The organism is Actinopolyspora mzabensis, from assembly GCF_900101095.1.
In the GTDB taxonomy this organism is placed as follows: domain Bacteria; phylum Actinomycetota; class Actinomycetes; order Mycobacteriales; family Pseudonocardiaceae; genus Actinopolyspora; species Actinopolyspora mzabensis.
In genome coordinates, this window is sequence record NZ_FNFM01000007.1 from 229859 (window position 1) to 287529 (window position 57671).

The 57671-nt window shown below is 68.4% G+C and carries 51 protein-coding genes (2 of these 51 running past the window's edge); 22 read left to right on the forward strand and 29 right to left on the reverse strand.

All coding sequences use genetic code 11. The features are described from left to right. Positions 1–76 carry the start of a recombinase RecA gene (recA, locus tag BLR41_RS13655; RefSeq protein WP_092628654.1) on the reverse strand. The gene continues 1001 nt to the left of window position 1, outside the view, so 76 of the gene's 1077 nt are visible here — the first part of the coding sequence; the start codon lies at positions 74–76; its stop codon lies beyond the left edge, outside the window. A 394-nt stretch (positions 77–470) separates the two neighbouring features. Here recA and BLR41_RS13660 point away from each other — a divergent pair, with 394 nt between their 5' ends. Further along, entirely contained in the window at positions 471–1193 is a 723-nt protein-coding gene (locus tag BLR41_RS13660; RefSeq protein WP_092628656.1) for a DUF4383 domain-containing protein, read from the forward strand. Positions 1194–1225: 32 nt separating this feature from the next. Here BLR41_RS13660 and BLR41_RS13665 read toward each other — a convergent pair whose 3' ends face one another. Next, entirely contained in the window at positions 1226–1420 is a 195-nt protein-coding gene (locus tag BLR41_RS13665; protein ID WP_092628658.1) for a DUF3046 domain-containing protein, read from the reverse strand. Positions 1421–1793: 373 nt separating this feature from the next. On the opposite strand from BLR41_RS13665, the gene BLR41_RS13670 reads away from it, so the two are divergent. Together BLR41_RS13670 and BLR41_RS13675 are read left to right on the forward strand one after the other, a co-directional pair. Further along, the gene (locus BLR41_RS13670) at positions 1794–6437 is read left to right on the forward strand and encodes an ATP-dependent helicase (RefSeq protein ID WP_092628660.1); all 4644 of its coding nucleotides are present in this window, start codon (positions 1794–1796) and stop codon (positions 6435–6437) included. An 82-nt stretch (positions 6438–6519) separates the two neighbouring features. Further along, positions 6520–7092: a GNAT family N-acetyltransferase gene (locus BLR41_RS13675; protein WP_092628662.1), complete on the forward strand. Its 573-nt coding sequence runs from the start codon at positions 6520–6522 to the stop codon at positions 7090–7092. Between the two features lie 116 nt (positions 7093–7208). Here BLR41_RS13675 and BLR41_RS13680 read toward each other — a convergent pair whose 3' ends face one another. After that, positions 7209–8891 carry a DUF885 domain-containing protein gene (locus BLR41_RS13680; protein ID WP_092628663.1) on the reverse strand — a complete coding sequence of 561 codons (1683 nt, stop codon included), beginning with the start codon at positions 8889–8891 and terminating at the stop codon, positions 7209–7211. A 121-nt stretch (positions 8892–9012) separates the two neighbouring features. Here BLR41_RS13680 and BLR41_RS13685 point away from each other — a divergent pair, with 121 nt between their 5' ends. Then, complete coding sequence (locus BLR41_RS13685; RefSeq protein WP_245694165.1) at positions 9013–9687, forward strand: DUF3153 domain-containing protein; 675 nt, start codon at positions 9013–9015, stop codon at positions 9685–9687. A gap of 163 nt (positions 9688–9850) precedes the next feature. Then, positions 9851–10972, forward strand: coding sequence for a polyprenyl synthetase family protein (locus tag BLR41_RS13690; protein WP_092628666.1), 1122 nt, complete (start codon positions 9851–9853; stop codon positions 10970–10972). Between the two features lie 187 nt (positions 10973–11159). Here the strand turns inward: BLR41_RS13690 and BLR41_RS13695 are convergent, their stop codons facing one another. After that, positions 11160–11525: an Rv2175c family DNA-binding protein gene (locus BLR41_RS13695; RefSeq protein WP_218120121.1), complete on the reverse strand. Its 366-nt coding sequence runs from the start codon at positions 11523–11525 to the stop codon at positions 11160–11162. 200 nt (positions 11526–11725) lie between these two features. Here BLR41_RS13695 and BLR41_RS13700 point away from each other — a divergent pair, with 200 nt between their 5' ends. Then, complete coding sequence (locus BLR41_RS13700) at positions 11726–13783, forward strand: Stk1 family PASTA domain-containing Ser/Thr kinase (protein ID WP_218120122.1); 2058 nt, start codon at positions 11726–11728, stop codon at positions 13781–13783. Between the two features lie 154 nt (positions 13784–13937). Here BLR41_RS13700 and BLR41_RS13705 read toward each other — a convergent pair whose 3' ends face one another. From BLR41_RS13705 to BLR41_RS13720, 4 genes are all read right to left on the reverse strand, one after another. Next, positions 13938–15377 (reverse strand): class II 3-deoxy-7-phosphoheptulonate synthase, encoded by a 1440-nt coding sequence (locus BLR41_RS13705; protein ID WP_092628803.1) that lies wholly within the window; start codon positions 15375–15377, stop codon positions 13938–13940. Between the two features lie 229 nt (positions 15378–15606). Continuing rightward, a complete protein-coding gene (locus BLR41_RS13710; protein WP_092628667.1) occupies positions 15607–16644 on the reverse strand; it encodes a 6-phosphofructokinase in 1038 nt (345 codons plus the stop codon). A 248-nt stretch (positions 16645–16892) separates the two neighbouring features. Then, positions 16893–17396 (reverse strand): polyadenylate-specific 3'-exoribonuclease AS, encoded by a 504-nt coding sequence (locus tag BLR41_RS13715; RefSeq protein ID WP_092628668.1) that lies wholly within the window; start codon positions 17394–17396, stop codon positions 16893–16895. 195 nt (positions 17397–17591) lie between these two features. Next, entirely contained in the window at positions 17592–18359 is a 768-nt protein-coding gene (locus BLR41_RS13720; RefSeq protein ID WP_092628670.1) for a lysophospholipid acyltransferase family protein, read from the reverse strand. Positions 18360–18785: 426 nt separating this feature from the next. Here BLR41_RS13720 and BLR41_RS13730 point away from each other — a divergent pair, with 426 nt between their 5' ends. After that, a complete protein-coding gene (locus tag BLR41_RS13730) occupies positions 18786–19274 on the forward strand; it encodes a DUF308 domain-containing protein (RefSeq protein WP_092628672.1) in 489 nt (162 codons plus the stop codon). A gap of 99 nt (positions 19275–19373) precedes the next feature. On the opposite strand, the gene BLR41_RS13735 is transcribed toward BLR41_RS13730, so the two are convergent. The 4 genes from BLR41_RS13735 to BLR41_RS13750 all read right to left on the reverse strand — a co-directional run bounded on the left by BLR41_RS13735 (position 19374) and on the right by BLR41_RS13750 (position 22466). Further along, positions 19374–19889: a hypothetical protein gene (locus BLR41_RS13735; protein ID WP_092628673.1), complete on the reverse strand. Its 516-nt coding sequence runs from the start codon at positions 19887–19889 to the stop codon at positions 19374–19376. Between the two features lie 6 nt (positions 19890–19895). Beyond that, positions 19896–21110, reverse strand: a complete 1215-nt coding sequence (locus BLR41_RS13740; RefSeq protein ID WP_176797977.1) for an ArsA family ATPase — start codon at positions 21108–21110, stop codon at positions 19896–19898. A gap of 64 nt (positions 21111–21174) precedes the next feature. Beyond that, entirely contained in the window at positions 21175–21618 is a 444-nt protein-coding gene (locus BLR41_RS13745; protein WP_092628676.1) for an SRPBCC family protein, read from the reverse strand. A 59-nt stretch (positions 21619–21677) separates the two neighbouring features. After that, entirely contained in the window at positions 21678–22466 is a 789-nt protein-coding gene (locus BLR41_RS13750) for a metallophosphoesterase family protein (RefSeq protein WP_176797978.1), read from the reverse strand. Positions 22467–22702: 236 nt separating this feature from the next. Here BLR41_RS13750 and BLR41_RS13755 point away from each other — a divergent pair, with 236 nt between their 5' ends. Then, entirely contained in the window at positions 22703–24517 is a 1815-nt protein-coding gene (locus BLR41_RS13755) for an AMP-dependent synthetase/ligase (protein ID WP_092628677.1), read from the forward strand. A 203-nt stretch (positions 24518–24720) separates the two neighbouring features. Here the strand turns inward: BLR41_RS13755 and BLR41_RS13760 are convergent, their stop codons facing one another. Further along, positions 24721–25788, reverse strand: coding sequence for a C40 family peptidase (locus tag BLR41_RS13760; protein ID WP_245694172.1), 1068 nt, complete (start codon positions 25786–25788; stop codon positions 24721–24723). 384 nt (positions 25789–26172) lie between these two features. Beyond that, on the reverse strand, positions 26173–27567 hold the full coding sequence (locus BLR41_RS13765; protein ID WP_176797979.1) for an NYN domain-containing protein: 1395 nt from the start codon (positions 27565–27567) through the stop codon (positions 26173–26175). A 213-nt stretch (positions 27568–27780) separates the two neighbouring features. Here BLR41_RS13765 and BLR41_RS13770 point away from each other — a divergent pair, with 213 nt between their 5' ends. Then, positions 27781–29496: a DEDD exonuclease domain-containing protein gene (locus BLR41_RS13770; protein ID WP_092628681.1), complete on the forward strand. Its 1716-nt coding sequence runs from the start codon at positions 27781–27783 to the stop codon at positions 29494–29496. A 16-nt stretch (positions 29497–29512) separates the two neighbouring features. On the opposite strand, the gene BLR41_RS13775 is transcribed toward BLR41_RS13770, so the two are convergent. The 5 genes from BLR41_RS13775 to ctaE form a co-directional block, all read right to left on the reverse strand. After that, entirely contained in the window at positions 29513–29935 is a 423-nt protein-coding gene (locus BLR41_RS13775) for a PPOX class F420-dependent oxidoreductase (protein ID WP_092628682.1), read from the reverse strand. A 140-nt stretch (positions 29936–30075) separates the two neighbouring features. Next, on the reverse strand, positions 30076–31761 hold the full coding sequence (gene qcrB / locus BLR41_RS13780) for a cytochrome bc1 complex cytochrome b subunit (RefSeq protein WP_092628684.1): 1686 nt from the start codon (positions 31759–31761) through the stop codon (positions 30076–30078). Further along, positions 31758–32957, reverse strand: coding sequence for a cytochrome bc1 complex Rieske iron-sulfur subunit (gene qcrA / locus BLR41_RS13785; RefSeq protein ID WP_245694174.1), 1200 nt, complete (start codon positions 32955–32957; stop codon positions 31758–31760). Before qcrA ends, qcrB begins: the two co-directional genes overlap by 4 nt. Further along, a complete protein-coding gene (qcrC, locus tag BLR41_RS13790; protein ID WP_092628687.1) occupies positions 32954–33760 on the reverse strand; it encodes a cytochrome bc1 complex diheme cytochrome c subunit in 807 nt (268 codons plus the stop codon). Before qcrC ends, qcrA begins: the two co-directional genes overlap by 4 nt. Positions 33761–33876: 116 nt before the next feature. Then, complete coding sequence (gene ctaE / locus BLR41_RS13795; RefSeq protein WP_092628688.1) at positions 33877–34488, reverse strand: aa3-type cytochrome oxidase subunit III; 612 nt, start codon at positions 34486–34488, stop codon at positions 33877–33879. Between the two features lie 85 nt (positions 34489–34573). Here ctaE and BLR41_RS13800 point away from each other — a divergent pair, with 85 nt between their 5' ends. The 5 genes from BLR41_RS13800 (at position 34574) to BLR41_RS23150 (ending at position 37434) form a co-directional block, all read left to right on the forward strand. Beyond that, the gene (locus BLR41_RS13800; protein ID WP_218120124.1) at positions 34574–35035 is read left to right on the forward strand and encodes a hypothetical protein; all 462 of its coding nucleotides are present in this window, start codon (positions 34574–34576) and stop codon (positions 35033–35035) included. A 111-nt stretch (positions 35036–35146) separates the two neighbouring features. Continuing rightward, complete coding sequence (locus tag BLR41_RS13805; protein ID WP_092628690.1) at positions 35147–35557, forward strand: hypothetical protein; 411 nt, start codon at positions 35147–35149, stop codon at positions 35555–35557. 22 nt (positions 35558–35579) lie between these two features. Continuing rightward, entirely contained in the window at positions 35580–36632 is a 1053-nt protein-coding gene (trpD, locus tag BLR41_RS13810; RefSeq protein WP_092628691.1) for an anthranilate phosphoribosyltransferase, read from the forward strand. 75 nt (positions 36633–36707) lie between these two features. Further along, positions 36708–37019 (forward strand): metallophosphoesterase family protein, encoded by a 312-nt coding sequence (locus BLR41_RS23145; RefSeq protein WP_218120125.1) that lies wholly within the window; start codon positions 36708–36710, stop codon positions 37017–37019. Positions 37020–37113: 94 nt separating this feature from the next. Continuing rightward, positions 37114–37434 carry a metallophosphoesterase family protein gene (locus tag BLR41_RS23150; protein ID WP_218120126.1) on the forward strand — a complete coding sequence of 107 codons (321 nt, stop codon included), beginning with the start codon at positions 37114–37116 and terminating at the stop codon, positions 37432–37434. 288 nt (positions 37435–37722) lie between these two features. Here BLR41_RS23150 and BLR41_RS13820 read toward each other — a convergent pair whose 3' ends face one another. From BLR41_RS13820 to ctaC, 3 genes are all read right to left on the reverse strand, one after another. Then, the gene (locus BLR41_RS13820) at positions 37723–38004 is read right to left on the reverse strand and encodes an Lrp/AsnC family transcriptional regulator (RefSeq protein ID WP_092628693.1); all 282 of its coding nucleotides are present in this window, start codon (positions 38002–38004) and stop codon (positions 37723–37725) included. A 68-nt stretch (positions 38005–38072) separates the two neighbouring features. Then, complete coding sequence (locus BLR41_RS13825; RefSeq protein ID WP_092628695.1) at positions 38073–38471, reverse strand: cytochrome c oxidase subunit 4; 399 nt, start codon at positions 38469–38471, stop codon at positions 38073–38075. Between the two features lie 69 nt (positions 38472–38540). After that, complete coding sequence (gene ctaC / locus BLR41_RS13830; protein ID WP_092628697.1) at positions 38541–39482, reverse strand: aa3-type cytochrome oxidase subunit II; 942 nt, start codon at positions 39480–39482, stop codon at positions 38541–38543. Between the two features lie 378 nt (positions 39483–39860). On the opposite strand from ctaC, the gene asnB reads away from it, so the two are divergent. After that, positions 39861–41789, forward strand: coding sequence for an asparagine synthase (glutamine-hydrolyzing) (asnB, locus tag BLR41_RS13835; RefSeq protein WP_092628698.1), 1929 nt, complete (start codon positions 39861–39863; stop codon positions 41787–41789). A gap of 321 nt (positions 41790–42110) precedes the next feature. Here asnB and BLR41_RS13840 read toward each other — a convergent pair whose 3' ends face one another. Both BLR41_RS13840 and BLR41_RS13845 read right to left on the reverse strand, forming a co-directional pair. Next, positions 42111–43538: an FAD-binding oxidoreductase gene (locus BLR41_RS13840; RefSeq protein WP_092628699.1), complete on the reverse strand. Its 1428-nt coding sequence runs from the start codon at positions 43536–43538 to the stop codon at positions 42111–42113. A gap of 213 nt (positions 43539–43751) precedes the next feature. Continuing rightward, positions 43752–45908, reverse strand: coding sequence for a glucan 1,4-alpha-glucosidase (locus BLR41_RS13845; RefSeq protein WP_245694178.1), 2157 nt, complete (start codon positions 45906–45908; stop codon positions 43752–43754). A 369-nt stretch (positions 45909–46277) separates the two neighbouring features. On the opposite strand from BLR41_RS13845, the gene BLR41_RS13850 reads away from it, so the two are divergent. After that, the gene (locus BLR41_RS13850; RefSeq protein ID WP_092628703.1) at positions 46278–47582 is read left to right on the forward strand and encodes a glutamate-5-semialdehyde dehydrogenase; all 1305 of its coding nucleotides are present in this window, start codon (positions 46278–46280) and stop codon (positions 47580–47582) included. A gap of 222 nt (positions 47583–47804) precedes the next feature. Here the strand turns inward: BLR41_RS13850 and BLR41_RS13855 are convergent, their stop codons facing one another. Further along, entirely contained in the window at positions 47805–48170 is a 366-nt protein-coding gene (locus BLR41_RS13855; RefSeq protein ID WP_092628705.1) for a HesB/IscA family protein, read from the reverse strand. Positions 48171–48466: 296 nt separating this feature from the next. On the opposite strand from BLR41_RS13855, the gene BLR41_RS13860 reads away from it, so the two are divergent. The 5 genes from BLR41_RS13860 (at position 48467) to BLR41_RS13880 (ending at position 52739) form a co-directional block, all read left to right on the forward strand. Further along, a complete protein-coding gene (locus tag BLR41_RS13860; RefSeq protein ID WP_092628808.1) occupies positions 48467–49105 on the forward strand; it encodes a DUF3043 domain-containing protein in 639 nt (212 codons plus the stop codon). A 57-nt stretch (positions 49106–49162) separates the two neighbouring features. Continuing rightward, a complete protein-coding gene (locus BLR41_RS13865; RefSeq protein WP_092628707.1) occupies positions 49163–50149 on the forward strand; it encodes an aldo/keto reductase family protein in 987 nt (328 codons plus the stop codon). Beyond that, complete coding sequence (locus BLR41_RS13870; RefSeq protein WP_092628708.1) at positions 50146–50703, forward strand: bifunctional adenosylcobinamide kinase/adenosylcobinamide-phosphate guanylyltransferase; 558 nt, start codon at positions 50146–50148, stop codon at positions 50701–50703. Before BLR41_RS13865 ends, BLR41_RS13870 begins: the two co-directional genes overlap by 4 nt. Before the next feature lie 159 nt (positions 50704–50862). Continuing rightward, complete coding sequence (gene cobT, locus BLR41_RS13875; RefSeq protein ID WP_218120141.1) at positions 50863–51990, forward strand: nicotinate-nucleotide--dimethylbenzimidazole phosphoribosyltransferase; 1128 nt, start codon at positions 50863–50865, stop codon at positions 51988–51990. 5 nt (positions 51991–51995) lie between these two features. Further along, the gene (locus tag BLR41_RS13880) at positions 51996–52739 is read left to right on the forward strand and encodes an adenosylcobinamide-GDP ribazoletransferase (RefSeq protein ID WP_092628709.1); all 744 of its coding nucleotides are present in this window, start codon (positions 51996–51998) and stop codon (positions 52737–52739) included. A gap of 257 nt (positions 52740–52996) precedes the next feature. Here BLR41_RS13880 and BLR41_RS13885 read toward each other — a convergent pair whose 3' ends face one another. From BLR41_RS13885 to BLR41_RS13900, 4 genes are all read right to left on the reverse strand, one after another. Next, on the reverse strand, positions 52997–53281 hold the full coding sequence (locus tag BLR41_RS13885) for a MoaD/ThiS family protein (RefSeq protein WP_092628710.1): 285 nt from the start codon (positions 53279–53281) through the stop codon (positions 52997–52999). 44 nt (positions 53282–53325) lie between these two features. Continuing rightward, entirely contained in the window at positions 53326–54411 is a 1086-nt protein-coding gene (locus BLR41_RS13890) for a WD40/YVTN/BNR-like repeat-containing protein (RefSeq protein ID WP_092628712.1), read from the reverse strand. Positions 54412–54506: 95 nt separating this feature from the next. Further along, positions 54507–55610: a branched-chain amino acid aminotransferase gene (locus BLR41_RS13895; protein WP_092628713.1), complete on the reverse strand. Its 1104-nt coding sequence runs from the start codon at positions 55608–55610 to the stop codon at positions 54507–54509. Positions 55611–55765: 155 nt separating this feature from the next. Then, a complete protein-coding gene (locus BLR41_RS13900) occupies positions 55766–57010 on the reverse strand; it encodes an APC family permease (RefSeq protein ID WP_176797980.1) in 1245 nt (414 codons plus the stop codon). A 452-nt stretch (positions 57011–57462) separates the two neighbouring features. Between BLR41_RS13900 and BLR41_RS13905 the strand changes: the two genes are divergently transcribed. Continuing rightward, positions 57463–57671 carry the start of a leucyl aminopeptidase gene (locus BLR41_RS13905; protein ID WP_092628714.1) on the forward strand. It continues 1285 nt past the right edge of the window, so the window shows 209 of its 1494 coding nt (coding positions 1–209); the start codon lies at positions 57463–57465; its stop codon lies beyond the right edge, outside the window.

The window sequence follows — 57671 nt, forward strand, 5'->3', positions numbered from 1 at the left end:
TCTGGGCAATGGCCAGTTCAAGAGCCTTGTTCTTGTCGTTGCTCTTGTCGCCACCCTTGTCGGATGCTGCTGCCATCGGGGTCCACCTCGGTCGGTTCGAAGGTCGTGGTCTCAGGGCCGACGCTACGGGTCAGGGCCGACATTCCGGCTCCGGGTCCACGCATCCGTGGACAACCTGCCCGGCTGTGGACCCATTCTAACCGAACTAATGTTCGACAGCTCGTCCACACACCGCCACGGCCACGGTCTCTTCCGGTTGATCAGGTGCGATCTGTCGCCCTCCCGGGGGATACTGGAGCCATTCCACCGGGCAGGCCCGGGAGGTCGCACCGGGAGCTTGAGCAGGGAACCCGAGCAGGGAACCCGAGACGGGAACCCGCACCGGCGGCCTCTCCGGAGCTCGCATCGGGGTCCACCGGCCGGACGAACGACCACTACGGCCCGCGCGGCGGGCGTCAGGAGGTGGCCGGATGCGCATCGATCGTTATCTGCCGCCGAGCCACTGGCTGAGCAAGGTCTACCGGGGCGGGGCCGCCGCCTTCGGCGGCGCCCTGATCGCTTTCGGGGTCCTCGGATTCACCAACAACCTCGGGTTCTTCTCGACCAGCGGTCAGCAGATACTGGGGCTGAACACCAACGGGCTGCTTTCGCTGATCTCCCTCGTGGTGGGTGCGCTGCTGATCGCCGCGGCCGTGATCGGAGGGCCGTTGGCATCGACGGTCACCGCGACGATCGGCGCGTTGTTCCTGCTGTCCGGCCTGGCCAATCTCGCCGTGCTCGAAACGGGGTGGAACCTGCTCGCGTTCGAGATGCAGAACGTGGTGTTCAGCCTGATAGCGGGAATGCTGCTGCTGTTCCTCGGGCTGTACGGCCGGGTCAGTGGCGGACTGCCCGAGGACAATCCGTTCGTGCTCTACCGGCATCGGGAATCGCCGGAGGGCGAGGTCCCCGAACAACGCGACGCGGAGGAGCACCGCGCCGCCGAGCTGAAACCGTTGGCCGACGCGGAGATGGCTCTTGGGGAGGGACACGCCACGCCGGAACAGGAACAGTTGGTTCGGGCGGAGACGCTGCGCCTGGCGAGGGCGGAGCGGCAACGCGCCTACGAGCACTACGCCCACATCCAGCAGGCGCTGCGGGACGAACGCAGATCCTCCGGAAGGGGAACGGGAGAGACCGACTCCGGCGGCTGACGGGGCCCTCCCCGTTCGGGTACCGAGCCCGCTCAGCGCCTGCTGCTGGGCACCTCGAAGCTCTCGCAGAGCACCGACCAGACCCGCTTGGGATCCCAGCCCGCTTCCAGCGCCTGGTTGACGGTGCGTTCCCCCAACGCAGCCAGCACGTGGTCCCTGGCCAAGGTGTCGGCTCGGACCTCGCCGAACTCTTCGGCCATTCGCCGCCGCAGAACCGTGTAACGCATCCTGACCAGGCTACGTGTACCGCGCGGATGGGGAGATCCGCGTCCGCCGGATAGGCTGGTGCCATGTCGCAGGCCGAACTGACCGGGTTGTCCTCGGTGTGGGGGCAGGTGGCGCTGGCCGCCATGTTGCTGATCATAGTGCTCCTGTTGCTGCGCAGACTGTGGAACCAGCGGGGGCGCTGAAAGCGGGAGCAGTGCCGTGCGCCCCGAGCGGCCCCGCGCGGCCCGTCGAGAGCACGCCCCCGAAACCGGGCTATTCGTCCCGAACCCCGCGACATCGGGCGGGAGCTTCCGCCGGGCGAGTACGCCGGCGAATCGGCCAAGCCACTGTTCATCGGGCGCGTGTGTCGGACATTGACTTCAGCATGGAACCGTGACGGATCCACTGGAACGGTTCTCACCGCCCACACGGGGGTGGTTCCGCGAGACGTTCGAGGCTCCCACCCCCTCCCAGGTGGAGGCATGGCGGGAGATCACCTCCGGACAGCACACCCTGGTGATCGCACCGACCGGTTCGGGCAAGACGCTGGCCGCGTTCCTCGCCGCCCTGGATCGGCTGACCCACACCGGCCCGCCGGAAAATCCGAAACGTCGGTGCCGGGTGCTCTACGTCTCGCCGATGAAGGCACTCGTCGCGGACGTGCGTCGCAACCTGCGCACCCCGCTCGCGGGAATCGAACGGGAGGCCCACCGGCTGGGTGCGGAGATCACGAACGTCGGTGTGGCCACCCGCACCGGTGACACTCCCGCCGAGGAACGGCGAGCGTTCGGACGGCGTCCGAGCGACATCCTGGTCACCACCCCGGAATCGCTGTTCCTGCTGCTGACCTCGAGCACGCGGGAGGCGTTGCGCGGGGTGGAGACGGTCATCGTGGACGAGGTGCACGCGATGGCGGGTGACAAACGCGGCGCGCATCTGGCGGTCTCGCTGGACAGGTTGGACGAGTTGCTGCCCGGTCCGGCACAGCGGATCGGGCTCTCCGCCACGGTGCGGCCCGTCGACGAGGTGAGCGAGTTCCTGGCGGGGGGAAGACCGGTCCGAGTGGTCCGCCCTCCCGAACCGAAGCAGGTCGACGTTTCGGTTCGGGCTCCGGTGGAGGACATGGCGCATCCCGAATCGGGAACCGCCGAAGCGGACGGCACGGGCGGAGGTGCGGCCTCCGTCTGGCCCGCGTTGCGGGAGCGGATCCTGGAGCTGGTGCGACAGCATCGCTCCACGATCGTGTTCACCAATTCGCGGCGACTGGCCGAACGGCTGACATCAGGCCTCAACGAGCTCGCCGCGGAGCGCGGTCCGGTCCAGGGGGCGAGCACGACCTCCCAGGACGGCACGACACCCCAGCACGGGCCCTGGTCGTTCCCCGCCGAGGCCGTCGGGGCCTCGGGCGTCACCAGCGGTGTGGCGGCGGCCGTGGCCCGTGCGCATCACGGTTCGATGTCCAAGCAGCAGCGCGCTTCGGTCGAAGAGGAACTCAAATCGGGCGAGTTGCCGTGCGTGGTGGCGACTTCGTCGCTGGAGCTGGGCATCGACATGGGTGCGGTGGATCTGGTCGTACAGCTCGAGACACCACCGAGCGTCGCCTCGGGGACGCAGCGAATCGGGCGGGGCGGCCATCGGGTCGGCGAGCCCTCGCGGGGGATCGTTTTCCCCAAGTTCCGGGGTGACCTCGTCGGCTGCGCGGTAGTCGCGGAACGGCTTCGTTCGGGAGCGATCGAGGCACTGTCGGTACCTCGCAACCCGCTGGACGTGGTGGCGCAGCAGATCGCGGCCGCGGTGGCCATGGATGTCCGCGGGGTGGAGGAGCTCGCCACGCTGCTGCGGCGGTCGGCACCGTTCGCCGGGCTGTCCGACTCGGCGTTCCGGTCGGTGCTGGACATGCTCGCGGGGCGCTATCCGAGCGAGGAGTTCGGCGAATTGCGAGCCAGGATCGTGTGGGACAGGACCAGCGACGAACTGCGTCCCCGCCCCGGCACGCAGCGGCTGGCCGTGACCTCCGGCGGCACGATCCCGGACCGGGGGTTGTTCACAGTGGTTACGCGAGCCGACGAGGCCACGGGGAGTTCCGGCCGGAAACGGGTGGGCGAGCTGGACGAGGAGATGGTCCACGAGTCCCGGGTCGGGGACACTTTTCTGCTGGGTACCTCATCATGGCGGATCTCCGAGATCACTCACGACCGCGTGATCGTGACCCCGGCGCCGGGAACGCCCTCGCGGATGCCGTTCTGGAAGGGGGACTCGACGGGCCGTCCCGCGGAGCTGGGCCGCGCGGTTGGTGGATTTCTCCGCGAGATCTCCTCCGCCACTCCCGAAGCGGCCCACGAGCGCACCCGCGCGGCGGGCCTGGATAGGGCCGCGCGGGAGAACCTGCTGACTTATCTGGCGGAGCAGCGGGCCGCGACCGGCCACGTACCGGACGATCGGACGATCGTGGTGGAGCGGTTCCGGGACGAGCTCGGCGACTGGCGGATGGTGGTGCATTCCCCGTTCGGCGAGCGGGTCAACGCGCCGTGGGCGCTGGCCCTGGGAACGCGGCTGCGCGAACGCGGGGGCGCGGACGTTCGACCGGTTTCCGCCGACGAGGGAATCGTGCTGCGCGGCAGCGACGCGCTCGACGACTCCGGGGCCGAGGTGGTGCCGAACGCCGAGGATGTCGTGCTCGCCCCGGAGGAGGTCGAACAGCTGGTCGGCGACTCGATAGCCGGTTCGGCACTGTTCGCCTCCCGATTCCGGGAATGCGCGGGACGGGCGCTGCTGCTGCCCCGCAGGGACCCGGCACGCCGCGCTCCGCTGTGGCAGCAGCGACAACGCGCCGCCCGACTGTTGGAGGTGGCCGCGCGTTACGAACGCTTCCCGATCGTGCTGGAGGCGATGCGGGAGTGCCTGCGCGACGTCTACGACGTGGCCGGGCTGCGCGAGCTGATGTCGGAGATAGCCCAGCACCGCGTCCGGGTTGTCGAGGTGTCCACCACCGGCCCCTCCCCCTTCGCGCGGAGTCTGCTGTTCGGCTATGCCGGGATGTTCCTGTACGAATCGGACGCTCCGCTCGCCGAACGCAGATCGGCGGCGCTGAGTCTGGACACCGCGCTGCTGGCCGAACTGCTCGGCTCGGAGGAGATGCGGGAGCTGCTGGACGCCGAGGTCGTCGTCGAGGTGGAGAACGGACTGCAGCGGCTGGAGCGGCGACGGCACGCCCGCGGCCCGGAGGACACGGCGGACCTGCTTCGGGTGCTGGGCGACCTCACCGAGGCCGAGGCCGCTGCGCGGGGCATCCGGCGGGAGTGGCTCGCGGATCTGGCACGACAGCAGCGCGCGCTGCTGGTGCGCATCGCGGGCGAAGCGAGGTGGATCGCCGTCGAGGACGCGGGCAGGGTCCGGGACGGGCTGGGAGTTGCCCTGCCCGACCACGTTCCCGAGGTGTTCACCGAACGGATCGCGGATCCGCTGGGTGAGCTGGTTTCGCGGTTCGCGAGGTGCCGCGGACCGTTCCGTGCCGACACGCTCGCGGAGCGTTTCGGAGTCGGGGCGGCGGTGGTCACGGAAGTCCTGGAACGACTGCGGGGCTCCGGGCGGTTGGTGCGGGGCGCGCTGCGTCCGGTGGAAGCAGGCGGTGACGGCGGCGCGGAGTACTGTGACGCCGAGGTGCTGCGCAGGCTACGACGTGCCTCGTTGGCCAAGCTCCGTTCCGAGATCGAACCGGCCGAACCGGCGGCGCTGGGCAGGTTCCTGCCGGTCTGGCACGGTGTCGGCCCGCACGGTGGTGGCGGAGCGCGAAGTGACCACTCGAAGTGGGAGGGTTCCGCAGCGGACGTGCTCGCGGTGGTCGAACAGCTGGCGGGAGTCCCGCTGACCGCGGGTTCGCTGGAATCACTGGTGCTGCCCGCGCGGGTCCCCGGCTATCGACCGGCCATGCTGGACGAGCTCACCACCGGGGGTGAGGTGGTCTGGGTCGGGGCCGGTCCGTTGGCGCGTGACGACGGCTGGGTGGTGCTGGCGCCGTCCGACATCGCCGATCTGGTGTTACCGGACCAGGTGAGCAGCTACGAGAACTCGGACGCCCACGACGCGGTCCGGGAGGCCCTGCGGAACGGCGCGCTGTTCTTCCGGCAGCTGGCCGACCGCGCCGGCGAACTGCTCGCCCGACGCGTGGGGACGGAACCGAGCGAGGCCACGCTGGTCTCGGCGCTGTGGGACCTGGTCTGGTCCGGTGAGGTCAGCAACGACACCCTGGCGCCGCTGCGAGCCCTGCTGTCCGGACGACACGCCGCCCGCCCTTCCCGAGGCGCACCACGGAGGCGCTACGCCAGACCGACTTCGCTCAGGACGGTCGCCACGACGGGCTCCGGGCCACCCGGCCTGACGGGCCGCTGGTCCCTGGCACCGACCCCCTCGGCGGAGACCACCCGCCGCGCGAGCGCACGCACCGAGACCTTCCTGCGGCGCCACGGCGTGCTGACTCGTGGCTCGCTGGAGATCGAGCGGGTCACGGGCGGGTTCGCGGCGGTCTACCAGGTGCTGCGGACCATGGAGGAGACGGGCGGCTGCGGGCGCGGCTACGTGGTTGCCGGGTTGGGTCCCGCGCAGTTCGCGGCTCCCGGGGCCGTCGACCGGTTGCGCGACTTCGACGGCGCGACCCGGCAGCAGGAGCCCGACCGGGCGGTGCTGCTCGCCGCGACGGATCCGGCCCAGCCCTACGGGGCGGCGCTCCCCTGGCCGGAGGTGGCCGGGGACACCCGGCACCGGCCGGGCCGCAAAGCAGGAGCGCTGGTGGTGCTCGTGGCCGGGGAGCCGGTGTTCTACATCGAGCGGGGAGGTAAGTCGTTGCTCTCGTTCACCGCACGGGAAGAGCCACTGCGCGCCGCGGCGGGACGGCTGGCCGAGGCGGTGACCGAGGGCGAACTGGAGCAGTTGGCGTTCCGCCGCGCCGACGGGGAGGGCGCGATCGGAAGCGAGCTGGCGGGAATTCTCGTCGCGGCCGGCTTCCGGCCCACTCCGCAGGGCCTGCGCCTGCGGAATTGAATCGGCGGCGAGCACTCCACCGTGATGTCGATCACCCCACCGGGAAGCGTAGCCGGTGGTGGATCCTCTAGGGTGCGAAGCTGTGACCGCTGCACCGTCTCCGCGTTGCGAACGAGTGGTGGAACTCTCCGCCGACGAGCTGCGTGCCAGGCTGCCCGAAGCCGTGCGGGTATACGTCACGGCCATGGGGTATCCCACCTGGGCCACACAGCAGCGTATTCCGATCTGGTCGGCACACATGGCACGCGCCGGATGGCGCTGCGTGGTGGCGTTCAACGACCGGGACGAGGTGAGCGGCGTCGGTTACGGCTACTCGGGGGCCACCGGGCAGTGGTGGCACGAGCAGGTGCGCCGCGGGATGCTGGAACGTCTGCCCCAACAACGGGCGCACGAATGGCTGGACGACTACTTCGAGCTGACCGAGCTGCACGTCCACCCGGACGCGCAGGGCCACGGGCTGGGAGAGAGCATCCTTCGCACCCTGCTGGCGTCCGCGCCGGGTGCGAAGGTCCTGCTGTCCACCCCGGAGGGCCCCACCAAGGCGTGGCAACTCTACCGCCGGGTCGGTTTCGTCGACGTGCTGCGCGACTACCGGTTCAGCGGTGACCCTCGTCCGTTCGCCGTACTGGGGCGCGACCTACCGCTGGCAGCGTGACATCCGGCGTCCCGAAACACGCTACTCGGGCACCGAGCACCGGGACGCCGGTAACGCGGCCCCGAGAGGCGCTCCACGTCGGCTCCACGCTGCGTTCACGGGCGGCCGGAAACCACTCACAGGTACGAGAGCTGCTCCCGCAGGGTGTCCAACCCCATGGGCCCCATCTCGAGTGCGTCGCGGTGGAACCGCTTGAGGTCGAAGTCCTCGCCGCGGCGCTGCCGTGCCTCCTCCCGCGCGGACAACCACAGTCGTTCACCGAGCTTGTAGGACGGGGCCTGCCCCGGCCATCCCAGGTAGCGGTCTATCTCGTCGCGCACGAGGGCGGTGTCGGTGATGGTGCGGGTGAGCATGAACTCCAGCCCGAGTTCGGGGGTCCAGGTCCGCCCCTCGTGGAAGCCGGTCCCCTCCGGAATGCGGAGCCGCAGGTGCATACCGATGTCCACGATCACGCGGGCGGCCCGGAACAGCTGCTCGTTGAGCATGCCGAGCAGGTTGCCGTCGTCGGCGAAGTAACCCAGTTCACGCATCAGCCGCTCGGCGTACAGCGCCCATCCCTCACCGTGAGCGGAGACGAAGCAGCCCAGCCGCTGGAACTTGTTCAGCCTCTCCGCCTGGTGCACCGCCGTTGCCACCTGCAGGTGATGACCCGGCACACCTTCGTGGTACACGGTGGAGACCTCGCGCCAGGTGGAGTACTCGTCCTTGTCCGGCGGGACGGACCACCACATCCGACCGGGCCTGCTGAAGTCGTCGTTCGGCGGTGTGTAGTAGGCCCCCGTCCCACCACCGGGCGGGGCGATGAGGCACTCCAGGTTCAACAACGGCTCGGGAATGTCGAACTGCGTCCGACTCAGGTCCCGCAACGCCTGATCGGACAACCGCTGCATCCACTGCGCGAAAGCCCGCTGACCGTGCACCCGGTAACGCGGATCGGCGTCCAGAGCCGCGGCAGCCTCCGCGAGCGTGGCCGAGGGCTTGATCCGATCGGCGACACGTTTCATGTCCGCCTCGATCGCGGCGAACTCCCGCCAGCCCCACTCGTAGGCCTCGTGCAGGTCCAGCTTCGCACCGGTGAAGTACCTAGACCAGAGACGGTAGCGCTCCTCCCCCACGGCGTCCTCGGCCGGAGCCTGCGGCAACAGCTCGCCGCGCAGGAAGTCCGCGAGTCCGGCGTAAGCCTCCGAGGCGACCTCGGCAGCGGTGTCGAGCTCCTCACGCAAGCTCGGAGGGAGATTCTCGGCTCGCGTGACCATGCTGCCGAAGAAGGACTTGCCGTCGGTCCTGCCGGACCAGGTGTCGCACTGTTCCGCGACGCGCTTGACCTGTCGTGCCGCCGCGACGTCGCCGTTGGCGGCCGCCTCGGACAGCCCCGCGGTCAGCCCCTTGACGGCCGCGGGCATGGCGGCCATCCGCTTGGCGATGTCGTCCCAGTGCCGCTCGGTCTCGCCCGGCATCAGGTCGAAAACCTGCCGCAGCTCCTGGACCGGGCTCGCGATGACGTTCAGCGCCGACATGTCGGCACCGGCCTCGTGCAGTTCGACGTCCAGACCGACCCGTTCGGTGAACACCGCCTTGGCGATCCGCTCCGACTCGTCGACGGGTTCGGCGGCGGCGACCTCGGCCAGGGCACGCCGGGCCAGGTCACCCCGTGCGCGATGACCGTCCGGCGAGTAGTCGGGCAACTCCTGCTGCCCCACGGAAAACCCCAGCATCGTCGCGGCTATGGGATCGAGCGCCGCGAGCTCCTCCACGTAACGGTTGCTGATCTCGTGCACGCCCCGGGCCTCGGTTGACATGGCAGCACGCTACCTCGCCACCCCGCGGTACCGAACACGGATCCGTCGCCTCGGACGGCACACCACCGCGCGCAGCCGGTGAAAAACGCTGTGACGTGGCACGATCACAAAGGTGCGGGGTGTGCGGTGTTTCGGTAACGCGACTCGTTCCCGATGGGGCGCGTCGCTGATGATCATGCTCGTGGGCATCCTCGTCTCGGGATGTCTGAACGCGACCGTGTCGCTGAGTATCAACGGCGAGGACGAGGTTTCCGGTGAGGTGATGGTCGCCGTGCCACCGTCTTCGGAACGACACGACTTCCGACTGCGGGTGCCGGAGGAGCTTTCCGACAAGGTTCGGTTGAGTTCGTACCGGGAAGGGGAGGCTCGTGGTTCCAAGCTGGAGTTCGACGAGCTGAGCTTCGACGAGATGGAACGGCTGGCGGCCGAGCTGAACGGGGCCGATTCGCGGTACAAACTGTCGATCTCCAGATCCGGCTCACTCGTCGAGGTGAACGGATCGGTGGATCTGACTCCGCTGGCGGAAACGGATTCGGAGGTGCTGGTGGAGATCAGCGCGCCGGGCGAGGTGACCACCACCAACGGCGAGACGAACGCTGGAATGGTGAGCTGGCAACCCCGCCCCGGCGAGGTCACCGAGATATCGGCGACCTTCCAGTTCACGGATGCCAGGAGCGCCGGCCTGTTCGGCTGGTCATTGGTACTGGGCGGCGTGACTTTCGGGACGGCACTGCTGGTGGCAGTGCTGGCCCTGGTCACCCGGCAGCGTGCCCGCACCGACTCCGGAAGGCGCTGAGAGCAGGACGAGACCCACCCGTACGACCGGTGCCCCGGCAGGGGTCGGTGAACAGCGGCGCGCACCGAGCCGGTACCCACCGGTGCGCCCGACGGGGTGCGCCCACGGGGCGCGGGCGCACCCCGTGGTGCGGACGCACCCGCTCGTCACGGAGGATGAAAACATGTCCCTGGAGAACCCGCCGGCAGGAGACGCGACGACACCGGACGTGGATCACGATGTCGCGGAGCACGTGTGCCGGGAACTGACCGACTACCTTCGCGTCCGGGTCCGCGAGTGCTCCGAGTTGGATCCTGCCATCTCCGAAGCCGCCGAAGAAGTGTCGGAATTCGTGCTGCGCGGCGGCAAACGAATCCGCCCCACCTTCGCGTGGTGGGGTTGGCGCGCCGCCGGCGGAGAGGAGCGGGACCGGGACGCCGGGAGCATGCTGCGCGCAGCCAGCGCGCTGGAGCTGATCCAGGCATGCGCGCTGATCCACGACGACCTCATCGACGACTCGGCCACCAGGCGGGGGAGACCGACCGTGCACGTGCGGTTCGCGGCCACACACCGGAGGAACGGCTACACGGGAACCCCGGAGCACTTCGGGCTCGCGGCGGCCGTGCTGCTGGGTGACCTGGCGCTGAGCTGGGCCGACGACATGCTGCATTCCGCGGGATTGCCCCAGGACTCGTTGGAACGAGCGTTGGAGCCGTGGCGGTCGATGCGCACCGAGGTACTCGCGGGCCAGTACCTGGACATGCTCGGGCAGGCCCGCGCGGACGAGTCCCCGGAATCGGCGCTGCGGATCGACCAGCTCAAGTCCGCTTCCTACACCGTGGAACGTCCGTTGCAGTTCGGTGCGCGCGTGGGGGGAGCCGACCCTGCCACGGTGTCGACACTGCGCGGCTTCGGCGCGGACATCGGAATCGCGTTCCAACTGCGCGACGACCTGCTCGGCGTGTTCGGCGACCCCGAGATCACCGGCAAACCGGCGGGCGACGATCTGCGCGAGGGCAAGCGCACGGTGCTGGTGGCCGAGGGGATGCTGCGTGCCCGGCAGCAGCACGACGAGGCCGCCGCACGGCTGCTGAGCTCCGCGCTCGGCGACTCCGAGCTGACCCGGCCCCGCGTGGAACTGGTCCAGGAGGCACTGATCCGGCTCGGTGCGGTCGAGGCCGTGGAACGACGCATCGACGAGCTGACGGAGTCAGCCATGTCGGCACTGCAGACCGACGTACTCGCGGAACCGGCCGCGACACGACTCAAGGAACTCGCGATCACGGTGACCGACCGCAGCCGCTGACCAGGGATCCGCACGCATGGCAGCCACTGACACGGCAGCCGCCGAGACGAACGCGGCCCACTCCCGATCGGGGCTTTTCCGAACCGGGGTTTTCCCGGATCCGGTGCTCACGAGAAGCGGACACTCACCCGAAACGGGTCATCCCGGCGCGGAAGCCCCGCACGGCCGTTTCGCACCGACGTGTCGATCACAAGGCCATGGCCTGCGCACGCCGTTTGACCTCGCGACCACGGTCACCACGCAACGCGTCGATCGGGGTACCCGGGAGCGTCTCGTCAGGGGTGAACAGCCACTCGAGAATCTCGTCCTCGGTGTAGCCGTTGTCCCGCAGCAACGTGATGGTGCCCGGAAGCCCCTTGACGACGGACCCCATCGTCAAAAACGCCTCGGGAATCACCAGCTCACGTTCCCGACGCATCGCGACCAACTGCCCGTCGCGGATCAGCTGGTGCACTCTGGTCAACGGATAACCGAGACGCTCCGCGACGGCGGAGATGGAAACCACGTCCACCTCGGTGGAAAGCACATCCGGAGCGGAAGGAACCGAACTCACACCGCCCAGCCTGCCAGTAGGCCGATCAGATTTCCACCTCGGTATGCCGCCCACGACGCCACCGCGACCTCGCCTACCATCGGTAGCGTGTTCGAGGGCGAGTTCGGGAGGATCCGCACGAGTTGCGAGGCGATGACTTCCGTCCGGGCAACCGAGGCCGAGCCGATCCGAGCGGGCTCCGCCCGGCCGGGAGCGAGACGATGAGCCCGGTCGAGCCGGGCAACGGGGCCGATCCGAGCAACGGGGGCGGGCCGACCAACGAGGCCGGCCCGAGCAGCGGGACCAACGGTCTGCTCGGGCACATGTTGGAGCGCCGCTACCGCGTGGACAGCGTGCTCGCGCACGGCGGCATGTCCACGGTTTACCGCGGAATGGACACCAGGCTGGACCGCCCGGTGGCCCTGAAGGTGATGGACACCCGCTACGCCGGTGACCAGTCGTTCACCGATCGGTTCGAACGCGAGGCCAGGGCAGCGGCGCGCCTGCACCACCCCAACATCGTCTCCGTCTACGACCAGGGCGTGGACCGGGAGATACCGGGCGAGGACCGGCTCTATCTGGTCATGCGGCTGGTCGAGGGCGGCACGCTGCGGGACCTGTTGCGTGCTCGGGGACCGCTGCCGCTGTCGGTGGCGCTGAGCGTGCTGGAGGCCGTGCTGGCCGCTCTCTCGGCGGCGCATCACGCGGGCATGGTGCACCGCGACATCAAGCCGGAGAACGTGCTGATCGGCCGCGACGGCTCGGTGCAGGTGGCCGACTTCGGGCTGGTGCGAGCGGCCGCGGGCGCGGGTTCGACCAGCGGGGACGTGATTCTGGGGACCGTGGCCTACCTCGCTCCGGAGCAGGTGACCAGCGGGGCCGCGGACGCCCGCTCGGACGTGTACGCGGCTGGGATCGTGCTTTACGAACTGCTGCTCGGCCATCCCCCCTACACCGGTGACACTGCGCTCTCGGTGGCGTATCGACACGTCAACGACGACGTCCGCCCCCCGAGCGAACAGCTTCCCGAGCTACCGCCCGCCGTGGACGAGCTGGTGCTGCGGTTCACCCGGCGTGACCCCGCGTGGCGTCCCGCGGAGGGGGCCGCCGCGCTTCGCGAGTTGCGGCAGAACCGGGACTGGATCGGGCTGGCCGGTGTTCCGGTGCCGGTACCAAACCCCGGCAGCCCCGAGTCGCCCGCCCCAGACGGGCCGCCCACCGAACAGATCCCTCCGGTAACACCCGCCGCCGGCGGCAACGGCACGACGAGCGACCCGGGGCCACGGGGCACCCGCGCCTTGCAGCGCTCGCCCTCCGCCCCGACTTCGGAAGCCTCCGAAACCACCAACGAGTTCGCCTCGGTCCCGGACGACGATTCCCGGGACGATTCCCACCGGCGAAATCGCCTGGTGGCCGTGGTCGGGGTCGTGGTGCTGTTGGGCGCACTGATCGCCGGGGGTGCCTGGCTGCTGGGCGGAAACTCCTACGTTCGGGTACCGGAACTGGCGGGCTCCTCCTTGTCCGAGGCGAAGGAGACGCTGCGCGCCAACGAGCTGAAAGCAGACGTCTCGAAGACCTACCACAACACGGTCCCCGCGGATACCGTGATCAGCGCCGCACCGCAGGAAGGCACCCGTATCCGCAGCGGTGACCAGGTGGAACTGCGCGTCTCACGGGGGCGCCCCACGGTGCCGGAGATCGAAACGGGCAGCCGGGTCAGCGAGGTGCAGAGCAAGCTCCGCAACGCGAAGTTGGCCCCGAAACTGGACTCCTCGGCCAACCGCTACCACGACAGCGTGCCGCAGGGACGAGTGATCGGAGTCACACCGGAGCCGGGGGCCAAGGTCAAAACGAGCGGTTCGGTCACGATCATCGTCAGCAAGGGTCCCGCTCCCGAGCCGGTTCCCGATGTGAAGGGGATGGTCCGCGACCAGGCGTTCTCCGCGCTCAGCAAGGCCGGGTTCGAACCCTACGAGGCCGGAAGGGAATTCGCGGAGGGAGTGCCGAACGGTCACGTGGTGCGGACCAACCCCTCGGCGGGCAGCGAAGTGCCGATGAGTGGTGAACCGCGAGTCGGTGTGGTGCTCTCCAGTGCGGTAGAGGTACCCGAATTCCGGGGGAAGACCGTGAAACAGGCGCAGCAGCAGGCTGCGCAGGCCGGACTGACGCTGCGGGTGGAGTCGTTGTTCGGCAGGGACAACGGCCGGGTGGTGCGGCAACAACCGAGCCCGGGAAGCACCGTCAAACGCGGATCGCAGGTCAAGGTCACGGCCTTCTGAGTGCTGGCCCGGCAGTGGAACCGCTGTCGGGCACCGAGCCGAGCCCGGCTCTCCGGGGCAGGGGCCGGGGCTCGGGGAGGGGCGCGCGCCTACCCACCGGCTCGGCGGCGCGGAGGGGAGGGTGCCGAGCCGGCTCGGCACCCCGCGGAGCGCCTCAGTCGCGCAGCATCTCGGCGATCAAGAACGCCAGTTCCAGCGACTGCTGGGTGTTCAGCCGCGGATCGCACGCGGTCTCGTAGCGTCCGGCCAGATCGGTGTCCGAGATGTCCTGCGCGCCTCCGAGGCACTCGGTGACATCCTCACCGGTGTGCTCGATGTGAATACCACCGGGATGCGTTCCCAGCCGGTGGTGCACCTCGAAGAAGCCCTGCACCTCGTCGACCACCCGATCGAAGTGGCGGGTCTTGTAACCGGTGCTGGACTCGTGGGTGTTGCCGTGCATCGGGTCGCACTGCCAGATGACCTGGTGCCCCGAAGCGGTGACCTTCTCGACGATGGGTCCGAGCGTGTCGCGGACCTTGTCGTTGCCCATCCTGCTGATCAGGGTGAGCCTGCCGGGTTCGTTGTGCGGATCGAGCCGTTCGACGTACTCCACAGCCTGTTCCGGTGTGGTCGACGGTCCGATCTTGAGGCCGATCGGATTGGCGATCAGCTCGGCGAAGGCGATGTGCGCGCCCTCCGGCTGCCGGGTCCGCTCCCCCACCCAGAGGAAGTGTCCGGAGAGGTCGAACAACCTCGGCTCCGGGCCACTGGTGTCCAGCCGCAGCATCGCACGCTCGTAATCCAGCACCAGCGCCTCGTGGCTGGAGTAGAAGTCCACGCCGTGCAGGCTGGTGTCGTCCACGCCGCAGGCGGACATGAAACGGAGCGCACGATCGATCTCGGCGGCGATGGATTCGTAACGCTCGCCTGCCGGGGAGTTGAGAACGAAGTCCTTGTTCCAGTCGTGTACCTGCTCCAGCGCGGCCATACCACCGTTGGTCAGCGCGCGCGAGAGATTCATCGTCGCGCTCGCGTTGGCGTAGGCGCGGATCATCCGCGAGGGATCGTGCTCACGGGCCTGCTCGTTGGCCACCAGCGAGTTGACCATGTCGCCGCGGTAAGCGGGCAGCCCGAGGGAGTCGGTGTCCTTGGAACGAGGTTTGGAGTACTGGCCTGCCATCCGGCCGACCTTGACGACCGGGGTGCTAGCGCCATAGGTCAGCACCACGGCCATCTGCAACAGGGTGCGGATACCGGCGCGGATGTGCGGTTCGGTGTTGTCCGCGAAGGTCTCCGCGCAGTCCCCGCCCTGCAGCAGAAACGCCTCGCCGCGCGCCACGGCGGCCAGATTGTTGCGCAGCTGCTGCACCTCGGGGGGAACGGTCACCGGCGGTACGCTCTCCAGTACCGAGCGCACGTTGCGCACTTGTTCCGGGTCCGGCCACCGCGGCTGCTGAGCCGCCGGGCGGGACAGTGCATCGTCTAGCCGGTTACGCAGGTCGGCGGGTAGTGGCGGGAGTTCGGGAAGCGTGTCCACCGGCACGTCGACGGTCCAGGATTTGAGACCGTCCGAAGGCGCGCCCTGAGCTGCTGTTTCGGGGTCAACGGGCATGTTGCCCAGCGTAGCGGTTCCGTCCCGCATGCTGTGATGCTGTCCCGAGTGCTGAACAGCACGCTCGAGACGAACCGGCCGGCACCACTGTGCCCTCGCCGCTGACCCCCACCACTGGAGCGCCCCCACCGCTGGGCTCCACCGCTGGGCTCCACCGCTCGTGCGCCACCCATCTGGGTGCCGCCCGAGCGGTGGGGCTCGGCAGCCGCGCTCGCCTAGGCCACGCGCCTCAACCGAACAGCGCCTGGGCCTCGGTGTAGCGGTGCAGCGGCACGGTCTTGAGCTGGGCGGTGGCCTCCGCCAGCGGGACACGCACGATCTCCGTCCCGCGCAGCGCGACCATCGAACCAAAGTCCTGCTCGGTCAACGCGTCCATCGCGTGCAGCCCGAATCGGGTGGCAAGCACGCGGTCGTAGGCGGTGGGAGTTCCGCCGCGCTGGGTGTGGCCGAGCACCACGGCCCGCGACTCGTTACCGGTCCGCTGCGAGATCTCCTCCGCGAGCCAGGTGCCCACACCGCCGAGCCGCACGTGCCCGAAGGCGTCCCGCTCGCCCGCCTGCAGCACCTCGGCACCGTCCTGGGGGATCGCCCCCTCCGCGACCACGATGATCGGGGCGTACTGCCGTTCGAACCGCCGGGTGACCCAGTCACAGACCCAGTCGACGCTGAAGCGCTGCTCCGGCCCGAGGATCACGTTCGCTCCCCCGGCCAGCCCGGAGTGCAGGGCTATCCACCCCGCGTGCCTTCCCATGACCTCAACCACCAGCGCACGGTGGTGCGACTCGGCCGTGGTCCGCAGTCGGTCGATGGCCTCGGTGGCGATGTGCACGGCGGTGTCGAACCCGAACGTGTAGTCGGTGGCGTCCAGGTCGTTGTCGATGGTCTTGGGAACCCCCACCACCGGGACGCCCTCCTCGTGCAGCCCGTTGGCCACGCCCAGGGTGTCCTCCCCGCCGATGGCGAGAAGCGCGTCGATCCGTTGTTCCGCCATGGTTCGCTTTATCCGGGCGACACCGTCGGCCTCCTTGTAGGGGTTGGTCCGGGAGGAGCCCAGAATCGTGCCACCACGATCCAGGATCCGCTCGACCTCCTCGAGCCCGAGCGGCATGGTCAGTCCCTCCAGCGGGCCACGCCAACCGCTCCGGAAACCGACGATCTCCTTGCCGTGCACCTCGATCCCTTTCCGAGTGACCGCACGGATCACAGCGTTGAGACCGGGGCAGTCCCCACCACCGGTCAGCACCCCGATACGTTCGGCAGCCGACATCCCGCCTCCTCGATACACGTCACGCCGGCGGCGTGATATTGATCTCAGCGGAAGAGCCTTTCACGGACTAAATCGGTGCAGCAAGTATCCGATCGGACGCACCGCGTAACCAGCGGCGACGACGAGCGTGGCGACTTGCCTCGAACCTATTCGGAGGCCGTGTGTTCACGCGGCTCGCCGCCGCGTGCTCCGCACCACGAGAACCACCCACGGGTGCCTGGGCCCGACGCGGGCCCCTACCCGCCACACTACCGAGCGGGATGTCCCAGTTCCCGCATCCGCTGTTCGATCACCTGCCAACGCCGCAGATTGTGCTTGGCGTCGGCCAGGGCGTCGTGTGCGTTGGCGGGCGGCGAGGGAAGCCTGGGCTTTCCGACGGCCTCCCACTGCTGGCGCAGGTCCCTGGTGAACTTGGGGATCTTCGGCGGCAACGCGGGCATCGCCCCCCACAACTGCGCCAACGCGACGTGATCGTAGGCGGCGTACCAGGCCCACAGTTCGATGTCGGACCGCTGGGCGGTCAGAAATCCGTAGAGCTCGTCACGAATGGTGGCCCGGGAACGCCAGGCACCGGATCCGGGGGACGGCAGCTGCGGTAACACGTGCTGGCGCACCCAGGGCCCGGCGCGTTCCGCCGCGAACTCGGTGGAGACGGCGTAGAACTCCCGCCCCGTCTCGTCGACCACACCGATCGACACCAGATCGATGGTGTGACCGTCCTCGATGAACTCGCAGTCGTAGAAAAACCGCACTGGAAAAGGGTATTCGTCCCCGAATCACCGGTGGAGACGCCCCGCGAGTCCCGCGGCGACGAGCACTGACGAAGCAACGGCCACCGGGCGGGGAGCTCTGGGCGGGAGGGGAAGCACGCGCCGAGGACGACTCGGGGATCGTGGCTCGCTCGCGACGAGCTCCCGAGGTGCACCCACAACCGCTCTCACGACGGCCTAACCGGCTTTCGAGTCCGGCATCCGCTTCTCGGACTTCCCCGCTTCCTTGGCAGCCTGTCGCTCGCGTTTGCTGATCACGCGTCCGCTTTCGGCGATGTCGTCCTTGGCCCGGTCGGCGTAGATGTCCACGTACTCCTGCCCGGAGAGTTCCATCAGCGAGTACATGATCTCGTCGGTGATGGAGCGCTCCGCGAACCGGTCACCGGCCAGTCCCTCGTAGCGGGAGAAGTCGAGCGGCTCTCCGACCCGGACCCGCACGCTGTAGGGGCGCCATATCTTGGAACCGATCGGATTGATCTTCTCGGTTCCGATCGTCACGACCGGAATCACGGGCACATCGGCTTCCAGCGCCATGCGTGCCACGCCGGTCTTGCCCTTGTAGAGGCGGCCGTCCGGGGAACGTGTGCCCTCCGGGTACAGCCCCAGCAGCTGTCCCTCGCGCAGCAGACGGATGCCGGTGTCCAACGCGGCCTGGGCCGCCGCCCCGCTGGAGCGGTCGAGTGGAACCTGTCCGACACCGCTGAAGAAGATCCGCTTCAACGCGCCGGTGAGTCCCTTGCCGGTGAAGTACTCGCGTTTGGCGAGGAAGGTGACCCGGCGTGGCAGCATCAACGGCATCAGGAAGGAGTCGGCCACCGCGAGGTGATTGCTGACCAGAATCGCCCCACCGGAATCCGGAACATGGTGCGCGCCCTCGATTTTGGGACGGCACCACAACCTCATGAGGGGACCGAGAAGAACGTACTTCATCACCCAGTACAGCACCGCGTCGCTGCCTCCCTCACGGCCGGATTACGTTGTCAGGGTACGGAGCCGCCATGAGCCACACAATCGCGGGGCGGCATTCACGATCGGGGAACACGAGGACACGCGCACCTCACGGAACCGCCGCACCACGGCGGAACGCAGGCACGGGCGGACATGGCAGAGTGTGACCGTGCACGAACACGCGAACGAGGTGGGCGGACGGATCCCGCGCGGATTCGCGGCCACGGTTCGGGGCACACCCCGAACACGACCTTGCCCACTCGGCGTCGAACAGCGACCCTGGGGGCGAGCGGCGCACTTCGGCGGTGCGGCGTTCGACCGAGTCGTTGCAAGCACAGTCGCACCGAACGATCGGAGTACCGCGGGGGCGGTACCGATCGCCGACGAGTCCACCATCCACCGCCAGCGCGTCAGGGAATGCGTATGAACACGCGCCATGAGAACGCAGACGGCCCCGAAGACATCGACAAGGCTTTCGCGGAAATCGTGGCCGAGTTGGAGCGCGATTCCTCACTGCCGCAGTGGCCCGGCGAGTCCGGAACCGCCTCCTCGACCACTTCGGGGGACACCGCGACCACGGCGGACACGAGCACCGAGCCACCGTCCGAAGCCGATGCGGACGGCGGCCCCCGCGACTGGGCTCCCACGGAGGCGGAGGAGGACGAGGGGCACTACGAACCCCCGGAACCACCACCGCTGCCCAAACCCGGAGCAAGCACCGTGGGCGGTGTGGTGCTCATCGTGCTGGGGCTGTTGACGCTGTTCGTGCCCTTCGCGGCGAGTTCGCTGGGCCCGCTGACGCTGCCGGTCGGACTGATCGCGATCAGCTGCGGCATCGGCTGGCTGCTGCTGCGGCTGCGGCAGGGCTCCCCGGAGGAGGGCTCCGGCTGGGACGACGGGGCACAGGTCTGACCGGAGTGTCTCCGTTCGGGACCACGCCCCGCTAGAGCGATTCAACCGTCCGCCGGTACGGGTCTCGACGACTCGAGCGGAGGACTCGAGGAGCTCGCCCTAGCCCGCCGAGTTCCGGGGGCGGACGGAGTTCCCGCCGAGTACGTCGCCCCGAACGCGGTTGACGGTGATCGGTCGGACCCGCGGCTCGTCCGCTCGCTCCTCGGGTGGCTCACCAGTGCCGTCCCGGTGCACCGCGTCGCTCGTCCCGGCTCCCCCGGTTTGGGCGGTGAACGCTTCGCGCAACGAGGTCAACAACGCCAGGAGGCAGTCGTACAGGCCATCCGCCGGACGTTTCGCGTGTGCCTCGCGCAGTATCGCCGTGAGGGCACAGCACGGACAAGCGGGCCCTTGGGCGGAGTCCCCCTCGGCGGAGTCGCTGGCAGTGAATTCATCGGCAGCGAAGTCACCGGCGGCGCACTCACCACCGGCGGGCCGGGTCGGGTGCTCGCCGCGGGAAAGCGCCAACAGGAACTCCTCAGCCCGCGCGGCGAGCGCGGGCAGCAACGAACGCAGCTCCTCCACGAGGCGCTCGTGTTCGCCCTCGCTCCGTGAATCGGTGTGTTCCTCGTGCAAAGCCGATCACCGCATCCATTGCGCCGGGTCGGGCCGAAAGGTCACGATCACGCCGTCGTCGCCCGCGTCCGCCTCCACCGCCACGCAGCGCCGCAACACCGAGGGCAGTGTAATCAGCCGCCGGTGTCCGTCCACGGTCACGGCCAGTTCGTCGCCGATGCGGGCCAGGTCGAACTCCGCCTGGCTGCTCAACGGCATGGCGATACGCAGGGTGTAACGAGCTTCCGAGCTGTTTCCGTTCCCGTGGAGCTCGATCACCGGGGCCCGCTCGGCCCCCACCGTCGGATCGGTTTCGCCGTAGATCTCCTCACCCAGCCGCAGCAGCGAATCGCCCCCGCGGGGCTCCGCCGCGCGTTGCTCGACGGTGTACAGCGGCAGCCCCAGTTGTGCCAGCTCACGCAACACCTCGCGCTGCTGTCCGGCGCGAGTGCGCAGCCACGCCGCCGCCGCGCCACGGGCGGACCCGGGATCCGGCACCACGCGGTTGGCCAGCACACCGTCGACGTGGATCTGCTGCAGTGCGAGCGAGGTGAGGATACGGCGGGTCTCGGCCGCCACCAACGACTCCGGTGTCGCGACCAGCCGGACACTGGTCTCGGAGGAGACGAGCAGTTCCGCCAGCGAGCTCAACCGCTCGGCGAGTCCGCCGAGCGCCTCCGCGGCGGCGTCCCAGCGCTCGGTGAGATCACTGCCCGCCATCCCCGCCAGCACGCCGCGCACCACCCGCCGGTGGGTGGGGAACAACCGCTCCAGGTACCCGGACAGCACTTCCGGCATGCTCAACAGGCGCAGAGTGTCCGCGGTGGGGCCGCAGTCCACGACGACGGTGTCCCACGAACCCTCGGTGGCCATGCGCCGCACTTCGGTGAGCGCGAGCAGGTCCTCCACGGCAGGCAGCCTGGTGAGTTCGGCGGCGTCGACCTCGGAAACCCCCGCCCCGGCGAGCACGGTGTGCAGATGTTCCCGCAGTTCCGACCAGGCTCGGTCGAGCAGTCCGAGGGTTCGTATCTCGGCGGCGTGCAGCCGGAGCGGGCCGGGCCCCGTCTCGTTCGACAGCCGCAGCGGTCGAGGTGTGTCGTCGAGTTCCGTGTCCAGACAGTCGGCGAGCGAATGCGCGGGATCCGTCGACACCACCAGAACCTCGCGTCCGTGAGCGGCGGCACGGGCGGCGGTGGCCGCCGCGAGCGTGGTCTTGCCGACCCCGCCCTTTCCGGTGAACATCAGAATTCGCAACTCAGGGCCTCGCTCAACCGAGCTCGGGCGTGCGGCACGCGCCCACGGGAAACTATTCGGCGGACTCCACCCGACGCTTGAGTTCCTTCAGTGCCGTATCCATGATCATTTTTTCCGCCTTGCGCTTGAACATCCCGATCATCGGGATGGACAGGTCCACCGCGAGACTGTAGGTCACCTCGGTACGTGCCGCCTCCAGCGGCCGCAGCGTGTAGCTACCGCGCTGTGACTTCTGGACCTGCCCCTCCACCAGGTCCCAGCTGACCGACAGGCCGTCGGCACTCCACTCGTAGGCGAGCTTGTAGGTGTCCTTGACCACACCGGCGTCCAGCACGAAGCGAACGCGCTCGGCGACCCCCTCGTCCGTCCGTGAGAGCACCTCGGCCTCCTTGACCGCCTCCGCCCATTCCGGGTAGGCGCCGAAGTCGGCGATCACGGCCATGATCTCAGTGGCCGGGGCCTCGATCACGATGGACTGGGTGGACTGGTCGACCATGCCGCGCAGATTACATGCCGCCCCTGCGGGCACCGGCACTGGCGGGAGAGGTGAAAGGTTCACCACCGCAGCACATAAGGCTGTCCCCGCTGCTTGAAGTGCCCCACGTTGACGCACTCGGTGGGGCCGACACGCGTACGCGGGGCCAGCGGCTGGTGCACGTGGCCGAACAACGACCAGCGAGGACGGTCGTGCCGGATCCGCCGCAACGCGCCGGAGGAGCCGTGCTCCGGCCTGCGCGCCACCACGTCGTAAACCAGTTCGGGAACCCGTGGCGGCACATGGGTACAGAGCACGTCGACCGGACCCAGCCGATCCAGCACCTCGTCGAACTCCGCCTCGGTGCGCAGATTCGGCACCCACGGCAGATCACGCCGCAGCGTGCCGCCCGGAGGCAGCAGAGCACCACCCGCGAATCCGAACCGCAACCCACCGATCTCGACGCTCTCACCGTCGAGTGCGCGGACGCCGTCCCCGGTGAACTCCGGCCAGAGGGTCGGATCGTCCACGTTTCCGGCCGTGGCGTAGGTCGGAGCCGTCATCGCGGCGAACAGCTCGGCGTACTGCTCGCGGACCGCCTGGCGCACCACGGTGGCCGGCTCGGAAAGGCTCTCCCACAGCGAGCGCAGATATGCGCCGAGCTCCGGCCCTCGGTTGTTACGCCGCAACCACGCGAAGTGCCCGACCTTCTCCCGCCCGAACACGGCACCGAGTATGCCCTTGTCATGGTCGAGATAGTCCACGAAGTCGATCAGGTCACCGAGTACGATCAGCGCGTCGGCTCCCTCGCCCGCCCGTTTGAGGTCCTCGACGTTTCCGTGCACATCCGAGACCACATGCACCCGCAAGTTGTCTCCGTTCGCCGCTGAGTCCGCTACCGGACCAACCTAACCGCCCGAGGTGTGTTCGTACGAACCAACCCGGGACGAACCGGACGCGCGCGGCGAGGCGTTCACGGAAACAATGCGGGATACGACACATTCCGGCCCGCCGGCACGGTGCCGTGGGCACGGGGGGCTACCGCCCAGTAGCGCTCGGGGTTAGGTTGTCCCTCACAATTTGGCGTGCTTTCGGAGGATGTAACGTGCGAGAGTTCAGCGCCCCCGCCACTGTCACGGTGGCCGCCGAGGAGAACCTCACCGACATGGTGTGGGCCAACGCCGAGCGGTTCGGCGACACGGTCGGCTTCCGTCGCAGGGTGGACGGCACCTGGGTGGATGTGACCACGGCCGAGTTCGCCGCGCAGGTGCTCGCGGTCGCCAAGGGCCTCATCGCGGCGGGTCTGCGACAGGGCGACCGAGTGGGCTTGATGTCACGAACGCGGTACGAGTGGACCCTGTTCGACTTCGCGATCTGGTCGGCCGGTTGTGTGACCGTGCCCATATACGAGACCTCCTCGGCGGACCAGATCGAGTGGATCCTGGGCGATTCCGAGGCCCGCGGCCTGATCGTGGAGACGCCCGAACACCGTGCCGAGGTGAACACGATCATCGGCAACGTCACGGGCGTGGAACACGTCTGGCAGATCGACGGGCCGGTCGACGACGAGCGCTCCACGGCGGTGGCGGAGCTCACCTCCTCCGGTGCGGAGCTCGAGGACGAGCGGGTCCACGAACGCAGGCGCGCGGTCGGGGCCGAGGACACCGCCACCCTGATCTACACCTCGGGCACGACCGGCAGGCCGAAGGGCTGCGTGCTGACGCACCGCAACATGCTCGCCGAGGTCCGCGGGGATCTCGACGCGTTCCCGCAGCTGATGCGGCCCGGAAACTCGATGCTGATGTTCCTGCCGATGGCGCACGTGCTCGCCAGGGCGATCTCCGTTTCCTGCGTCTACGCACGGCTGACCCTGGGACACACCAGCGACGTGAAGGATCTGGTCAACGATCTGGGCTCGTTCCGGCCGACCTTCGTGCTGGCGGTGCCCCGGGTCTTCGAGAAGGTCTACAACACCGCCAAGCAGAAGGCGCACAGCGCGGGCAAGGGCAAGATCTTCGACGCCGCCGAGGCCACCGCGGTGGCCTACAGTCGCGCCAAGGCCGAATCCACCGGCGGCCCGGGGCTGGCCCTGCGGGCCAAGCACTTCGTGTTCGACAAACTGGTCTACAGCAAGCTGCGTGCCTCACTGGGCGGCCGTTGCGTCGCCGCGGTCTCGGGAGGTGCCCCGCTCGGCGAGCGGTTGACCCACTTCTACTTCGGAGTGGGAGTTCCGATCCTGGAGGGCTACGGCCTGACCGAGACCACCGCCGCGGCGGCGGTCAACGTCGAGGAGGACTACCGGATCGGCACGGTCGGCAAGCCCATCGCGGGGACCACGATCCGCATCGCCGAGGACGGCGAGGTGCTGGTCAAGGGCGACGTGGTCTTCCGGCGTTACTGGAACAACGAGGCGGCCACCGAGGAATCCCTCGAGGACGGCTGGTTCCACACCGGGGATCTCGGCTCACTGGACGAGGACGGCTTCCTGCGCATCACCGGCCGCAAGAAGGAGATCATCGTCACCGCGGGTGGCAAGAACGTGGCGCCGGCGGTGCTGGAGGACCACATCCGCGCCCATCCGCTGATCAGTCAGTGCATGGTGGTGGGTGACCAGAAACCGTTCATCGGTGTGCTGGTGACGCTGGATCCGGAGTTCCTGCCCTCCTGGCTCGCCGAGCGGGGGCGTCCCACGGACACCCCGGCGAGCGACCTCGCCGAGGACCCCGAGATGCGTGCCGAGGTGCAGCGGGCCGTCGACGAGGCCAACCAGGCGGTTTCCAAGGCGGAGCGGATCAAGCAGTTCCGGATCCTGCCGAGGGACTTCGCCGAGGACCGGGGGGAGATGACCCCGAGCCTGAAGGTCAAGCGCAACAAGGTCGCCGAGAACTACGCGTCGGAGATATCCGCCATCTACTCCTGATCGAAGTTCTCCGAGCGGGTTGGCGGATCGATCGCTCGGCGGAACCTCTAGCACGTCTCGTGAGCGGGTCCGGAGCCACCGAGTAGGTGAAGGAACGAACAGAGGGGGCGGGGCACGTCATCGGTGCCCCGCCCCGCTTCGTCCGTACTCGCCCAGGTTCGTCCGTCACCGAAGGGACGAATTCCGGGTGAACACGCCTCGGATCAGCCCACCACGCGACGCATCCGGTTGACGGGGGCGATGTCGTCGTAGGGCACCACCTTGACCACCTGGCCGCTGGTGGGTGCGTGCACGGCCTTTCCGTTGCCCACGTACATGGAGACGTGGCTGACCGGGCTGTAGTAGAAGATGAGATCGCCCGGCTGCAGCTGTGAGGCGGAGATCGGCTGCCCCACCTGTGCCTGGGCGCTGCTGGAACGCGGCAGGTCCACCCCGGCCTGGGCGTAGGCCCAGTACATCAGGCCCGAGCAGTCGAACTGGCTGGGCCCATCGGCCCCGTACACATAGGGCGATCCCTGCTTGCCCAGCGCCGCCTGCACGGCACCGGAGGCCGAGCCGGCACCACCCGCGTACTCGTAGTTCGTCTGCCCACCACCGGTGTAGGCCTGTTCCTCCTCGGCGCTCAGCTCCGCGAGCTGCTCCTCGACCTCGGCGATCCGATCCTCCATCGCCGCCTTCTTCTCGGCGATCTCGTCCTGGAGTTTCTTCGCGTCGGCCTCGGCCTTGGCCGCTTGCTCCTTGGCCTGCTGGGCACGCTTCTTGGCGGCCTCGGCCTGCTGGGTGGCCTCGGAGAGTTCCGAGACCGCGTTCTGCTTGTCGCGAGCCAGTTCGTCCAGGATGGACGCCCGGTCGAGGAAGGCGTCCGGCGACTCGCTCGACAGCAGCGCCGAGATCTGGTTCATCCTGGAGCCCTGGTAGACGGACTTGGTCAGTTCGTCCACCTTGCCGCGGAACTGCTCCTCCTTGGTGTGGGCCTGTTGGAGGGTCTTCTTCGCTTCGGCGGCCTTTTTCTTCGCCTTCTCCAGGTCGGCGAGGCGGGCCTCGTGGTCGTCCTTGGCCCGTTTGTACTTCTCGGTGAGCTTCTCGGCCTTGTGGGAGAGATCCTGCAGCTGCTGAAGCGCCTCGGAACTGTTGTCGGGAAGTTCGGGGTCCGCCATGGCGGGTGCGGAGCTCACGGTGACGGCGGTGGCAACCGCCGTGGCCGTCAGTGCTCCCCGCATCGAGCGTTTGAGTGCGTGCGAGGCCACGTCGCGCATTGCTCCTTCGTCCACTCGGTCGCCTTCCGGGAGAACGCTTCCGTAGCGAACGCGGGAATCCACCGGCGACGGCGGGCACGCGAGAACGACGTGCCGGCGCACCACCACGGTGCGGGCCGTTCGAGCCGACGGTGCGTCCGGGAGGATCCCCGGGCCGGCTCCCCCGACGAGCCGATCAGGCGACAACTCCGCGGAGCCACCCGGTTTGGGCAACTGATCGCCGCGAAGTCTCGGTTAGGTTACGAGAGGTCGCCCGCGCAGTCCAGAGCGGGGGGCGTAATACGACGGAATGTGATCAATTCATCTGACCGAGTGAGATTTTGCGCCACTGAACTTCCGGGAGGCGTAGATTTCTCGCGAAATCGCCACGCCGCCGGGCCCCGCCACGGAGACCTCCGGTCAGAGTGGATTGACACGCTCCAGGAGCGTGGCGGACGCCACCGCGTAAGCCCCTCTCCTACGCACCGAGGTGACCACTTCACGGTCGGAGGTGGCCACCACGAGCTGCCGCCCGGTGGGTTCGGCGTCGACCAGATCGCGGATCACGTCGTCGGCCTGGACGTCGGGCTCGCTGAACAGCACCCGCACCCCGCGCGGCCCCGTCCTGGGGACCGAGACGACGTTGGCCCCGTCGAAGACGACGGTCACCTCGGCACCCGATCTGGCCGCCAGCACGGCCAGCTGGTGCGCCAGCCGGTCACGCTGCTCGGCCAGCGGGAGATCCGGATAACCGGTCTTGGTGACGTTGTAACCGTCCACGACCAGATGCACCGCGGGCAGCGCCAGCAGCCTGTCCAACGCCGCGACGTCCGGGACGTCCGAGGTGGCGGCGGTGTGGGCCCGAACCCCACCCACGGTTTCCGCGGGCAACGGGCCGCCACCCGATTGCCCCCGTCTGGTGGGCCCCAGTTCACGCCGCAGACCGGCGATCGACCCCTCCAACGTGTCCAGCAACAGGGACAACCTGACCTCGTCCCCTCGCCTGGCCTCCCGTGCGGACTGCTGTGCGGTCGCGGCCTCTCGGTCGGAACGCTCGGCCCTTGCGCGCTCGTCCGCCGCCCTGGCCCGGTCCCGGTCCCGCTCCGCGGTGAGCTCGGCCAGTTCGCGGTCCTTCTCCTCGACCACCCGCTCCACTTCGGCGTTGAGCCGCGCCACCTCGTCCTTCTGTTCCTTCAACCGAACGCCCTGCTGGCGCAGCCGGTGGCGCAGCCGGTCGGCATCGGCGCTGTTGTGCTGTTCGGCCGAGCGCGCGAGCCGGTTGGCCTCCTCGAGCTCCCCGCGCAACCGCTCGTTGTCGGCGGCGAGTTTCTCCACGCGCGAGACCGCTGCGTCGTGCTGCTCGCGCAGCTTCCCCTGTTCCACGCGATGACCGATGAGCTCGACGTAGTGGGCGGCGGTGACGCTGTTGAGCAGCACGGCCGCCGTGGCCGCCCCCAACGGATCCACCTGCTGCTGTTCCAGCGCCGCGGGTTGTTTCCTGCGACACCAGTCCAGTACCGCCGCGCGGAACACCGCGGAGTCCCGTATCGCCGCCAGCAGGTCCGACTGGCCGAGTTTGGCGCGCTTCGCGGCGGCGAACCGCATGACGGGCCGCAACCGCATCGGGACGTCACCGGGGCGCATACCTCCGAGGGCGGCAGCGGCCAGCTCGGCTATGCGGCCCCGCAACGGCCCGGGGAGCTCGTCCCAGTCGACGGAGGGCTCCTCGTGACTCGCGGTGAGGTCGCTCGCCGTCTCGGGACCCTCGTTGGCTGCTGGGGGGTCGACGTTGTCGCCCGATGTAGGCGGTATCACTCTTCCAGGCTAAGTGCTGCCCGTTCGAATACCCGCATCCGGCGGTTCCGGTGTCGCGTCCCGGCTGCTGCCGAGGTTCTCGGTACGCGCTCCGACGGTCGACCACCGAACGGGAACGGAACACGGCCACAGCACTGCACCACGCCGGCCCTCGATACTCCGGGAGCGGCCTGCCCACCGGCTGCCGGACGGGAGGGCATACCGTCGTGGTCGATGAGCCGGTTGCCGCAGGACCCGCAGCTGTCCTTCGACGAACTGGGACAGCCGCTGCAGGACGTCAGCTTCGTCGTGCTGGATCTGGAGACCACGGGCGGCCGCGGTTCCTCGGACGAGATCACCGAGATCGCGGCGGTCAAGGTGCGTGGTGGGCAAACCGTCGGCGAGTTCGCCACCCTGGTCAACCCCGGGCGGCCGATCCCACCGGGCATCGTGTCGATCACCGGTATCACCGACGCGATGGTCGCCGACGCACCCACGGTCACCTCGGTACTTCCCGCTTTTCTGGAATTCTGCGCGGGAAGCGCGCTGGTAGCCCACAACGCGAGCTTCGACACCGGATTCCTCCGGGCCGCGTGCGAACGCGCGGGACTGCACTGGCCCAAACCCCCGGTGGTGTGCACGGTCCGGTTGTCCCGTCGCGTGCTCTCCCGCGAGGAGACACCTAACCACAAGCTCGCGACGCTCGCCCACGTCCTCGGTGCGCGAACCGCACCGCGACACCGCGCACTGGACGATGCTCGGGCCACAGTGGACGTGTTGCACGCCCTGCTGGAGCGGGTCGGCACACACCACGTGTACTCACTCGAGGACCTGCTCGACTACCTGCCGGAAGTGACCCCGCAGCAACGGCGCAACCGCACGCTGGCCGAAGGGCTGCCGGACACACCCGGTGTGTACCTCTTCCGCGGCCCGAACGAGGAGGTGCTCTACATCGGCACCGCCACCAACCTGCGCAGACGGGTGCGTCAGTACTTCACCGCCGGGGAGCGACGCGGTCGGATCCGCGAAATGGTGGCGCTGGCGCACCGGGTCGAACACGTGGAGTGCACGCACGCACTGGAAGCCGAGGTTCGGGAGCTGCGGCTGCTGGAGGCACACCAGCCGCGCTACAACCGGCGCTCCAAGTTCCCCCGAGCGGTCTGGTGGGTCTCGCTCACCGAGGAGGTGTTCCCCCGGCTGACCATCACCCGGAAACCGAAGCCCGCCGCGTTGGGGCCGTTCCGCAGCAGGAACACGGCCAGGAACGCGGTGGAGGCACTGCAGGACGCCACACCGTTACGCAGCTGCACCGATCGCATCCCGGTGACGGGCTCCCGGCAGCGCCCCTGCGCCGCCCATGAGATGGGGCGCTGCGGGGCACCGTGCGTCGGGTACGAGGGGGTGGCCGAGTACGAAGCACACGTGGTGCCCGTCCGGGAGGTGCTGGCGGGCAGCGGCGACTCCGCGCTGCGAAGGCTGCGGACGACGATCGAGGAACTGGCCGAGGCACGGCGCTTCGAGGACGCGGCGACACATCGGGACAGGCTGGTCGAACTCGTCCGAGCCCTGGACCGTGGACAGCGGCTGGCCGCGCTGGCGGCGATACCGGAGCTCGTGGCGGCGCGGCCGGACGGCTCCGGCGGCTGGCTGTTCGCGGTGCTCCGGCACGGCAGGCTGGCCTCGGCCGGAACGGCTCCGCGCGGGACCGCACCGATGCCGGTGGTGGACCGGCTCCAGGCCGCGGCCCAGACCGTGTTACCGGGGCCGGGCCCGCTGCGGGACGCCCCGGTGGACGAGCTGGGGGCGGTCTACCGCTGGCTCACCGCCGAGGACTCGCGCATGGTGCGCTGCGAGGTTCCCTGGGCCGAACCAGCAGGTGCCGCGGGAAGCTGGCGCGAGTGGGCGAAAGCGGCAGCGACGGCTCGCACACCCTACGAGGGAGCGGACTGACCCGAATCCGGAACCCCTATTCGGACAGGTCACCGCTGGTGACCACACGCGTCGGGCGCAGGAACACCGCGAGCTGGCCGGGCCCCGCGATTTTGCCCGCCACTCGTTCCACTTTGCCCTCGGCCACGTAACGGGTGGCGACAGCGGTGGCGACCCGGAGAACCTCACCGTGCTCCGCCGTGGTCTCGGCGGTGCCCTGAACCTGCACGAAAGTACGGCCACTCTGCTCGTCGACACACATCGTCAGCCGCGGGTCCCGTGCCATGGCCGTCCCCTTGGCACTGTCGGCGGCCGTGTTGAACACGATCCGGTCGCCGTCCACGGCGAACCACACCGGCACCACCAGCGGTCTGCCATCGGCCCCCAGGTAACCGACCTTGCCGGTACGTCCCCCTTCGTCGAGGAAGGAACGGACCCTGCCCGAAGTGATCGTCGTCATGATTCCCACAGTAGTGCCGCGGTACCACTCGGGCACGCCGCACGGCACCGGGTCCGCACCGGAGCGAGCCGAACGAGAAACGTCCCGGGGGTGTGGGAACCACCCCCGGGACGGGTACTCACGGATTCGGCGCCGCGAGGTCACTCCTCCGGTTCGCGAGCCCTGCCACCGACGAGCTCGCCCCGCTCGGACTCCTCGTGCTCGGCGGGCTCCTCCTCCGAGGTGACCGCGTGCTCCTCCGCCCGAGCGTGCTCCAGCGCGGCGGTCTCCACCGAGGGGTCCGGCTTGAGCCAGCCGCCCTCGACGGGCCTGCCCGCTGCACCGAGCTTGTTCATCTTCTTCGGCACCGGCGCACCCTGGTACTCCAGCTCCTCGGGGTGACCGTGGTCGTCCACCGGCCCGAGCGGCTGGTGCACCTCGACGAACTCACCGTGCGGCAGCCGCTTGATGATGCCGGTCTCGATGCCGTGCTCCAACACCTGGCGGTCGGACTTCTGCAGCCCGATGCAGATGCGGTAGGTGATGAAGTAGGCGATGGGCGGAGCGATCAACAGCCCGATCCTGCCGATCCAGGTCATGGCGTTCAACGAGATGTCGAACATGAACGCGATGATGTCGTTGGCACCCGAGATCATCAGGACCGAGAAGAACGTCAGCGCCATCATGCCCAGGCTGGTACGCACCGGAACGTCACGCGGACGCTGCAGCAGGTTGTGGTGCGCCTCGTCCCCGCTGAGCTTGCGCTCTATGAGCGGGTAGGCGAGCGCCACGGTGAATATCATTCCCATGAACAGCACCGTCGGGAAGAACACCGCGGGGAGCGTGTACTCGCCCCACAGGTAGACCTCCCAGGCCGGCCAGAGCCGGCTGGAACCGTCGGTCCAGATCATGTACCAGTCGGGCTGCGAGGCCGCCGAGACCTGCGAGGCGTTGTACGGACCCAGGTGCCAGATCGGGTTGATCTGGAAAACGCCGCCCATGATGGCGGTCACGCCGGTGACGACGGCGAAGAAGCCACCCGCCTTGGTCGCGAACACCGGCAGGATCCGCACGCCGACGACGTTGGTCTCCTTGCGGCGCACCCCGGGGAACTGGGTGTGCTTCTGGTACCAGACCAGCGCCAGGTGCACCGCGATCAGTCCGAGGATGATCCCGGGCAACAGGAAGATGTGCATCATGTAGAAGCGCGGGATCAGCTCGGTACCGGGGAACTCCCCGCCGAACAGGATCCAGTGGATCCAGGTGCCGACGACGGGGACGGACATGGTGATCCCCGAGGCGATCCGCACACCGGTGCCGGACAGCAGGTCGTCCGGCAGCGAGTAGCCGGTGAAGCCCTCGAACATGCCGAGGATGAACAGCAGGATGCCGATCATCCAGTTGGTCTCCCGAGGACGCCGGAAGGCGCCGGTGAAGAAGATCCGCAGCATGTGGGCCACGATCGAGGCCATGAACAGCAGTGCTGCCCAGTGGTGCACCTGCCTGGCGAACATTCCGCCCCGCACCTCGAAGGAGATGTCCAGCGCGCTGGCGAACGCGCGGGACATCTCGATGCCGCGCAGGTTGGTGTAGGCCCCCTGGTACTGCACCTCGGCCATCGAGGGGTCGAAGAAGAACGCCAGGTAGGTACCGGTCAGCAGCAGCAGGATGAAGGTGTAGAGCGCCACCTCGCCGAGCAGGAACGACCAGTGCGTCGGGAACACCTTGTTGATCTGCCGACGCAGGCCCGGCGCTACCTGGAACCGTTTGTCGACCTCGTCGGCCTGCTGACCGGCGGCGCGCTGCAACGCGCCCTCCGGCTTGGTCGGGGTAGTGATAGAACTCATGAATTCCGCTCCCAGTAAGCCGGGCCGATCGGCTCGATGAAGTCGCTTCGCGCCACGAAGTATCCTTCCTCGTCCACGGTGATCGGCAGCTGCGGCAGCGCCCGTGTCGCCGGCCCGAAAACGGGCTTGGCGTAGCTGTTGGCCACGTCGAACTGCGACTGGTGGCAGGGGCAGAGCAACCTGCCGGTCTGCGCCTCGTACAGCGAGGTGGGACAGCCCAGGTGGGTACAGATCTTCGAGTAGGCGTAGTAGTCGCCGTAGTTGAAGTTCTCCTGGCCCTTGCGCTCCACCGGTGAGTCACCCGGCCGCAACCGGATCAGCATGGTCGGATTGTCGGAACGGCGCAACGCGTGCAGCAACGCTTCCTCGTTGTGCCGTTCGGACTCGCGGAACGGGAAGACCGTCTCGAAACCGCCCGGCGCGAGGTCCTGCGGCCGCACCAGCGAGATGTCGTGCGGATCGCCGGTGTTTCGCCGCAGGTAGACCTTCTCGCCGTTGGTCTGCAACCACCCGGTGTGTTGCAGCGAGTCCGCACCGGTCTCCGCCCAGGGGTTCTTGACCATGCCACCGAGCACGAGCACCCCGGTTCCCAACCCGAAGGCACCCGCGCCGAAACCCGCGGTCCGCTTGATCATGGAACGCCGCGCGATGGTGCTGCGCTCTCCCGCGTCCGCGAGCTCCGCGACGGTGGTCTGCCGGTCCAGTTCGGAGGAGCCGTGCCCGTCGTGTCGCTGCTGCACCGCCGTCTCGTGCGGCATGAACTTCTTGGAGTACAGGATGGCGCCGATGCCCACCGCCAGGATCGACAGCCCTAGGAAGAAACCGATCAGCGGGTTGTACAGCGAGTACAGGAAGTGTCCCCGCTCGTCGACGAGCGGATTGACGTAGCGCCACGGCCAGAAGACGAACACGCCGATGAAGGCGAGTGCCGACAGTCCGGCCAGGGAGAACCAGGCCGCCACCGCACGCTCGGCGCGCCGCTCGGCTCGGGTCCCCTTCACCGGCCACGGGTCGGGATACTCGACGAGCTCGACGTCGTCCTGGGCCAGTCCGAGCCGGACCTTCTCGTCCCGGCTCATCTCGGCGAGTTCGGCCTCGGTCGGGCGAGCGCCCTCGTTCCCGGCCGCTTGCTCGCCGGAGGTGTTTTCCTCGTCGTGCTGTCCGCTGCTGTGTTCGTTCATATCCCGCTCACTCATGCCCTGGCTCCGATCCACAGCGTGAGGCCGACGAGACTACCCAACCCGATGACCCAGGCCACAACCGTCTCCGGACCGGGGCCGTAACCGCCGAGCGCGTTGCCGCCGGGGTTGTTGTTGCCGTCGGTCACCGACTTCACGTAGGCGATGATGTCCTTCTTCTCGTCGGGTGTGAGCTGGCGCTCGGAGAACTTGGGCATGTTCGCCGGCCCGGTCTCCATCGCCTCGTAGATCTGCTTCTCGGACGCGGGATCCAGGTTCGGGGCGTACTTGCCCGAGGAAAGCGCGATACCGCGTCCGGTGAAGTTGTGACAGGAAGCGCAGTTCAGCCGGAACAACTCCGCACCGCGTGCGGGGTCGTCCCCTTGGAGCTGCTCACCCGTTTCAGCCGGCTGCTCTGGCCCACCGCCGACGGCCTGCACGTACGCGGCCAGTGCCTGGATCTCCTCCTCGGAGTACTTCGGAGGCTTGCGCTGTGCCTGCGCCTCCTGCCGCATCAACGGCATCCGCCCACTGGAGACCTGGAAGTGCACGGACGCACCACCGACACCGATCAGGCCTGGGCCCCGATCCTCAACGCCCTGCAGGTTCTCGCCATGGCAAGTGATGCAGGCATTGTTGTAGATCTCCTTACCCTGCCTGATCAGTGCCGGGTCCTCGGCCGCGGTGGCGGTCTGCGGCTCGGGGAGCAGCACGCTGTACAGGCCGCCCGCCGCCACCAAGGCGATCCCGAGCGCCAGCACACCCGAAAGCCGTCGCCGGAACTTGGAACCCGCGCGGTTGCGTTTCTTGTTGGTGGTCATGAGTGCGCAAAACCCTTGCTGTCATGTTCGGGGCGGTTCAGCGGCAACAACATCACGCTCTGACTGATCGCCTAGCTGCCTACCCATGGCTCTGTCGCGACATCCTCGCCGCCGCGTCACGGCACCAGATAGATGACCATGAACAGGCCGATCCACACGATGTCGACGAAGTGCCAGTAGTACGACACGACGATCGAGGCCACCGCCTGGGCCGGTGTGAACTTGCTCATCCTGGTGCGGATCATCAGGATCACGAAGGCGACCAGTCCGCCGATCACGTGCAGACCGTGGAAGCCCGTGGTCATGTAGAACACCGTGCCGAACGCCGAGCTGGCCATCGTGGTGTGGTGCTCGGTGATCAGCGTGTGGTACTCCCCCGCCTGGCCCAGCACGAAGATGGTGCCCATGGCGAGCGTGAGCATGTACCAGCGGCGAAGGCCGTAGACGTCACCGCGCTCCGCCGCGAACACACCCCACTGGCAGGTGAACGAAGAGGCCACCAGAATCACAGTGAAGGGTAGGGCGTAGGCCACGTTGAGTTCGGCGGGCGGCGGCGGCCAGGGTCCCTCGTTCTGGGCCTTCACCGTGAAGAACATGGCGAAGAGCCCGGCGAAGAACATCAGCTCGCTGGCCAACCAAACGATGGTGCCCACGCTGACCATGTTCGGCCGGTTCAGCGAGTGCACGCGTTGACTGATTGAGGGCGCTGCCGTTGTCACGCGACGCATTATGTCGCGAACGATTTCGGGGCGCCCGGTCGGGTCCGCCGCAGCGCCGTCCGCCCACTACGAGACCGACGGGAGGTTACCCCACGTGAGCATTCGCGGTGGCCTGTCCCGACTCTTCCGCACCCGGCGCGGCGGTCGGGAACCGAGCTGGCCCACTCCGGACGATCCGGAGCTGACAGTGGTGGTGGAAGCGACCGACGAGACGGAGTCGGCATCCACGGTACTGACCCGTTCACCTGCATGGATTCCGGAATCTCCCGCTGTGCTGCGGTACCGCCTCGTGATCGGATCCGCCGCCGTGGCCGAGCTCCGCCAGCCCCTCGAGGCCGAGGGCTGGCTACTGCGCACCGAAACGACGTCGCCCGGTTCGGACGACGCGCCCGCTTCGGACTCCCTGATCCTCGTCGCGCAGTGTGTTCGCCGGATAGACGCGATGACATGCGCCAGAGAGACCTCCCGGATGGTGGGGCTGGCACAGCGGCACGGCGGCCACCTGGCCGGATGGCAGGCGTTGCAGCGGCCGAGCGAGAGTGATCGATCACGTTAGTGAGGTGTATTACCCTCCGGAGCAGCGCTACGGATACGATACGAACACTCGTGACCACCCGACACGAACCGCCCCGTCCGCGCGGGCCGCACCGGCAGCCAAGGAGTGCCCATGAGCACATCGACGAGCAACGTCCTCGTGTTCAGCCACCGCCAGGAAGTCCGTGAGGCGATCATCACAGCCATCGGGCGTCGCCCCTCCCCCGACATCAGAAGCGTGCACTACATTGAGGCATCGACGGTGGCCGAAGTGATCGGCGAGGTGGACGCGGGCAACGCGGACCTGCTGATCCTCGACGGTGAGGCGCAGCCCACCGGAGGAATGGGAGTGTCGCGGCAGCTGAAGAACGAACTCGCCTCCTGCCCGCCGACAGTGGTAACCGTACGACGCAAGGACGACCGGTGGCTGGCAACCTGGTCCCAGGCCGACGCGGTACTGGTCCACCCGCTCGACCCGCTGACGGCGGCCGAGTCGGTGGCCGAGGTACTGCGTGCCCACGCCCTGCCCACCGCCGGCGGCTGACACGGACTTTCGAGGACGCCACGTGCAGACAGCGACAATCACCTGGCCCGACCTGCTGAACCGGCTCGTCTCCCACGAGGACCTCTCGGTCGCCGAGACTTCCTGGGCCATGGACCAGGTCATGACCGGCGAAGCCACACCAGCCAGGATCGCGGCGTTCGCGGTCGCGCTGCGTGCCAAGGGTGAGAGCTCCTCCGAGATCATCGGAATGGCCGACACGATGCTCGCGCACGCACGGCAGCTCGACATCCCCACTCGTGCCGTCGACGTGGTGGGCACCGGCGGCGATCGGGCCGGCACGGTGAACATCTCTACGATGACCTCGATCGTGCTGGCCGCGTGCGGCGGCACGGTGGTCAAGCACGGTAATCGCGCGGCCTCATCGAAGTGCGGCACCGCCGACGTGCTCGAAGAGCTCGGCGTGACGATCGACCTGCCGCCCGAGGGTGTCGAGCGCTGTGCGACGGAGCTGGGGATCGGATTCTGCTTCGCGGGACTGTTCCACCCGGCCTTCAAGCACACCGCCGCTCCCCGGCGGGAGATCGGCATTCCCACCGCGTTCAACGTGCTCGGCCCGTTGACCAATCCGGCTCTCCCCACCAGCGGTCTGGTCGGGTGCGCGGACCGCGGACTGGCACCGGTCATGGCCGAGGTGTTCGCCCGACGTGGTCACTCGGTAGTGCTGGTCCGCGGGGACGACGGGATGGACGAGATCACCACGACGACGACCAGCACGGCCTGGGTCATCGGTGATGGCACCGTGCGGGAAGAACGGATCGATCCCACCGCGTTGGGGCTGTCGTTGGCCGAGCCCGAACAGCTGCAGGGCGGCGACGCGCCGGTGAATGCCGGGGTGGTCCGTGACCTGCTGAACGGCACCCGAGGCCCGGTGCGGGACGCGGTACTGCTGAACACCGCGGGGGCGCTCGCCGCCTATGAGGGAGCCGTCACCGAGCTGAACGGACGGATGGCGGAGGGCATCGAGCGCGCTGCCGAGGCCATCGACTCGGGGGCGGCCGCCCGGCTGCTCGACTCCTGGACGGAACTCTCCGGGAAACTGCGGGAACACGGGTGAGCACGGGCGAGTCCGGCCCCCCGTCGCCACTACCCCGGCGAGAGCGGCCACCCCGATCGACTGGTCGTGGCTCAGTTGAGCGATCCGCACCTGGACGGCGGTGAGCACAGCACCTCCCGCTTCGAGCGAGTGCTGGACCACCTGCGAACGCTGTCCGGGGCGCTCGACGCGGTGGTGGTAACCGGTGACATAGCCAACGAGGACGCCGCGGACGAGTACCGCCGGGCCACCGAACTGTCCGAGCTGGCCTTTCCCGTGTTCAGCTGCCCGGGCAACCACGACGACCGGACCACCTACCGCCCGCGAGTCGCTGCTCGGCGAACCCGACGCCACGACACCGATCAACCGGGCCCACCGCGCGGGCGGAACGCTGTTCGTGCTCTGTGACTCAACGGTTCCCGGAAGCGCGGACGGACTGCTCGACGACGACACGCTCGGGGGGCTGGAACGCACGCTCCGGGCATCCCCTCCGTAGCAGCCGGTGCTGCTGAGTTTCCACCATCCGTCGGTAAGGCTGCACAAGCCCTACGGCGACGGGATACGGCAGCGACGGAGCGACCGACTCGCGGAACTGGTCGAACGGTTCCCGGCGATCGCGGCGGTGCTGTGCGGACACGCGCACACCGCTGCCGGCACCATCTTCGCCGGCAAGTCGCTGGTGGTGGCTGCGGGGGATCGTATCGGGTCTCAAACCGCCCTGGGAGGAGGAGAGGGTGCCGGACCCCGGGGTCCCCCGCCGGGGCTGGCGTTCCACGTGCTGGAGAACGGCACCCTGACCACGCACTACCGCTACCTCACCTGACGGAGCTGGACACGGGGCGAACAGTCGATTCCGCTCAGCGGAAAGCACCTGAAGAACACTGACTCGGCCCCAGCCTGTTCTCCGAAGAATGCTCCGCTTTCAACCGGAAGTGCCGAACCCCCATCATTCACGCAGCTCGCACTGCCGCGGGTTCTCTGGTGCGGCTCTCGCGAGGACGCCGGAGACGTCGTGTAGCTGGCTACCCGATGTCCCCGGCCCCGCAGCGAGAGTCGTGCCAGAGGTTCCGCCCAGGAACCGACCCGGCAAACCGACCGAAAGAGTTCAGCGTCAAGAATCCAGGCCGATGGAGAAGGCGTCCTCCGAGTCCTGCTTCGAGTACGAGCGGAACGCGATGTGGGTGTCGGTGTCCACCACTCCGCCGACCTTGTTGATCGCGCCCGGCACGATCTCGGCGATCCGCTCGTGCTCGGACGCACGGATCACGGCGATCAGGTCCACGTCGCCCGCGCAGGAGTAGACCTCGGTGACACCGTCGATGTCGGCGATCTCCTGCGCGGCCTCGGTCAGGCGATCAGCGGCGGTTTGGATCAGCACGAACGCGGTAATCACGGTTGCGGACCTCCTGGGGCGGCGGCTCGGCTCCCCCGCCGGCCGGACGCGAGGGAGCGCACTCGGGCTCACTCGTGGTTGGGACCGGTGTGGTACTCGAAGACCAGGCCGGAAACGGTGATCAGTACCGCGCCCGCGCTGAGCACGATCATCCAGACGTGGCCGAAGGCCAGCGCCACACCGGTCAGGGCCGAGGCGGCGGCCAGCCCGAACGGCCAGTAGCTGCCGGGGCTGAAGAACCCGAGGTCACCGGCACCGTCGCTGATCTCGGCCTCTTCACGGTCCTCCGGGCGCAACTCGATACGACGAGCCACGAACTGGAAGTAACTGCCGATCAGCAGTGACAGCGCACCGACCAGGATCAGTGCCACCGTCCCCACGGGTTCCTTGGCCCAGAGCCCGTAGACCAGGGCCGACAGGAAGAAGAAGAAGGTAATGATGTTGAAGATCTTGGCTTCGACCCTCATGGAGTCCTCACTCTCACCCCGTGCGCCGCGTCCGGCGCACTCGTGTGACCTGGTTTCCCGTCGACACCGTCAGTTACCCGCGCCGACGGCCTGACCACCCTGTTGCGGAGTCGAACCCTGCCGATCCGGATCGAACGGGATGGTCGTCACCGAGTTCGGGTTGCAGAGCTCACCGCAGTCCATCTCGGTCAACGCCTCGGCCGTGGTGTAGGGCTGGCCCGTGCTCGGGTTCACCTGCGTGCGCAGGTCCATGAAGCGCTCGAACTTGTCCGGTGAGAGCGCACGCACCTCGAAGTTCATCATCGAGTGGTAGGTACCGCACAGTTCCGCGCAGCGTCCGACGAACGAGCCCTCACGGTCGATCGTGTTCTGGAAGACGTTGTCCTGGTTGTTCTTGTCCGGGTGCGGGAAGGTGTCCCGCTTGAAGTGGAACTTGGGGACGAAGAACGAGTGGATGACGTCCTTGGAGCTGAGCCGGTACTCGACTGTGGAATCGGTCGGCAGCACCAGCAGCGGCGTCCAATTGGTCGTACCGACGGTGTTGACCGCTTCACCGTCCGGGGTGGTGTAGCCGGGGTAGCGGAACTCCCAGTTCCACTGGAACGAGATCACGTCGACGGCGACGTCCGGCTCCTCCTCGGCCTGCACCTCTTGCTGCGTCGTGGCGGTGAAGTAGAACAGCACGACGACCATCACGAAGGGTATGACCGTGTATATGATCTCGAGCGGATTGTTGTACTGGAACTGACGAGGCAGCTCGTCACTCTTCTTCCGGTGGAAGGCCACCGTCCAGAAGATCAGTCCCCATACGAGCACACCAACCGCGAGAGCCGCGATCACCGACCAGGTCCAGAGCTGGCGCATCGACTCGGCGTCACTGGTGACACCGGTGGGCCAGCCGAACCGCAGTACCTGGTCAGGGGAGCAGCCCGTGGCCACGACACAAACCAAGCCGACCAGTCCACCGACCTTGACCAGCCGTGGCACTCGGGTCCCGTCCTTCAGGGCCACTGCGCGACGCCTCCTCCATGTGAAACTCACCGGCACGGCGCTGGCGTTGCTACCCCGCCTCGCTCCCCCGTCTCGCGTTCGAGACGGAAGATCGGCCGCCGGAATACTGTAGCGACCCTAGCCCAGTAGTAGCCGCGATACTGCTCCGGGGTCGCGCCACCGCCCGAATCATGGTCGTGCCCGTGACCGAAGATCACCACTCGGTCCTCCCGTCGCGCGACGCGCGGTGAACACCGGGCGCCGTCGAGCGGACCACCGGCACAATGAACCCGTGCGTTCGGTTCACCCACAGGAGCACGGCATACTGTAGAACCGGATCACCCCTATTGGGCTTGAGCGAAACCCGACAACCCGCGACACGAGAGGTGCGCGAGACGCGTGTGCGGCCTGCTTGGACTGGTTTGTCCCACCGAAGAGAACGCAAGCAACGCAACGAACGCGGTGGCCAACGCGCTGCCGTGTCAGCGGCACCGAGGACCGGACGAGAGTGACACGTGGCAGGGCGGCGAGGTCGTCTTCGGCTTCAACCGCCTGTCGGTCATCGACGTCGAGCATTCGCACCAGCCGCTGAGCTGGGGGCCGCCGGATTCACCGGGCAGGTACACCATCCTGTTCAACGGTGAGATCTACAACTACCTGGAACTGCGTGCCGAACTGACCGAGCAGTACGGCGCGGCGTTCAACACCGACGGGGACAGCGAGACGATCATCGTCGCCTACCACTACCTCGGGACTTCGATGGTGGGTCGGCTGCGAGGCATGTTCGCGTTCCTGATCTGGGACAACGACCGGCACGTGGTGTTCGGCGCCAGGGATCCCTTCGGGATCAAGCCGATGTACTACGCGACCGGCCCCAACGGGGTCGGCTTCGCCAGCGAGAAGAAGAGCCTGCTGCACCTCGCGGCGACGCTGGGGATCAACGAGGACGTGGACCGGCGTTCCCTGCAGCACTACCTGCTGCTGCAGTACGTTCCCGAGCCGGAATCACTGCACCGTTCGATCAGGCGGATCGAGTCGGGCACCTCGTTTACCGTGGCCCCGGGTGGGCAGCTGGTCACCGAGCGGTACTTCTCCCCCAGCTTCACCTCCCGTGAGATTCACAACGACGGTGAGGCCAACCGGCTGCACAACGAGATCGTCGACGTGATGCGCGACTCGGTCGCCAAGCACATGCGTGCCGACGTCACCGTCGGTGCCTTCCTCTCCGGCGGAATCGACTCGACGGCGATCGCCGCGCTGGCCAAGGAGCACAATCCGGACCTGATCACGTTCACCACCGGGTTCGAACGGCAGGGCTACTCGGAAGTCGACGTGGCCGCGGAATCGGCGGCGGCCATCGGGGTGAAGCACGTCGTGCGAACCGTCTCCGCCGAGGAGATGATGCAGACGCTGCCGCTGATCATCTGGTACCTGGACGACCCGGTGGCCGACCCCGCGCTGGTTCCGCTGTGGTTCATCGCCAGGGAGGCACGCAAGCACGTCAAGGTCGTGCTCTCCGGTGAGGGCGCCGACGAACTGTTCGGCGGGTACTCGATCTACCGGGAGCCGCTCTCGTTGGCGCCGTTCGAACGGGTTCCCGGATCCGTGCGCAAGGTGATGGGGCGGGTCTCGACCGCGATTCCGGAAGGGGTGCGCGGCAAGGACCTGCTCCGGCGGGGCGCGCTGCCGCTGGAGGAACGCTACTACGGCAACGCGCGGATCTTCCGCGACGACGAGTTGCGGAACCTGCTGCCGGATTACGACCCGCACGTTTCGCACACCGACGTGACGGCGGCGGCCTATCGGACCTCGCAGGGCTGGGACCCGGTGACCCGGATGCAGCACGTGGACCTGTTCACCTGGCTGCGGGGGGACATCCTCGTCAAGGCCGACAAGGTGACCATGGCCAACTCCCTGGAACTGCGGGTTCCGTTCCTCGACAACGAGGTGTTCCGCACGGCGAGCACGATCCCGCTGGAACAGAAGATCACCAGGGACACCACCAAGTACGCGCTGCGCCGTGCGCTGGCCAAGGTGGTTCCCGGCCACGTGCTCAACCGGCGCAAGCTCGGCTTCCCCGTCCCGATCCGGCACTGGTTGCGGGACGAGATGCACGACTGGGCACGCGACATCATCAAGGAGTCCCAGACCGACGCCCTGTTGAACAAACCGGCGGTGCTGCAGCTGCTGGAGGAACACCGTTCCGGAGTGCTGGACCACAGTCGCAGGCTCTGGGCGCTGCTGGTGTTCATGATCTGGCACGGGATATTCGTGGAGAACCGGCTCACGCCCCAGGTGCCGGAGCCCCACTACCCCGTGAAGCTCTAGTGGATCTCTCGATTCCTCCCGGCTCGGTTTGCGCGACGGTGCGGATAGCGGAAGCTCTCGCGGGCTCTCGCCGCGGGTCCCCCGACGTCGAGTAGGTACTACGCCACGTCGGGGGCGTCCTCGCGAGAGCACCACGAGAGTCCCCGCGGCGGTGCCGACTGCGAGGGTGGTCGGAGTTCGGCCTGCGAAGGTGGCCGGTTCGGCACCGCGTCGTACCGGAGCGTCGATTTCTCGCGAGATTTACGGAGCACCGGAGCCACCCCGACGCACTGGCGCGGCGATTTCTCGCGAAATCGCCGCGCCCGAGTCGAGTCGCCGTGCTCAGGCGCCGCTGGGGCTCGGCGTCGCGGTGCTTCGCTCCGGCTCGGCAGCGGGAAGAATGTCGTGCCACCGATTGAAGACGTTGTCCGGGTCGTACGTTGCCTTGACCCGTGCGAGGCGCCGGTAGTTGTCGTCGCCGTAACCGGCCACCACCCGGTCGTGCCCCTCGTCACCGATGAAATTGAGGTAGACGGCTCCGGTGGTCCACGGCCGCATGTCCTCGCGGAGGTCGCGCACCCAGCGGATGGCCCGCTCGTCGGTGGCGGCGTCCGACCACAGTCCGAGCGGGTGAACCACCCAGGGAACCGCGCGATCGGACATCGCGGCACCCACCCCGTCGGCCGAGACCGCACCACCCCACGGCAACAGCGCGTGCTGCGCGGGGGAGGGCATCGGCATGTCGTACGCCCGGGCGCAGAACCGGTCCAACACCTCGTCGGGCAGCTCGGCCATGTACTCGGCCGACCAGTAGTTGCGATACCCGGGGGGATCGTCCAGCAGTGATTGCATGTCGGCGTAGTCGATGTCGGTGATCAGCTGTCCGGCGGGGCGCAGTCCGAGCAACGGTCGGATCAGCTCACGCAGCTCCGACTCGTTGCCCATGAAGGTGACCACGACGGCACAGCACAGCGTGTCGACGAGTTCGGGAGGCACGAAATCCTCCGGCGGCCCGGTCAGGTAAATCAAACCACCACTGATCTCGTCCGGTGCGCCCGCCACGAAATCGCGGTACTCGCCCGCCACGACACGACCCCGTTCCGCTGGCCAGAGCAACAACGCCATCGAGAATTCCGGAAGCTCGTGCAACCGGAACGTCAACGAGGTGGCGATCCCGAAATTGCCTCCCCCACCGTGCAGTGCCCAGAACAGTTCCGGATTCCGTTCCGCGTCGGCGGTCACCCGGGCGCCCGAGGCGGTGACGAGATCGGCCGACACCAGGCTGTCGCAGGCAAGTCCCCATTTCCGCTCCAACCAGCCGGAACCACCGCCGAGGGTCAGTCCGGCCACTCCCGTCGTGGAGACCCGCCCTCCGGTGGTGGCGAGCTTGTAGGGGCGTGCCGCACCGTCGAACTCCCCCCACCGGGCGCCGCCTCCCACCGTGGCCAGCCGGGTCTGCGGCTCCACCGTCACCCGGTTGAAGCGCCGCATGTCGATGACCAGTCCACCGTCGACGAGGCCGGCACCGGAAACGCTGTGCCCACCGCCGCGTACCGCGACCTCGAGATCTTGTTTCCTGGCGAAGTCCAGGGCCCGACGGATGTCGTCGATGTCGTCGCAGGCGGCGATCGCCGCGGGTCGCGATTCGATCATCGCGTTGAAGATCTCGCGCTGTCTCTCGTAGTCCGCGTCGCGCGGTGTGTGAATCACACCGTGGAAACCGTCGCGGAGCCTGTCGACGGTTGCCGGGTCCACATCCTGCACGGTCATGTCCGGTCACCTCGGATCCCGAGTAGCGACATCTGGGAGGCGCGGGCCGTGCCGAGCCGCCCGTTGCACGGACACTAAGGGGAGCAGCCGGGGGCGGACAGAGTACGAAGTCCATAGCGCCCGGCAGGTGATCCGACTTCGACCGCCACCGAGGCGGCACCCCGGAACTCCCCCGGGGCACCGCGCTCGGCCGGGCGGTCGTCGCGGCACCGCTCAGCCGGTGTAGCGCCGGGCCACCACTTCCGGTGTCTCCAGATTCCTACCCGCGTCCATGTTGTGGGCCAGCTGCACGAACTGACTCATGGACCAGGCGAGCGGAGTGGCGGATCCCGTCCCCTCACCGAACACGAAGCCGTTTTCGGACTCCCTGTCCCAGACCTGTTCGGGAATGAGGTAGCCCTCGTTGGCCATCCGGGCCATCGTCTCCAGATGAGTACCGGCCGAACCGCCGGAGGCGATCTCGTACTCACCGCGTTCACCTGTGAGCAACGGCCAGAGCCTGCCGATTCCCCTTCCGGTGTACGGCTCGCCGCCCGCGGCCTCGCCGTAGCCGTCGTGGTTGTAGCGGTACCAGCCGGGGCCGTTCGGAGTTCGGACCCGCAGCCGGTCGTCGGTTTCGGGCAGCGAGTCGAGCACCGCCGGATCGTCGGCGGGTTTGACGCCGAGCCGCACCAGTTCCAGGAAGCCCGCGTCGACCACGGCACGTTCGTCGTGACACCCGCCGCCGTTGTTCAGACACAGCTGGTGGCCGTTGTTCGGATCGCCGTCGTCGTCCACCCGCTGGTAGTACTCGCCGTCGCCGTGCGGGCCGGTCGTGGTGAAGGTCCAGTCCGCCACCTTGCGCTGCCAGTCGTCGGCGGTGGCGAGATACCGCCGCGCCGCTCGCCGGTCACCGTGCTGCCGGGCGATGTCGGCGGCGGTTACCAGGCCCGCGATCTCGGCCGCGATGGTCGAGGGGGAATATCCGCTTTCCTCCTCCCAACGTTCCTGCGGGGTGGCGGGACCGTTCTCGACGATGAAGTCCGCGGACTTCCGGAGCTTGGCCCACTCCGCTTCGCCGGTCCGACCCAACTGGTGCGCCAGCACGATGGGATAGGCGACCTCGTCCAGCTGCAGACTGGGCCAGTGCGGTTCGCCGTCGAGCCAGGTGTTCTGCGGGAACGAACCGTCCTCCCGCCACTGCACGTTCAGCAGGTAGTCGAGTGCTCGATTCGCGGCGGCGCGATCGCCCAGTGTCATCGCGGCCGTCGCCGTGTGGTACAGGTCACGCGACCACACCAGGTGATACCCGCCGGTACAACAGCTGTCAGCGTTCTTGGCCCCACCCCAGGGAATCGAGGTGGACGCCACGAAAGCCCCTCGGTAGGTCTTGTCCTCCTGGGACTTCAGCGTCATGGCGGCGACGTTGTACTGGGTGGTCAGCCCGCGCGAGGTCACCGATTCGGGAACCCGGTCGAGTGAGGCGAGGTAGCGGTGCCAACCCGCATCGTACTCGTGCCTGGCCGGGCCGTAACCGTTCGCCAGCGCGCCGTGCGCCGCGGTCTTCGCCGCCGCCCTGTCTTCGCCGAAACCGAGCGCGAGCGTGAACGTGGTGTCGGTCTCGACCGGAACACGAGCCGTCTGCACGAGATTGCCGGTTTCGTCCGCCCGGTCGTAGCGATTGTCGAGCCGGTGATCGGCGTGGAGGTCGCGGTAACCGTCGCTGGACGTACCGCTGTAACCGCTCGTGGCGGCGCTGAAGCCGTTCGAAGCGGCCAACGCACTGGCGACCTCACCATCGCTGGCGACCAGGGCTCCTCCGGAAGTGGCTCCGCTGTCGCCCATCCCGCTGCCGTTGAGCGAGGGGTTGTACAGCGCGTAGAGCCGCAGCGGTCCGCCTTTCAGTACCTCGAAACGCGTCCGGACCAGCAACACCGAACGCCGCGGATCGGTTATGTAGGTTTTGGTGATGCGATATCTGCCGTCGCGGTCGGTGTTGACCTGCCGGTACCGCAACGAGCGCGAGTCGGGCAGCAGAATCCGGCTCGTGGTGGCGTCGCGCTCCAGTTCGGTGAAGCTCCGCCCGTCGCTGACGACATACTGCATGTCCTGCACGTTCGGCACGTCCAGGCGCGGGTAGTAGACCTCGTTGAGAATTCCCTGTCCCAAGGTGTGCCAGACCTTCGACTCCAGTGTGGTGGAAGTACCGACACCTCGTTTGGCACCCGTGGTCCACGCGGAGGATATTCCCGGAGCACCCGGCGCGGTCGCGGAAACCGCTCCGGCCGGGACACCCGCTCCGAGAGCGGTCACCAGGGCGAGCACAGCGGCGGAGAACGCAGCCGAGCGACGGCCCATCCTCCTCGTTCCCCACTTCGGCGGTAATCCCATCGTCGATTCCTTTCCCGTACTCGAAAGGGCGGCGAAACACTTGCCGAGCACCGCACAACGCCCGGCCGAGGATTCGTCCGAAACGGGGTTCTACATACGCAACAGCACTTGCGCAATCGATAAAGAAGGACTCCCGGGAAAACGGGAACTTTCAGCTGTTCAGAATTCGGGGGGCCACCGCGCGGAAACCCCTCACCGGAACCCGAACCGCCGAAAGGGAACGTCGAGAGGCTTTTCGCGCCGTTCCGCACCAATCCGGAAGGGGCACTCCGAGGAGGACGACGAACCCCGGATCACGCGAGGTGGTCACCTCACCACGCGACCGCCACCGGGTGTGAATCTTCTACCCTGGGCGGTGTGAGCACCACTATGCCGGAAAAGTCATCCACGGGATCCGCAGTGGGAGCGGACGCCGGCCGGGAAGAGATCCTGGCCGCGGCGCGGGGTGCCCGCGAAGCCACCGCCGAGTTCGCCGCCGCGACCCGGGAAACCAAGGACACCCTGCTGACCGCGATGGCCGACGCGTTGACACGTCGTTCGGGAGAGGTTCTCGACGCCAACGAGCTCGACCTCACCGCGGCACGCGACTCCGGGATGCCGGAGGCGATGCTGGATCGCCTGAAGTTGACCGAGCCACGCGTGGCCGAGGTCGCCTCCGGGCTGCGCACGGTGGCGGGGCTGCCGGATCCGGTCGGCGAGACGGTGCGGGGCAACATGCTGCCGAACGGGCTGGAGCTGCGGCAGGTGCGGGTGCCGCTCGGCGTGGTCGGCATAGTCTACGAGGGGCGCCCGAACGTCACCGTGGACGCGGCCGGGCTGACCCTGAAGTCGGGCAACGCCGTTCTGCTGCGAGGCTCCTCATCGGCGGTACGTTCCAACACCGCGCTGGTGTCGATCCTGCGGGACGTGTTGGTGGAATCCGGGTTCTCCCCGGACCTGGTGACGCTGTTGCCGTGTGCGGACCGCTCCTCGGTGGGGCATCTGGTCACCGCGCGCGGCCTCGTGGACCTGGTAATCCCACGCGGTGGGGCCGGTCTGATCAACGCGGTGGTCGAGGAGGCGACAGTGCCGGTCATCGAGACCGGTGTGGGTAACTGTCACGTCTACGTGGACCGCGCCGCCGATCCGGAGAAGACACGGCAGGTGGTTCACAACGCCAAGACGCGCCGGGTCAGCGTGTGCAACGCGGCGGAGACGCTGCTGGTGCACCGGGAGGTCGCCGACACGCTGCTGCCCGGCCTGGCCCGGGAGCTGAGCGAGACCGGAGTGACGCTGCACACGGACGAGCGTGCTGCCGAGGCGATCGGGAACGCGGCACCGGTCACCCTCGCCACCGAGCAGGACTGGGACACCGAGTACCTGTCGATGGACCTGGCGGTGGCGGTGGTCGACTCCCCGGACGAGGCCATGGCTCACATCGCCCGGCACGGCACGGGACACACCGAGGCCATCGTCAGCGAGGACGTCTCCGCCGTCCGCCGATTCACCACGCGAGTCGACTCCGCAGCGGTCGTGGTCAACGCCTCCACCGCCTTCACCGACGGCGGCCAGTTCGGCATGGGCGCCGAGATCGGGATCTCGACGCAGAAGCTGCACGCCCGCGGCCCGATGGCGCTGCCGGAACTGACCACGACGAAGTGGCTCGTCTGGGGCGACGGACACACCCGGCCCTGATCAGGGGAGGTATCCGGAGTCACCGCGCCGAACTACGTGGCGGAGCCCGTTCGGGCGAGCGGCATCGGCTCCGGGCGTCGCCGGCACTGCTCCCGGTCCCCGCAGTATCGGGCCCGCCGCCCGGTCACATCGGGGCGGCAGCGAGGTGCGACACACGAAAACGGGGATGGTGCGACGAGGCCCCTCGCCGCACCATCCCCGGAAAAATCCGATCGCGTCCGCTCAGTGGAACGAGTCACCGCAGGCGCACGAACCGCCGGCGTTCGGGTTGTCGATCGTGAAGCCCTGCTTCTCGATCGAATCCACGAAGTCGATCACGGCGCCCTGCAGGTAGGGGGCGCTCATCCGGTCGACGATCACGTCCAGGCCGTTGAAGTCGCGCACCGCGTCCCCGTCGAGCGTGCGCTCGTCGAAGAACAGCTGGTAGCGCAGTCCGGCACACCCACCCGGCTGAACCGCGATGCGCAGGTGCATGTCATCGCGCCCCTCCTGGTCGAGGAGGGTCTTGGCCTTGCTGGCCGCCGAGTCGGTCAACGTGACGCCATGAGCGGGCGCCTCGGTCTCCACGGTTGTCTCCTGGGCGGTCATGGCTCTCCCTTGCGGTTAGCGGCTGCTGGCAGGTTCCCGCGACCTCAACGGCCACGGTAAGTGCGAGTATTCCCGCGGTCCAACCCGCGCACGCCGATTGTGACACCCGCGGGTAGCACCACACATGATACGCACGGAAAACGGTGCGCATCGTGAACGAGGCCGGGGGCCGGCCGGCGAGGCGCGCCGTGGCGGCGTCGCCGGTGGAGCCTCCCCACCACGAGCGAGCGCCACGATCGGCGTCCACCCGTGGAGTCGGTATTCGTGACACGAACGGTGTCACTTACGCTGGTGGTGTGAAGTTCCTCCGTCGCAACACCGCCGAGCAAACCGCCACCGTCGACAGCGACGAGCACGGTGGCGAGGCGACGCGGGAGAACGCGAACGATTCGACCCAGGCCAAGGGCAGGCCGACCCCCAAACGTCGCGAGTCCGAGAGCAAACGTCGGGGCCCGGTTCCACCGCCCCCGCGCACCCAGCGCGAGGCGTTCAAGCGGATGCGTCGCAACAAGCCGGAACGGCGCAAGGCCGCGGCCGAACGCCGCGAACGGATGATGGCGGGCGACGACCGCTACCTCATGCCGCGCGACCGCGGGCCGGTACGGGCACACGTTCGCGACATCGTGGATTCCCGCAGGCACCTGATGGGACTGTTCATGCCGCTGGTGCTGGTGATATTCCTGGCCACGCTGGTGCAGATCCAGATGGTCGTCCAGATCGCCACGGTGTTCTGCCTGGCGCTGCTGATAACGATGATCTTCGAGGGCACCATGCTCGGCCGGATCGTCACGAAACAGGTGCGCGCCAAGTTCCCCGACGCAAAGGACAAGGGCATCAGCATGGGGTGGTACGCCTTCACCCGGGCGATGCAGCTGCGCAAACTGCGTGTCCCCCGCCCCCGGGTCACTCCGAAGGACATCAACGAGGTCCGGTGAGCACGGGTCGGTCACGATGCTGGGCGCACACCGGGATGTGGATCTAGGCTGGATGGCATGGAGTTTCGTCGGCTCGGCCACAGCGGCCTGAACATCAGCGAGATCGCTTACGGAAACTGGCTCACCCACGGTTCGCAGGTCGAGGAGGAACAGGCGCAGGCGTGCGTGCTGACCGCTCTGGACGAGGGGATCACCACCTTCGACACCGCGGACGTCTACGCGGCGACCCGGGCCGAGGCGGTGCTCGGGCGCGCGCTGTCGGGAGTGCGCCGGGAGAGCATCGAGCTGTTCACCAAGGTCTACTTCCCGACCGGGCAGGGCCCCAACGATCGTGGTCTGGGCCGCAAGCACATCATGGAGTCCTGTGAGGCCTCGCTGCGCAGGCTGCAGACCGACTACGTGGATCTCTACCAGGCACACCGGTTCGACCGGACCGTTCCGTTGGAAGAGACCATGACCGCGTTCGCCGATCTGGTGCGCCAGGGCAAGGCGCTCTACATCGGCGTTTCGGAGTGGAACGCCGAGCAGATCAGCCGGGCCGCCGAGCTGGCACGGGAGCTGCGGGTACCGCTGGTCTCCAACCAGCCGCAGTACTCGATGCTGTGGCGGGTGATCGAGTCCCAGGTGATCCCCACCTCGCAGCGGGAGGGCCTCGGCCAGATCGTGTGGTCGCCGATCGCGCAGGGCGCGCTGACCGGCAAGTACCTGCCGGGGCAGGAGGCTCCCGCCGGTTCGAGGGCGACCGACGAGGCGGGCGGCGCGAACATGATCTCGCGGTGGATGCGGGACGAGGTACTGGAACCGGTGCAGCAGCTCAAGCCGATCGCCGAGGACCTGGGGCTGTCCATGGCCCAGCTGGCCGTGGCGTGGGTGCTGCAGAACTCGAACGTCTCCGCGGCGATCATCGGCGCCTCCCGTCCGGAGCAGGTCACCGACAACGTGCGGGCGGCAGGGGTGAAACTCGACCAGGACGTGCTCGACAAGATCGACGAGATCATCGGGCACGTGGCGGAGACCGACCCCCGCCACACCACCACGCCGTGACCGGATCCGAGCACCGCACACTGGTACTGGGCGGAGCGCGCTCCGGCAAGTCCGCCCATGCCGAGGGGCTGCTGCCGTGGGAGGGAGCAGCCACCTACGTCGCCACCGCACGGCGGGATCCCCGGGACGAGGAGTGGAACCGGCGTATCGCCGACCACGTCGCACGCCGCTCGCCGAACTGGGAAACCGTGGAGGCTCCGCAGCCGGACGGCCTGGTCGACCTGCTGGACAACGCGCGAGCGACGGATCCACCGATCCTCGTCGACGATCTGGCGACCTGGCTGACGGGCGCGCTGGACGACGCCGGAGCATGGGAGCGCGACGCATCGGCACTGGCGACCGTGCGAGGACAGCGGGACGAACTGGTACGCGCATGCGAATCGTGTTCGGCACCGCTGGTCCTCGTCTCGGCCGAGGTCGGGCTGGGCGTGGTCCCGGAGAGCAGGGCGGGGCGGTTGTTCCGGGACGAGCTGGGTGCGCTCAACGCTGGGCTCGCCGAAGTCTGCGACGGCGCGCTGCTGCTGGTCGCGGGACTACCACTGCGACTACGTTGAGTGGCTGACCTACGCTGAACTCCCGGAGTCGGTCACCGCGATCCCATTCCGAGGTGTGAACTCGGCGGCGGTGTGTAACCGAGCGCGGTGTGGCCACGCACGACTCCGGCCGAACGACTACGGAGGTAAGGCTTGTCCACGGTGCCCGATCCACAACCGGTGCACACCACATCGGCAGAACCGGCGGACGGCACGGACCGGCCGGGTATCGAATTCGGCGTGGTCCGGCCACCCGACGAACAGGCACACCGCCAGGCGGTGGCACGGCACGACGGACTCACCAAACCCGCCGGTTCACTCGGCAGACTGGAGGAACTGGGCGTCTGGGTGGCGGCCAGGCAGGGAACCTGCCCACCCAGGCCGTTCGACCGCCCCAGAGTGGTGGTTTTCGCGGGTGACCACGGGATCGCCACCAACGGTGTATCGGCCTACCCCAGCGAAGTCACCGCCCAGATGCTCGACAACATCCTCACCGGTGGGGCGGCCGTGAACGCGCTGGCCGCCAACGCCGGAGCGGGGGTACGGGTGGTCGACATGGCCGTGGACGGCGAGACGAACCGAACGATCTCGGCGCACAAGGTCCGCAAGTCGTCCGGTTCGCTCGACGTCGAGGACGCACTCACCGCGCAGCAAGCGCACGACGCGGTCGCCGCGGGCCGGGCACTGGCCGACGAGGAGATCGACAGCGGCGCCGATCTGTTGATCGCCGGTGACATGGGCATCGGAAACACCACCCCCGCGGCCACCCTCATCGCGGCCCTGACCGAGAACGAGCCGGTGGCGGTGGTCGGTCGGGGTACCGGGATCGACGATGCGGCGTGGATGCGCAAGACCGCGGCCATCCGGGACGCGCTGCGACGTGCGCGCAGGGTGGTGGACGACCCGTTGGCGCTGCTGCGCACGGCGGGTGGTGCCGACATCGCCGCCATGGCGGGCTTCCTCGCGCAAGCCGCGGTGCGCCGCACTCCCGTGATCCTCGACGGTGTGGTGGTCGGCTCCGCGGCGATGGTCGCCGAGGAGCTCGCTCCGGGAGCAGCGCAGTGGTGGCTGGCGGGGCATCGTTCCGTCGAGCCGGGCGCGCCCCTGGTGCTGGAACACCTGGACCTGCGGCCGGTACTGGATCTCGACATGCGCTTGGGCGAGGGCTCCGGAGCCGTCTCGGCCCTGCCGGTGGTCAACGCGGCGATCAGGGTACTGGCCGAGATGGCGAGCTTCGCCGAAGCGGGTATCGCGGGCCCCACGGCCCACGAGGCGGCGGGGGCCTCCCCGACCGACGCCGCGGGCTGAACGGCGTGCAGGGACTACGACTGGCGTTCGCCTGGTTGAGCGTTCTTCCGGTGCGGGTCGACACCGTCGACGCTCGTACCGGCAGCCGTGCCATCTCGTTCGCCCCGCTGGTGGGAGCTGCTCTCGGGGTGTTCGCCGCCCTGGTTCTCGGGGCACTGCTCGCGCTGGGAGCACCCGCGCTGCTGGCGGGACTGCTCACCGTGGCCGCACTGGCACTGCTCACCAGGGGGATGCACCTCGACGGGCTGGCCGACACCGTGGACGGGTTGGGCTGCTACGGCTCCGCCGAACGAGCGCTTTCGGTGATGCGCGACGGCAGCACCGGCCCGTTCGCGGTGGCCGGGCTCGTACTGACGATCGGAGTGCAGGCCACGGGGTTCGCCGCGGCCGCCTCCCACGGCGAGTGGGGAGTCGTCGTACTCGCCTGCGCCGGGGGAAGGGCTGCTTTTCCGCTGTGCTGCCGTCGGGGGATCCCGGCCGCGCGGCAAGAGGGCATGGGTTCGCTGGTGGCGGGCACGCAACCCCGCGGCACCGTCTTCGCCTGGTGGGCGGCCCTGCTGCTCGCGGGGGGCTTCGCCACGTCGGGAACGTGGTGGGTCGGTGTTACCGCCGTGGTGCTGACCTTCGGCTCGCTGTGGGTGCTGAGCAGGCACGTGCTGCGCAGGTTCGGTGGAGTCACCGGAGACGTGCTCGGCGCCTGCTGCGAACTGGGGACCACCCTCCTACTCGCCGTCTGCGCCCTCGGCTGAGCTCTTAGGGTCGACAACTCGGTTGTCGTAGCTGGTCGAGAAGCGGAACCTCCGGGGGACGCCTCGCTGCGGGTGCCCCGACATCGGGTAGTTACTACACAACGTCGGGGCCGTCCTCGCGAGGCACTTCCCGGAGAACCCGCCGCGGTGCCGACCGCGGGAGTGGTCGGATTTCGGCCCGCGAGGGTGGTGGGGCTCGGCTTGGGATCACCAAGGGCGCGGCGATTTCGCGAGAAATCGACGCCCCCGCAACGCAGCTATCCGCCCGCGACGGAGGGCACGATCCTCACCTCGACACCGTCGCCGAGCGCGGTGGCGGCGCCGTCCAGCGCACGACACTCCGTACCGTCGACGTAGAAGTTGACGTAGCGGCGCAGCGTCCGGGTCTCGTCCCGCAGTCTGCGTTCCAGCGCGGGGTGGGTGACGGCCAACTCGTCGAGCAGCTGCCGCAGCGTGGCCTCCTCGTCCAGGGAGAGCCGCAGGGTGCCCGCCCCACCGACCGTGGAACGAAGCATCTGCGGGATTACCAGGGTGATTCGCATGATCGTCTCCCGATGACGGTGGGGCAGCGGTTCGCGGGCGGTGCTCAGACCACGGCCGCGCGCAGCGACAGCACGTCCGGCAGGTGCTGAGCGATCCGGGTCCAGCTCTCGCCCCGGTCGGAACTCGCGTAGACCTCCCCGGATCGGGAGCCGAAATACACTCCGGCCGGGTCGGCGTCGTCGAGGCAGAGCGCGTCACGCATGACGGCGGACCAGAATCCCTCCCGGGGCAGTCCGTCACCCAGACCTTCCCAGGAATCACCGCCGTCCCTGCTGCGGTAGATCCGGCAGTCCCCCTCCGGCGGGAAGCGGTGCTGGTCGGCTACCAGGGGGAAGGTGTACACCGTGTCGGGGTCGGCCGGATCCACCGCGACAGGGAAACCGAAATCGGCTGGGAGCCCCTCGGCGATGGAGTCCCAGGTGTCGGCGCCGTCGTCGCTGCGGTAGACGCCGTGGTGGTTCTGCAGGTAGATCCGGTCGGGCGCAGCGGTGTTGCGGGCCATCCGGTGTACGCACTGCCCGAATTCCGGGTATTCGTTCTCGGGCATGAAGTAGGCCCGGATGCCGTGGTTGGCGGGGTTCCACTCGGCGCCGCCGTCGGTGGTGCGGTAAACACCGCCGGTGGACATGCCGACCAGGATCCGGTTCGGGTACCGGGGATCGGGCAGGACCGTGTGCACCGCCTGCCCCCCGAATCCCGGGAACCACTCGGTGCGATGGGGATGGTCCCAGAGCCCCCGCACGAGTTCGTAGTTGCTGCCACCGTCCTCGGAGCGGAACAACGCGGACGGCTCCGTTCCCGCGTACACCACTCCGGGTTCCTCGGGCGATCCGGGTACGATCTGCCACACGCGCCGCAGCGAGGTCTCGGTGTCGGCGGGAAACGCGACCGGGGCGTGCTCGGGCTCCTGCCAGCTCTTCCCCAGATCATCGCTGGTCACCAGGGTGGGGCCGAAGTGCGGACTCTCGGTACCTGCCAGCACCCGCGGTTCGCCCCTGGTGTCGACGGCCACCGAGTAGACCTCGGTCATCGGCAACCAGGGGCCGGTGAGCTCCCAACGCCCGCCGTTTCGGCGTGCCAACCACAATCCCTTCCGGGTACCGATCACGAGCAATACGGACGGGGACACGAGTGCCTCCAGTAGGTGTGAGTGGACTCTCACCGGGAAGGTACGTCGGACCACCGACAATCGCCGTGTCGCGGTAACCGGACCGGAGGAGCAGATCAGGCCAGCTTCGTCATCCAGCCCTCGGGGTCGGGCAGTTTGCCGTACTGGATACCGGTCAGCTGCTCACGGAGCTTCATGGTCAGCTCTCCGGGTGCGCCGTCCCCGATCGTGAATTCACCGTCGCTGTGCTTGACCTTGCCCACCGGAGTGATGACGGCGGCGGTTCCACAGGCGAACACCTCGGTGATCTCGCCGGAGCGGGCCTTCTGTTCCCACTCCTCGGTGGTGATGCGGCGTTCCTCGACTTCGAGTCCGAGCCGCTCGCCCATTCGCAGCAACGAGGACCTGGTGATGCCGGGCAGCAGGCTGCCGGTCAGTTCCGGGGTCACCAACCGTGCCTCCGCACCGGAACCGAGCACGAAGAACAGGTTCATTCCACCCATCTCCTCGACGGCACGCCGTTCCACGGCATCCAGCCAGACGACCTGGTCACAGCCCTGTTCGGCGGCCTGGGTCTGCGCCACGAACGAGGCGGCGTAGTTGCCCGCGAACTTCGCGGCTCCGGTACCGCCCGGGCTGGCGCGGGCGTACTCCCTGCTGAGCCACACGGTGACCGGCTTGACGCCGCTCGCGAAGTAGGAACCGGCGGGGGAGGCGATCAGCATGTACAGGTAGCTGCCCGCCGGACGGTTGACCCCGAGGGTGCGTTCCGTGGAGATCATGAACGGCCGCAGGTACAGCGAGCTCTCGCCCTCCGTCGGTACCCACTGGTTGTCGACAGAGACCAGTTCGCGCAGCGAGTCGAGGAAGGTCTCCTCCGGCAGTTCCGGCATGGCCAGCCTGCGTGCCGAGTCCTGGAAACGGGTGGCATTGGCCCACGGACGGAACGAGGCGATCGAGCCGTCGGGCTGGTGGTAGGCCTTCAGCCCCTCGAAGATGGCCTGTCCGTAGTGCAGCACCGTGGTGGCGGGATCCAACTCCACGGGGTGATAGGGCTCCAGCCTGGCGTCGTGCCAACCCTGCTCGGTGCTCCACCTTGCGGTGACCATGTGATCGGTGAAGTAATTCCCGAACCCGGGATCGGCGAGTACCTTCGAACGATGTTCCGCACTCGCGGGTCGCGAGGTCTCGGTCCGGGTGAAAACGACGGGTTGGCTCATGAACGTACCGTATCGCGCGCCCGAGAGCAGTGGAAACCTGACCGGTAACGATTGGGCGACCGAGTATCAGCGTCGCTTACGGTCGGTCGTACGACAGTCGTACGCACCTCGTGGGGCACGTTGCGGAGCCCGTTGCGCGTTGGGTGTTCGCGGAGTCACCCGACGTCGTGTTCCTCAGCAGGACGCTCGTGGCGCGAGCTCCGCCCGGAACCCCGCAACCGCCGAACCGAACCCGCCACCGGCACCAGAACCACCACCGCCAACGTGACCGCCATCGCGGGCACGGGCATGCTCATGGCCAGAATCACCGACAGGCCCATCCCCAGGCAGGCCGTCCGCCTAGGCAGTTTCGCGCCGTCGAGCAACAGCACCCGCGCCGCCGCGTTGACCAGCGCGTAGTGGACCAGCAGACAGCACGCGGCGATCGAGACGGCCTGTTCCGGCTCGAGGAACAACGTCAGCGACGCGGCCACCGCGGCCGAGGCCAGATCGAACGGGTAGGGGGTCCCCGCGGGACCGGCACGACGCGACAGCACCGGCAACTCGCCGTCGGAGACCAGCGCCGCACCGGTGGAACGCGCCGATTCCAGTACCGCGAGCAGCACCGGCAGCATGGCCAGCGCGGCCGCTGCCCCCACCCCGGATGTCAGCGCTGCCGCGTCGGCCGCACGCAACGCGTCGAGCAGCGGTGCGGGCGACAGCGCCAGCCGCGCGGAACCGAGCTGGTGCGACACCGCCACCAGCACCACCGCCAACACCGCACCGGTGGTGAGCAGCACAGTGGGCAGGGCCCGGTCCAGCACGGCCACCGAAAACCGATCCGCCCTGTCGACGGAGGCGGTCAGCCGCTCGAAACCGAGGAAGCCGAAGAACAGCACTCCGGCCGCTCCGGAGATCGCCAGCGGCCCCTGCGGTTGGATCGAGGGCGAGTCCACCGGAGTAATCGCCAGGCACGCGGCGGTCACCACCCCGAGCACCGCGACCGTCAGCGCCAGCCAGAGCCAACCGGCCACCCCCCTGATCCGAAGTCCGGCGGTGGAGAGGAGCACCGCGAGCAGCGGCAGCGAGGCCGCCGTCAACGGCTGCGGGGCCGGTAGGTAGCGGGCAGCCGCACCCGCCACGGCCGTCAGCGCCGCGATATGACCGAACAGTCCCGTACCTGCGGCGATGCGGCCGGGCACCACTCCCAGTTTGTCCCGCACACACGCGTATCCGGCACCCGTCGGCCCGTAGGAATCGGCCTGGTGTCTCGTGGCGTTCGCGGCGCACCAGGCGGTGAGGGCCGCCACCGGCACGGCGAACGGCGTCCACGGTCCCGCGATCGACACGGCCGGGGCCAGGCCGAGGAACACCCCTGCCCCCAGCATGGCACCGAGCGTGAGCGGAACCGCTCGCCTCACGACTGTCGAACCAACCGAGGGCCCCGATCGTTCGGCCAAGCAAACCATCCTCGTAGTAGTGAGACCTCGTCCTCGTACCGAGGGACCGAAGGCCGTGCCGCCGGTTTCGCTCACCGCGTTGCCCCGCGTTCGCTGCGCCCGTTCGCTGCGCCTTCCCGCTCGGTGCGGTCCGCACAGCGGGCACGGAGCCACGAGGGGCGTGGCGCCGTCGACCAGCGGGCCCACGGCATCGACCACCCACCGAAACGGTACTCGGGGACGAAACCGCGGGGACGGGGAGTCGCGGCGAGACCCCGCACCGCGAGTGAGCCCCCGACGACACGGCGCCACGAACACGGGCTGGTATGCGCACCGGCGGACGCACCGTTCTACAGTGCCCGCGGAAGCGATATGCGGTGGGCAGGCACTGAAAGCACCTGCCCGACGGCACACAACTCCGGGAGGAGCCACAGGTGACAACCCCCAAACTCGCCCTGGTCGACGGCGCCGCGGCGAAGCTGACGGTGGAAACCCTCGTCATCGGAACCGTGGAAGGCACGGACGGCCTCGAACTCGCGCCGGGAACGAACGAGATCGCCGCGGCGTTCGACGGCAACCTGACCGAGACGCTGAGTCTGCTGGGCGCCACCGGCAAGGCCGAGGAAGTCGTCAAAATCGCGGC

What these genes read in the sequence shown, in the direction of transcription:
- BLR41_RS13705 (WP_092628803.1), bottom strand. Translation starts at nt 15,377, where the DNA reads ATGCCCGTTGACCCCGAAACAGCAGCTCAGGGCGCGCCTTCGGACGGT.
- BLR41_RS13730 (WP_092628672.1), top strand. Translation starts at nt 18,786, where the DNA reads ATGAACACGCGCCATGAGAACGCAGACGGCCCCGAAGACATCGACAAG.
- BLR41_RS13855 (WP_092628705.1), bottom strand. Translation starts at nt 48,170, where the DNA reads ATGACCGCCCAGGAGACAACCGTGGAGACCGAGGCGCCCGCTCATGGC.
- BLR41_RS13710 (WP_092628667.1), bottom strand. Translation starts at nt 16,644, where the DNA reads ATGTCGGCTGCCGAACGTATCGGGGTGCTGACCGGTGGTGGGGACTGC.
- BLR41_RS13680 (WP_092628663.1), bottom strand. Translation starts at nt 8,891, where the DNA reads ATGTCAACCGAGGCCCGGGGCGTGCACGAGATCAGCAACCGTTACGTG.
- BLR41_RS13895 (WP_092628713.1), bottom strand. Translation starts at nt 55,610, where the DNA reads ATGAGCCAACCCGTCGTTTTCACCCGGACCGAGACCTCGCGACCCGCG.
- BLR41_RS13775 (WP_092628682.1), bottom strand. Translation starts at nt 29,935, where the DNA reads ATGACGACGATCACTTCGGGCAGGGTCCGTTCCTTCCTCGACGAAGGG.
- BLR41_RS13770 (WP_092628681.1), top strand. Translation starts at nt 27,781, where the DNA reads ATGAGCCGGTTGCCGCAGGACCCGCAGCTGTCCTTCGACGAACTGGGA.
- BLR41_RS13740 (WP_176797977.1), bottom strand. Translation starts at nt 21,110, where the DNA reads ATGTTCACCGGAAAGGGCGGGGTCGGCAAGACCACGCTCGCGGCGGCC.
- qcrA (WP_245694174.1), bottom strand. Translation starts at nt 32,957, where the DNA reads ATGAGTGAGCGGGATATGAACGAACACAGCAGCGGACAGCACGACGAG.
- BLR41_RS13850 (WP_092628703.1), top strand. Translation starts at nt 46,278, where the DNA reads ATGCCGGAAAAGTCATCCACGGGATCCGCAGTGGGAGCGGACGCCGGC.
- ctaE (WP_092628688.1), bottom strand. Translation starts at nt 34,488, where the DNA reads ATGCGTCGCGTGACAACGGCAGCGCCCTCAATCAGTCAACGCGTGCAC.
- BLR41_RS13865 (WP_092628707.1), top strand. Translation starts at nt 49,163, where the DNA reads ATGGAGTTTCGTCGGCTCGGCCACAGCGGCCTGAACATCAGCGAGATC.
- BLR41_RS13805 (WP_092628690.1), top strand. Translation starts at nt 35,147, where the DNA reads ATGAGCACATCGACGAGCAACGTCCTCGTGTTCAGCCACCGCCAGGAA.
- BLR41_RS13745 (WP_092628676.1), bottom strand. Translation starts at nt 21,618, where the DNA reads ATGGTCGACCAGTCCACCCAGTCCATCGTGATCGAGGCCCCGGCCACT.
- BLR41_RS13845 (WP_245694178.1), bottom strand. Translation starts at nt 45,908, where the DNA reads ATGGGATTACCGCCGAAGTGGGGAACGAGGAGGATGGGCCGTCGCTCG.
- BLR41_RS13665 (WP_092628658.1), bottom strand. Translation starts at nt 1,420, where the DNA reads ATGCGTTACACGGTTCTGCGGCGGCGAATGGCCGAAGAGTTCGGCGAG.
- BLR41_RS13885 (WP_092628710.1), bottom strand. Translation starts at nt 53,281, where the DNA reads ATGCGAATCACCCTGGTAATCCCGCAGATGCTTCGTTCCACGGTCGGT.
- BLR41_RS13825 (WP_092628695.1), bottom strand. Translation starts at nt 38,471, where the DNA reads ATGAGGGTCGAAGCCAAGATCTTCAACATCATTACCTTCTTCTTCTTC.
- qcrB (WP_092628684.1), bottom strand. Translation starts at nt 31,761, where the DNA reads ATGAGTTCTATCACTACCCCGACCAAGCCGGAGGGCGCGTTGCAGCGC.
- BLR41_RS13840 (WP_092628699.1), bottom strand. Translation starts at nt 43,538, where the DNA reads ATGACCGTGCAGGATGTGGACCCGGCAACCGTCGACAGGCTCCGCGAC.
- BLR41_RS13700 (WP_218120122.1), top strand. Translation starts at nt 11,726, where the DNA reads ATGAGCCCGGTCGAGCCGGGCAACGGGGCCGATCCGAGCAACGGGGGC.
- qcrC (WP_092628687.1), bottom strand. Translation starts at nt 33,760, where the DNA reads ATGACCACCAACAAGAAACGCAACCGCGCGGGTTCCAAGTTCCGGCGA.
- BLR41_RS13690 (WP_092628666.1), top strand. Translation starts at nt 9,851, where the DNA reads ATGTCCCTGGAGAACCCGCCGGCAGGAGACGCGACGACACCGGACGTG.
- BLR41_RS13660 (WP_092628656.1), top strand. Translation starts at nt 471, where the DNA reads ATGCGCATCGATCGTTATCTGCCGCCGAGCCACTGGCTGAGCAAGGTC.